At 69.3% G+C, this 57,671-nt stretch carries 38 protein-coding genes and 3 pseudogenes (2 of these 41 only partly in view); 21 read left to right on the top strand and 20 right to left on the bottom strand.

The genetic code is table 11. From position 1 onward, the window contains the following. From ACZ69I_RS23225 to ACZ69I_RS23210, 4 genes are all read right to left on the bottom strand, one after another. Positions 1-572 carry the 5' portion of an acyl-CoA dehydrogenase family protein gene (locus ACZ69I_RS23225; RefSeq protein WP_470834316.1) on the bottom strand. The gene continues 688 nt to the left of window position 1, outside the view, so only the first 572 of its 1,260 coding nucleotides appear in the window; it begins with the start codon at positions 570-572; its stop codon lies beyond the left edge, outside the window. An 11-nt stretch (positions 573-583) separates the two neighbouring features. Beyond that, complete coding sequence (locus ACZ69I_RS23220) at positions 584-1,915, bottom strand: condensation domain-containing protein (protein WP_470834314.1); 1,332 nt, start codon at positions 1,913-1,915, stop codon at positions 584-586. Positions 1,916-2,283: 368 nt separating this feature from the next. Further along, complete coding sequence (locus ACZ69I_RS23215) at positions 2,284-3,117, bottom strand: SAM-dependent methyltransferase (RefSeq protein ID WP_470834313.1); 834 nt, start codon at positions 3,115-3,117, stop codon at positions 2,284-2,286. 198 nt (positions 3,118-3,315) lie between these two features. Beyond that, complete coding sequence (locus tag ACZ69I_RS23210; RefSeq protein WP_467677231.1) at positions 3,316-3,693, bottom strand: YciI family protein; 378 nt, start codon at positions 3,691-3,693, stop codon at positions 3,316-3,318. Positions 3,694-4,042: 349 nt separating this feature from the next. Here ACZ69I_RS23210 and ACZ69I_RS23205 point away from each other — a divergent pair, with 349 nt between their 5' ends. From ACZ69I_RS23205 to ACZ69I_RS23180, 6 genes are all read left to right on the top strand, one after another. Further along, the gene (locus tag ACZ69I_RS23205) at positions 4,043-5,275 is read left to right on the top strand and encodes a cytochrome P450 family protein (protein ID WP_470834312.1); all 1,233 of its coding nucleotides are present in this window, start codon (positions 4,043-4,045) and stop codon (positions 5,273-5,275) included. A gap of 333 nt (positions 5,276-5,608) precedes the next feature. After that, positions 5,609-8,815: an AMP-binding protein gene (locus ACZ69I_RS23200; protein ID WP_470834310.1), complete on the top strand. Its 3,207-nt coding sequence runs from the start codon at positions 5,609-5,611 to the stop codon at positions 8,813-8,815. Continuing rightward, complete coding sequence (cmdF, locus tag ACZ69I_RS23195) at positions 8,812-10,431, top strand: tyrosine 2,3-aminomutase (RefSeq protein WP_470834309.1); 1,620 nt, start codon at positions 8,812-8,814, stop codon at positions 10,429-10,431. The genes ACZ69I_RS23200 and cmdF overlap by 4 nt, the downstream gene beginning before the upstream one ends. Before the next feature lie 55 nt (positions 10,432-10,486). Continuing rightward, positions 10,487-12,016, top strand: coding sequence for a 4-hydroxyphenylacetate 3-hydroxylase family protein (locus ACZ69I_RS23190; RefSeq protein ID WP_470834308.1), 1,530 nt, complete (start codon positions 10,487-10,489; stop codon positions 12,014-12,016). A 112-nt stretch (positions 12,017-12,128) separates the two neighbouring features. After that, positions 12,129-12,488: a YciI family protein gene (locus ACZ69I_RS23185; protein ID WP_467677241.1), complete on the top strand. Its 360-nt coding sequence runs from the start codon at positions 12,129-12,131 to the stop codon at positions 12,486-12,488. A gap of 161 nt (positions 12,489-12,649) precedes the next feature. Continuing rightward, complete coding sequence (locus tag ACZ69I_RS23180; protein ID WP_467677243.1) at positions 12,650-14,008, top strand: FAD-binding oxidoreductase; 1,359 nt, start codon at positions 12,650-12,652, stop codon at positions 14,006-14,008. Positions 14,009-14,100: 92 nt separating this feature from the next. Here ACZ69I_RS23180 and ACZ69I_RS23175 read toward each other — a convergent pair whose 3' ends face one another. Further along, a complete protein-coding gene (locus ACZ69I_RS23175; RefSeq protein WP_470834307.1) occupies positions 14,101-16,230 on the bottom strand; it encodes a molybdopterin oxidoreductase family protein in 2,130 nt (709 codons plus the stop codon). A 269-nt stretch (positions 16,231-16,499) separates the two neighbouring features. Here ACZ69I_RS23175 and ACZ69I_RS23170 point away from each other — a divergent pair, with 269 nt between their 5' ends. After that, positions 16,500-18,086 carry a class I SAM-dependent methyltransferase gene (locus tag ACZ69I_RS23170; protein WP_470834305.1) on the top strand — a complete coding sequence of 529 codons (1,587 nt, stop codon included), beginning with the start codon at positions 16,500-16,502 and terminating at the stop codon, positions 18,084-18,086. Between the two features lie 3 nt (positions 18,087-18,089). Then, positions 18,090-19,418: an extracellular solute-binding protein gene (locus tag ACZ69I_RS23165; RefSeq protein WP_470834304.1), complete on the top strand. Its 1,329-nt coding sequence runs from the start codon at positions 18,090-18,092 to the stop codon at positions 19,416-19,418. Positions 19,419-19,520: 102 nt separating this feature from the next. Here the strand turns inward: ACZ69I_RS23165 and ACZ69I_RS23160 are convergent, their stop codons facing one another. The 3 genes from ACZ69I_RS23160 to ACZ69I_RS23150 all read right to left on the bottom strand — a co-directional run bounded on the left by ACZ69I_RS23160 (position 19,521) and on the right by ACZ69I_RS23150 (position 21,670). Next, complete coding sequence (locus tag ACZ69I_RS23160; protein WP_470834303.1) at positions 19,521-20,090, bottom strand: SMI1/KNR4 family protein; 570 nt, start codon at positions 20,088-20,090, stop codon at positions 19,521-19,523. A 176-nt stretch (positions 20,091-20,266) separates the two neighbouring features. Continuing rightward, complete coding sequence (locus ACZ69I_RS23155) at positions 20,267-21,118, bottom strand: hypothetical protein (protein WP_470834302.1); 852 nt, start codon at positions 21,116-21,118, stop codon at positions 20,267-20,269. Positions 21,119-21,226: 108 nt separating this feature from the next. Then, positions 21,227-21,670, bottom strand: a complete 444-nt coding sequence (locus ACZ69I_RS23150; protein ID WP_470834301.1) for a hypothetical protein — start codon at positions 21,668-21,670, stop codon at positions 21,227-21,229. Positions 21,671-22,255: 585 nt separating this feature from the next. On the opposite strand from ACZ69I_RS23150, the gene ACZ69I_RS23145 reads away from it, so the two are divergent. After that, complete coding sequence (locus ACZ69I_RS23145) at positions 22,256-25,474, top strand: AfsR/SARP family transcriptional regulator (RefSeq protein ID WP_470834300.1); 3,219 nt, start codon at positions 22,256-22,258, stop codon at positions 25,472-25,474. A 126-nt stretch (positions 25,475-25,600) separates the two neighbouring features. Here ACZ69I_RS23145 and ACZ69I_RS23140 read toward each other — a convergent pair whose 3' ends face one another. After that, complete coding sequence (locus ACZ69I_RS23140; protein WP_470834298.1) at positions 25,601-25,939, bottom strand: hypothetical protein; 339 nt, start codon at positions 25,937-25,939, stop codon at positions 25,601-25,603. Positions 25,940-26,265: 326 nt separating this feature from the next. Between ACZ69I_RS23140 and ACZ69I_RS23135 the strand changes: the two genes are divergently transcribed. Further along, complete coding sequence (locus tag ACZ69I_RS23135; protein WP_470834297.1) at positions 26,266-29,988, top strand: nSTAND1 domain-containing NTPase; 3,723 nt, start codon at positions 26,266-26,268, stop codon at positions 29,986-29,988. Positions 29,989-30,600: 612 nt separating this feature from the next. Here ACZ69I_RS23135 and aroA (ACZ69I_RS23130) read toward each other — a convergent pair. From aroA (ACZ69I_RS23130) to ACZ69I_RS23105, 6 genes are all read right to left on the bottom strand, one after another. Then, positions 30,601-31,956 carry a 3-phosphoshikimate 1-carboxyvinyltransferase gene (aroA, locus tag ACZ69I_RS23130; protein WP_470834295.1) on the bottom strand — a complete coding sequence of 452 codons (1,356 nt, stop codon included), beginning with the start codon at positions 31,954-31,956 and terminating at the stop codon, positions 30,601-30,603. 118 nt (positions 31,957-32,074) lie between these two features. Further along, positions 32,075-33,649 carry an asparagine synthase (glutamine-hydrolyzing) gene (asnB, locus tag ACZ69I_RS23125; RefSeq protein WP_470834293.1) on the bottom strand — a complete coding sequence of 525 codons (1,575 nt, stop codon included), beginning with the start codon at positions 33,647-33,649 and terminating at the stop codon, positions 32,075-32,077. 19 nt (positions 33,650-33,668) lie between these two features. Then, entirely contained in the window at positions 33,669-34,970 is a 1,302-nt protein-coding gene (gene aroA / locus ACZ69I_RS23120; RefSeq protein WP_470834292.1) for a 3-phosphoshikimate 1-carboxyvinyltransferase, read from the bottom strand. A gap of 107 nt (positions 34,971-35,077) precedes the next feature. Further along, complete coding sequence (locus tag ACZ69I_RS23115; RefSeq protein WP_470834291.1) at positions 35,078-36,427, bottom strand: 3-phosphoshikimate 1-carboxyvinyltransferase; 1,350 nt, start codon at positions 36,425-36,427, stop codon at positions 35,078-35,080. Between the two features lie 27 nt (positions 36,428-36,454). Next, a complete protein-coding gene (locus ACZ69I_RS23110) occupies positions 36,455-36,886 on the bottom strand; it encodes a RidA family protein (RefSeq protein WP_470834290.1) in 432 nt (143 codons plus the stop codon). Positions 36,887-37,185: 299 nt separating this feature from the next. Further along, positions 37,186-38,697, bottom strand: a complete 1,512-nt coding sequence (locus ACZ69I_RS23105; RefSeq protein ID WP_470834288.1) for an MFS transporter — start codon at positions 38,695-38,697, stop codon at positions 37,186-37,188. A 111-nt stretch (positions 38,698-38,808) separates the two neighbouring features. Between ACZ69I_RS23105 and ACZ69I_RS23100 the strand changes: the two genes are divergently transcribed. Together ACZ69I_RS23100 and ACZ69I_RS23095 are read left to right on the top strand one after the other, a co-directional pair. Beyond that, a complete protein-coding gene (locus tag ACZ69I_RS23100) occupies positions 38,809-39,198 on the top strand; it encodes a winged helix-turn-helix transcriptional regulator (protein WP_470834287.1) in 390 nt (129 codons plus the stop codon). Between the two features lie 436 nt (positions 39,199-39,634). Further along, positions 39,635-39,724 (top strand): annotated as a pseudogene (locus tag ACZ69I_RS23095) (transcriptional regulator); the annotation flags it as partial. Positions 39,725-40,306: 582 nt separating this feature from the next. Here the strand turns inward: ACZ69I_RS23095 and ACZ69I_RS23090 are convergent. After that, positions 40,307-41,380 carry a hypothetical protein gene (locus ACZ69I_RS23090; RefSeq protein ID WP_470834286.1) on the bottom strand — a complete coding sequence of 358 codons (1,074 nt, stop codon included), beginning with the start codon at positions 41,378-41,380 and terminating at the stop codon, positions 40,307-40,309. 617 nt (positions 41,381-41,997) lie between these two features. Between ACZ69I_RS23090 and ACZ69I_RS23085 the strand changes: the two genes are divergently transcribed. The 3 genes and pseudogenes from ACZ69I_RS23085 to ACZ69I_RS23075 form a co-directional block, all read left to right on the top strand. Beyond that, positions 41,998-42,792 carry a hypothetical protein gene (locus ACZ69I_RS23085; RefSeq protein ID WP_470834284.1) on the top strand — a complete coding sequence of 265 codons (795 nt, stop codon included), beginning with the start codon at positions 41,998-42,000 and terminating at the stop codon, positions 42,790-42,792. Positions 42,793-42,874: 82 nt separating this feature from the next. Continuing rightward, positions 42,875-43,291 carry a hypothetical protein gene (locus ACZ69I_RS23080; protein WP_470834283.1) on the top strand — a complete coding sequence of 139 codons (417 nt, stop codon included), beginning with the start codon at positions 42,875-42,877 and terminating at the stop codon, positions 43,289-43,291. A 543-nt stretch (positions 43,292-43,834) separates the two neighbouring features. Then, positions 43,835-44,290: pseudogene (locus ACZ69I_RS23075) on the top strand (transposase); the annotation flags it as partial. 110 nt (positions 44,291-44,400) lie between these two features. Here the strand turns inward: ACZ69I_RS23075 and ACZ69I_RS23070 are convergent. The 3 genes from ACZ69I_RS23070 to ACZ69I_RS23060 form a co-directional block, all read right to left on the bottom strand. Next, a protein-coding gene (locus ACZ69I_RS23070) for an IS5 family transposase (protein WP_470834282.1) occupies positions 44,401-45,209 on the bottom strand; the annotation gives its coding sequence in 2 pieces (ribosomal slippage) (positions 44,401-44,870 and positions 44,870-45,209; 810 coding nt in all). Between the two features lie 65 nt (positions 45,210-45,274). Continuing rightward, a complete protein-coding gene (locus ACZ69I_RS23065; RefSeq protein WP_470834280.1) occupies positions 45,275-46,195 on the bottom strand; it encodes a GNAT family N-acetyltransferase in 921 nt (306 codons plus the stop codon). 5 nt (positions 46,196-46,200) lie between these two features. Beyond that, positions 46,201-46,797 (bottom strand): helix-turn-helix domain-containing protein, encoded by a 597-nt coding sequence (locus ACZ69I_RS23060; protein WP_470834278.1) that lies wholly within the window; start codon positions 46,795-46,797, stop codon positions 46,201-46,203. A 405-nt stretch (positions 46,798-47,202) separates the two neighbouring features. Between ACZ69I_RS23060 and ACZ69I_RS23055 the strand changes: the two genes are divergently transcribed. From ACZ69I_RS23055 to ACZ69I_RS23040, 4 genes and pseudogenes are all read left to right on the top strand, one after another. Continuing rightward, a complete protein-coding gene (locus ACZ69I_RS23055) occupies positions 47,203-47,358 on the top strand; it encodes a triculamin-like lasso peptide (RefSeq protein WP_467764457.1) in 156 nt (51 codons plus the stop codon). Between the two features lie 6 nt (positions 47,359-47,364). After that, positions 47,365-48,651, top strand: a complete 1,287-nt coding sequence (locus ACZ69I_RS23050; protein WP_470834277.1) for an asparagine synthase-related protein — start codon at positions 47,365-47,367, stop codon at positions 48,649-48,651. A 52-nt stretch (positions 48,652-48,703) separates the two neighbouring features. Continuing rightward, positions 48,704-50,425: an ABC transporter ATP-binding protein gene (locus tag ACZ69I_RS23045; protein WP_470834276.1), complete on the top strand. Its 1,722-nt coding sequence runs from the start codon at positions 48,704-48,706 to the stop codon at positions 50,423-50,425. A 137-nt stretch (positions 50,426-50,562) separates the two neighbouring features. Beyond that, positions 50,563-50,741, top strand: a pseudogene (locus ACZ69I_RS23040) (helix-turn-helix domain-containing protein); the annotation flags it as partial. 3,039 nt (positions 50,742-53,780) lie between these two features. Here ACZ69I_RS23040 and ACZ69I_RS23035 read toward each other — a convergent pair. Beyond that, a complete protein-coding gene (locus ACZ69I_RS23035) occupies positions 53,781-56,255 on the bottom strand; it encodes an NACHT domain-containing protein (protein ID WP_470834274.1) in 2,475 nt (824 codons plus the stop codon). Positions 56,256-56,461: 206 nt separating this feature from the next. Between ACZ69I_RS23035 and ACZ69I_RS23030 the strand changes: the two genes are divergently transcribed. Beyond that, on the top strand, positions 56,462-57,361 hold the full coding sequence (locus ACZ69I_RS23030) for an endopeptidase (protein WP_470834272.1): 900 nt from the start codon (positions 56,462-56,464) through the stop codon (positions 57,359-57,361). Beyond that, positions 57,358-57,671, top strand: the 5' portion of a protein-coding gene (locus ACZ69I_RS23025) for an AAA family ATPase (protein ID WP_470834270.1). Its footprint extends 4,195 nt past the window's final position; only the first 314 of its 4,509 coding nucleotides appear in the window; its start codon is at positions 57,358-57,360; its stop codon lies off the right edge, out of view. Before ACZ69I_RS23030 ends, ACZ69I_RS23025 begins: the two co-directional genes overlap by 4 nt.

Raw genomic sequence — 57,671 nt, 5'->3', positions numbered from 1 at the left:
TCCCATTGGTCGCGGGGCGCGATGAACAGCAGCCGGCGTGGCGGGTCCGCCTCGTCCCCGGCGATCACGGTGTTGCCGATCAGGTGGGTCGCGTACGGCGCGCCGGAGCAGTACCTCCACACACCGTCCAGGACCCAGCCGCCGTCCTTCGCGCGCCGGGCCGTTCCGTGGGGGGCGTTGACGAGCGGCGCGATGAAGTCGCCGCCGGAGAAGATCTCGGCCTGCGCCTTCTCCTCGAACATGCTGCCGGCGAACAGCGAGTGCGCGGCCCCCAGGCAGAACATCCACCCCGTGGACGGGCAGGCACGGCACAGGACCATCGCGACCTGCAGGAAGGTGTCGAAGCCGAACTCGTAGCCGCCGTAGCGCCTGGGCACCGTGATGCGGTAGAAGCCGGCGTCCCGGAACGCCTGATGGGTGTCCTCGGCGTAGTAGGTCCGCTGCTCGGTCTCGTGCTGGCGCGCCACCAGGGCGGGCACCATGGCCTTGGCCCGCTCGATCAGCACGGCCGGGGTGACGTCGGCCTCCCCGGCCATGGCCGCGCCCCGCGCGGCGTTCTCGGTGTCGGTCACGGCGCCGGCCCTCAGATCGCCGAGTCCGGGCCGGCGACCATGTCGCCGACCACCTCGAGGAACCCGGCCGCCTGCTCCTCGACCTCGGCCCGCTCGAAGAGGTGGCGGCTGAAACTGAGCCCGCCGACCACGTCGCTCTCGCCCAGGTGCATCGACCAGATCATGCCGTCGGGAGTGTCGGAGCCCAGCGGCTGCGGGATGACCCGCCGCCAGATCGCCGTGTACTCCAGCTCGCCGATCCTCTCGCGCTGCGTCAGGTAGGGCGGCTGGACGGCCTGGAACAGGGTCGGCACCGCCTCGGGGCCGGCCGAGGACATCAGCTCGGGTGCCTCGGCGAGGATGTGCATCAGCGGCAGCTCGTGCGAGAAGGCGCCGATGCAGGCCGTCCTGGTGCGGGCGACGACCTCGCGGAAGGTCCGGCAGCCGTCCAGGTTCACCCGTAGCGGGCTGAAGTTGAAGAACGAGCCGACCGTGGACTGGAAGCGGCGCTCACGGCCCGGCGTGAAGGTGGGCACCACGATGTCGGTCGCCCCGGTGCGCCGGTGCACGAAGACGGTGAACGCGGCGAGCAGCACCATGAACGGCGAGCTGCGCGTCGCCTTGGCCAGCCGGGCCACCTCCGCGCTCAGCTGCGCGTCGGTGGTGAAGCGGTGGTAACTCGTCGCGGGGGACTGCCCGGTGGGGTGGACCGGCGCGACCAGGATCCTGGCGCCGTGCAGCGTGTCACGCCAGTACGCCCGTGCGGCGGCCACCGCCGGCCCGTCGGCGTCCTCCTGCTGCGCGGTCACGTAGTCCCGGTACTGGGCCACCGCCGGCAGCTGCGGCTCGTGCCCGGCCGCGCGGGCGGTGTAGCACTGCGCCAGGTCCCGCAGGATCACCTGGATCGACCAGACGTCGGCGGCGCTGTGGTGGGCGCACAGGACCAGAACGGAGTCCTGCTCGTCGAAGCGGCCCAGCACGGCCCGCAGCAACGGGACCCGGTCGGCCGGGAACGGCCGGATCTCCGCCTCGATCATGAGCTGCTCGGCGCGCCGGTCCCGGTCCGCGCCCGGCGCCTCGTCCAGGTCGACCAGCTCGAGCTCCGGTTGTACGGCGGGCAGCACGCTCTGCGCACCGCCGTTGTCCAAGTGCACCACGGTGCGCAGTGCCTCATGCCGCTCGACCACATCGGCCAGCGCCACACGCAGGGCCTGCGCGTCGACGCGGCCGTGGACCCGCCACGCGAAGGCCTCCGTGTAGTGCGGGCCGAACGGCCCGGTCTTGAAGCCTTGGGCGAACATGCAGAGGAACTGCTGCTGCAGTGAGAGCGCCGCAGGCGCCTGGGTTTCCGACGTCGTGGTCATGGGGGATCTCTCCTCAGAAAAGGCGGACGCCGCCGTGGCGGAGGGCATCGATCAGCGGCCGTCGCCGTGGGACGGCACGCCGTGCAGGCCGGCCGGGCAGGGCCTCTCGTCCGGCTCTTCGCGACCGGCGGGAGGGCCGGGCACCGCGCCCGCCCTTGACGAACGGGACGGCCGGGCGGGGCAGTTCGCGCCGCCCGGGCTCTGCCGGCCGGTGGAGAACAGCGGGCCGTCATCGGCCGGCACGATCGGGCCCGCCGGATGGGCCGGCGCACCGCTGCGTGGCCGCGCCTCGATTCTCATCACCGTGTCGAGGCCGCGCATCTTCGTGATTGCGCCCCGCCCACGACCGAAAGGTGCGGCCCGGCCGGTCAGTTCCGGGGCTTTTGGACGGTGATGACGGCATAGCCGATCTGCTCCGCCCCCGGTGCGAAGAAGGTCTCCAGCGTCTGGCGGAGCGTGTCCACGGCGGCCTCGCCGAACCGGCCGGCCAGCTCCTCGCGCCGTGTATCCACGGCCTGCAGGTACTTGGGGCCCATCCCGAACACCCGCGGCCCGCACTGCAGGTACTCCGCCGGCTCGAACCCGGCCTCGCGCAACGTCTCCAGCCACTGGGCCACCGACAGCATCCGCTGCGCCCCGAAGTCGGCGGCGAACCGGCCGGCGTCCGCGACGCCGAGCCCTTCCCGGGTGGGCTCGGTCAACGCCAGCAGGCCGCCGGGGCGCAGCGCCCGGTGCAGGCTGGCGAGCGTATGCCCGAGGTCATCGACGTAGACGAGGGACTCCATCGCCACCACCGCGTCGAAGCTGTTCTCCGTGAAGTCCAGCGACTGGCAGTCGCCGACCCGAAAGGTGACCTGGTCGGCCAGCCCGGCCGCCTCCACCCGGGCGCGCGCCTCGGCCACCTGACGGGTGCTGATGTTGACGCCGGTGACCCGCACCCCGTACTCGGTGGCGAGCTGGATGGCCGGGGCCCCCAGGCCGCAGCCGACGTCGAGGACCTGATCGCCCGCGCGCAGCCGCAGCGAATCCGCCACTTTGCGGGTCAGCCGCTGCGCCGCCTCGATCAGCGGAGCCTGGTCCTCCTCGTCGTACCAGTAGGCCAGATGCACCTGACCGTCGTTGAACACATTCGACATGTCGGACGACTCGTCGAACATCTCGGCGATCTCCGGCGTCCGGCCAGGGGTTGCCGTGCTCTCCATGGCTGCTCCTCTCGCGGGGACCGGATCCACCAAGCCCTGCCCCAAGGTCGCAGTGGGGGCACAGGCAGGCATCTTCCTGGTTGCGCGGTCGCCGCGAGGGCAGCCTCGACGGCCTACGGGGGCTTCCCTCCCAGGGGCCGTGAGGCCGACGCCGGCGAGCCGCCCCGGGTTTGCGGCCGGGGCGGCTCGTCGGCCCGGTCAGGCGTTGCCGTCGGGCTTCGGCGCGAAACCGTCATGCAGGACCGGCCACATCTCGACCGGGCTCTCGCGCGCCCAGGGCATGTCCGCCGCGATCTCGCGGGCCCGCTCGGCCGACTCCACCTCCAGGAGGTAGAGGCTGCAGACGAACTCCTTGGCCTCCAGGTAGGGGCCGTCGGTGGAGAACGGGGCGCCGTCCTTGTTCCGTACCAGCGAGGCCTCGCTGCTGTCGCCGAGGCCGTAGGCCGCGAGCAGCTCTCCGGAGGCCCGGTAGCGGGAGTTCCAGGCGTCCTGCTCCGCGATCTCCTCGTCCAGCAGCTCGGCCGGGATCGACGCCCACTTCTCCTCGTTGCCGTAGATCATGAGCAGGTACTTCATGTCAGCCTTCAGCCTCCTTGGGCCTCGCGTGCGACGACCCGGACCACTGGGGAAGTCCGGTGGAAGTGATCGGCTGGATCACGTTACGCACCCTATGAAAGGCCACTGTACGAGATCAACGACCTGCGGCTTGTGCGGGATTCCGGTGGGGGAGCGGCCGGCCGGGACACCGGGCGGACGGTGATCGTCCGCCCCGGACCCGCGCATCCGCAACACGCACCGGCACCGGCCTCACGGTGAGCGCTCCCTGCGGCGAAACCCGAGTCCGCACCGTGGAAGACGCCCGCGGCGGCGCCCACTGGACACCCTGGAAGGGCCCGGTACCCATCGGTCCTCACAGGAGGTAGACGTGGACGACGATCCGCTCTTCGCCATCGACCCGTCCGGGAGCGACATCCACGGCGAGGCGGCCCGGCTCCGGGCCCGCGGGCCGGTCACCCGGGTGCTGCTGCCCGGCGGGGTCGAGGCCTGGTCGGTGACCGGCTACCACGCCGCCCGGCAGGTCCTGGCGGACGAGCGGTTCGCCAAGAACGCCCGGCGGCACTGGCCGGCGTACGCCGAGGGCACCCTCGGCCCGGACTTCCCCCTGATCGCCTGGGCCCGGATGGACAACATGTCCACCGCCGACGGTGAGCCGCACGCCCGCCAACGCCGCCTGGTCGCCGGGGCGTTCAGCCCGCGGCGGATCGCCATGCTGCGGCCGCGGGTCGAGCGGATCGTGACGCGGGCGCTGGAGGAGCTGGCCGGCCACGCGGCCCAGCAGCCGGGCGAACCGGTCGACCTCAAGGCCCGCTACGCGCACCCCGTGGCGTCGCGGGTGATCGGCGAACTGCTCGGCGTGCCCGACGGTGACCCCGACGCCATCCTGGAGCGCGCCGGGTACGTCGAGCCGGACCCGCGCAGGGCGGCCGCGGAGTTCGCCGCGCTGCGCGGCAAGATCGAGGCCCTGGTCGCGCACAAGCGCCGACGCCCGGGGGAGGACCTGATCAGCGACCTGATCGCGGCCGGGCCGAGCGGCTGCCCGGTGCCCGGGGCGGACGGCGGCCCCGATGCCGAACTGGTCGGCCTGGCCCAGCTGATGCTCAACACCGGCGCCGAACCGGCCAGGAACCTCATCACGAACACCGCGCTGGCGCTCCTGACCCGGCCCGCTCAGCGCGCCCTGGCGGCCGGCGGCGAGGTGGACTGGGACGACGTGGTGGAGGAGACGCTGCGCACCGACGCGCCGGTCGCGCACCTGCCGTTCCGGTTCGCGACCGAGGACGTCACGGTCGCCGGCGTGACCATCTCCCGGGGCGACCCGGTGGTGGTCGGTTACGCCGCGACCGGCCGCGACCCGGAGCTGCACGGCGAGGCGGCCCAGGAGTTCGACGCCCGGCACGCGGACAAACGGCACGTGGCGTTCGGCCACGGCGTGCACCGGTGCGTGGGCCCGGCGCTGACCCGGATGGAGGTGCGCATCGCGGTGGAGGAGCTCTTCACGCGCTTTGCCGGGCTGCGGCTGGCCGTGGAACCGCACGAACTGGCCGGCCAGGGCACCTTCATCATGAACGGCCGACGCGCACTGCCGGTCCATCTCTGAGCGCACCCCTGCCGCCCCGGCGGGACACGAAACCACCACTGACGACATGTCAGGAAGGCTGGTGTGCCCGGCAGTCGGGCGAGAGGGCACCGGCGCCGGACGGCACCGGCCACCTGCCCGGATGTGGTGCGGGCGGGCGGACGGCGACAGCCGCACTCCAGGAGATGCCGCTGATCGTCGCGATCGCCATTGTGGAGTCAGCAAGCCGCCCGCTGAGAAGCAGCGGCCCGAATGGGGCGCCGTGCGCGGCCCCTCCGATTCCCCCGATGCGCTCTGTTCCCCCTGCTTTTCCCTGTCCCAAGCACCGTGCCGAGTGACCGATGGAGGCTGTCCATGACCGACCCCGCGTACCGGCATGTGCCGGCGAGCGAGGTGCAGCAGGGGCTGTGGCTGTTGCGCGCGCTCGGCCAGGAACCGGCACCCCTGTGCCGGACCTACCGGGTGGTCGGCGACCTGGACGTGGCGGCGCTGGCTGTGGCGTGGCGGTCGCTCGTGGACCGCCACGAACAACTGCGGTCGGAGCTGGTGCTGAGGGACGGCGTACCGGTACGAAGGATCAGGGCGCGTTCGGGGAGGCGGGCGTTCCGGCTGCGCGAGACGGACCGCGGGCTGCCCGGCGCGGCGGACCGCCCACCGGCCGACGAGAGGGAGCCGGAGCCGGACGACGACGGCGAGGGTGACCCCGCCGGCGTGCCCACGACGGCACAGATGACGGTCACACGCCGCGGACCCCGGGAACACCGCATCCGGCTGGCCGTTCCCGGCGCCTTCGCCGACGAGGACTTCCTGGACACACTGGTCGGCGAACTCTCCGCCCTGTGCGCCGGAACAGCGCCCCCCACCCCCACCCCCCACAGCGAGAACAGCACCGCCCAGCCCCCACCCCCTGCAGCAGTGGCCTGGTGGGCCAACACGCTGACCCCGCTGCCCAGCGAACTTCCCCTGCCCGCGGACCGCCCGCGCCCGGAGCACGCCTCAAGGCGGCGGGGAACGGTCAGCACCCCGGCCGACCCCGAACTCGGCCGCGCCGTCGCACGCTGCGCCGAGACCGGCCACAGCAGCCCCTCCCTCGTACTGCTCACCGCGTTCCAGGCCCTCCTGCACCGCTACACCGGAGGCGAGCGGATCGCTGTCGCGGTACCCGTCTCCCAGGGCGGGGCGGACCCGGCGACGAACGTCCTGATCCTGCCGGCTGACATCGAAGCCGAGCAGCGCTTCCACGACGTCCTTGAACGCGGCACCGCACTGGCCGCCCAGGCGATGGCGCGGCGCACCGTCCCGCTGGCACGCGTCCTCGGAGCGCTGGCGGTGGTCCGCGACGCACGGCGGGTGCCGTTGGGCGACGTCGTCTTCGACTACCGGGGACGGCCGCAGCCGCCGCTGAGGATTCCCGGTGCGCTCGTCGAACCCCACCCCGACCACGGCGGCCCGGCACCGGCCGACCTGGTACTGCGCGTCGACGACAGCGGCAACGGACCGGCCCTCACCCTGCTCTACGACGCGGACCAGTTCGAACCGCGCACCGCACGCATGATCCTGCGACAGTTCCGTACGCTGCTCCAACACGCCACCCGGGCCCCGCACACCACGGTCGGTGAGCTGACGCTCGACAGCCCCAACAGAGCGGCACGCGCCGCCGCCGAGGCCGACCGGCGCACCGAAGGCGACGCGCCCGCCCACACGCTCGTGGAGACGATCAGCCGGCGCGCGGCGCAGGACCCGGACGCGGTGGCCGTCGACGCTCACGATGGCACGCTGACCTACCGCACGCTGCACACCACCGCGCTACGCATCGCCGAGGACCTGCGGAGCGCCGGGGTACGGGCCGGCGATCCGGTCGCGGTGCGACTGCCGGCGGGAGTGCGCCCGTACGCCGCACTGCTCGGAGTGCTGACGGCCGGCGCCCACCTGTGCTGGTTCGGGACCGCTGACAACGGCGACCGCGGCCGGGCCGTCCTCCAGGCGCTGAGGCCGACGGCGATGCTGGTGGCCCCTCCCGCGGCCGGCCCCCCAGGAACCGCCGCCCCCGGCCCCGACGCACTGCTCGACTGGTACCGCACGGCCCTCGGCGGCCGGGCCGTCACGGTCGCAGAGCCCGCCCCGGCGCCGCGCGCATCCGCCCTCCCCGCGCCGCCCCCGCCGCCGACGCTCACCGACCGCGCCTACGTCGCCTTCACCTCCGGCACCACCGGCGTCCCCAAAGGCATCGCACACCGTCACGCAGCCCTCGCGCAGTTCACCGCATGGCTGGCCGCCGAATTCGAGATCGGACCCGGCGTACGCGTCGCCCAGTGGGTGGCCGCCGAACACGACCCCGCCCTGGCCGAGACGTTCGCAGCCCTCGGGTCGGGCGCCACGCTGTGCCCGGTGCCCGAGAAGATCCGCGCCCACCCCGAACGCCTCCTCACCTGGCTGGCCACCGAACGCATCGGCGTACTCCAGACCGTGCCGAGCTTCGCCCGCGAACTGCTCCGCGTCCTGACCGAACGCCGCTGCGCCGACCAACTGGGCGCCCTCCGGGCCCTGCTGCTGATGGGCGAAGCACTGCCCGGCGAACTCGCCGAGAAACTGCTGGCCGCACTGCCCCTGGCCCGCATCGCCAACCTCTACGGCCCCACCGAGACCGTCGCCGCGACCTGGCACCCCGTCCACCGCCAGCCCCCACACCCCACCACCGGCCCGCCACCGGCCGGTACACCGGCGAAGCCGGCCGCCGCCCCGGTCCCCATAGGCCGCCCCATCCCCGGCCGCGGCGTCCTCCTCGTCGACGCATCGGAGCGCCCCTGCCCCACCGGCGTCACCGGCGAACTGGTCATCACCGGCCCCTACGTCGCCGACGGCTACCTCGCCGACCCCGACCACGCCGCCTTCACCCGCCTCCCCTCCCTCGACGCACCCTGCTACCGCACCGGCGACCTCGCCCGCCGCCGCCCCGACGGCACCTTCGAATACCGCGGCCGCAAGGACAGCCAGATCAAGCTCTACGGCAGCCGGCTCGAACTCACCGACGTCGAAGCGGCCCTGGCCGCCCACCCCACCGTCGCCGACTGCGCCGTCGTCGCCGCCACCGACCGCGACGGCCTGCCCATCCGCCTGGTGGTCTGCGTCGTCCCGCGCAGCCCGCCCGGCGGCGAGCCCCCGGGCTCACCGAACGAATGGCGCACCCACCTGCGCCGGCGCTTCGGCCGCTCGCTGCTCCCGGCCCTGTACCGCACCCTGGACCGCCTCCCGCGCACCGTCACCGGCAAGGTCGACCGCCCCCAGCTGGCACGTACCGTCGCCGCCGCCGAACACGACGCGGCGGCGAGGCACCCCGCGAACGGCACCGAGACGGCCCTGGCCGCGCTCTGGGCGGACCTGCTCGGCACGCCACCGGACCACGCCGACCAGAGCTTCTTCTCCGCCGGCGGCACCTCCCTGCTGGTCCCGCGACTGCTGCACCAGGTGCGCCGGCGCTTCGCGGCCGACGTGAGCGTCCCGCAGTTCTACGCACATCAGAGCCTGGCGGCCCTGGCAGCTCTGATCGACCGAGCCCGATGAAGGAGTACCCCGTGACCACCACCCCCATCAGCACTCCAGCCGTCCTGGACGGCGAGAGCCTCGACATCCCCGCCGTCCGCCGCGTGGCCGAGCACCGGGCCGAGGTGACACTGACGCCCCAGACCCTGGCCAAGGCCGGCAAGAGCCGCGCCGTCTTCGAGGACGTGGTCCGCGCCGGCACCCCGGTCTACGGCGTCACCACCGGCTACGGCGAGATGATCTACATGCTCGTCGACCCCTCACGGGAAACCGAACTGCAGACCAACCTCGTGCGCAGCCACAGCGCCGGCGTCGGCCCGCACTTCCCGCACGACCAGGCACGCGCGATCGTCGCCGCACGCCTCAACGCCCTGGCCAAGGGCCACTCAGCGGTCCGCCCGGAGATCCTGGAACGACTGGCCCTCTACCTGAACAGCGACCTGATCCCGGCGATCCCGGAGATCGGCTCGCTGGGCGCCAGCGGAGACCTCGCCCCGCTGGCGCACGTGGCCTCCACCGTCATCGGCGAGGGCTACTTCCTGGGCCCGGACGGCCAACGGCCCGTGGCGCCGGTCCTGCGCTCGCTCGGGATCACACCGCTGGAGCTGAAGTTCAAGGAGGGCCTGGCACTGATCAACGGCACCTCGGCGATGACCGGCCTGGGCGCGCTGATCGTGGACCGGGCCCTGGAACAGGTGCGCCACGCAGAGATCGCCTCGGCGCTGCTGGTGGAGGCGATGCGCGGCTCGATGGGCCCCTTCCAGCCCGAGGGCCACGACATCGCCCGCCCGCACCCCGGCCAGATCCACACCGCCGCCAACATGCGGACCCTGCTGCGCGGCAGCGCCCTCACCGTGGAACACGCGGACCTGCGCCGCCAGGTCGCCGCGGCCAAGGACGCCGGGGACGTCACCCGCACCGAGATCTACCTGCAAAAAGCCTATTCGCTGCGGGCGATGCCGCAGGTGCTCGGCAGCGTCCGGGACACCCTGACCCACGCCACGGCCCGGGTGCAGACCGAACTCAACTCCGCGAACGACAACCCCCTCTTCTTCGAGGACCACGAAATCTTCCACGGCGCGAACTTCCACGGCCAGCCGGTCGCCTTCGTCATGGACTTCACCACGATCGCCCTGACCCAGCTCGGCGTGCTGGCCGAACGGCAGCTCAACCGGGTCCTGAACCGGCACCTGAGCTACGGCCTGCCGGAGTTCCTGGTGGCCGGCGACCCGGGCCTGAGCAGCGGGTACGCCGGAGCACAGTATCCGGCCACCGCGCTGGTCGCCGAGAACCGCACGATCGGCCCCGCCAGCACCCAGAGCGTGCCGTCCAACGGCGACAACCAGGACATCGTCAGCATGGGCCTGATCGCGGCCCGCAACGCCCGAAGGGTACTGGCCAACAACCAGCACATCCTGGCCGTGCAGTTCCTGGCCGCGGCCTCGGCGGTGGACGTCTCCGGACGCTACGACGGCCTGGGACCGGCCGGCCGCGCCGCCTACGACGCGGTGCGCTCGCTCGTGCCGCCGCTGAACCAGGACCGCTACATGGCCGACGACATCGAGACGGTCGCCGCCGCCCTGACCCGCGGGGAGTTCATCACCGCCGTCGAGGAATGCGGCGTGGAACTGCTGTGACACCGCCATCCGCCGGCCCCCGGGCCCGGCGGACCGACAGGAGGGCAGGACAGCAATGGCCACTCGGCCCATGACCGGCGAGGAGTACGTGGACAGCCTTCGCGACGCTCGCGAGGTCTACGTATACGGCGAACGCGTCAAGGACGTCACGGCGCACCCGGCGTTCCACAACCCGGTGCGCATGACCGCCCGGCTCTACGACGCCCTGCACGAGGACCGCTACCGCTCCGTCCTGACCTGCCCGGTCGACGGCGGCGGCGACGGCTACACCCACCGCTTCTTCACCACGCCGCGCAGCGCCGAGGACCTGGTCGCCGCCCAGGGCGCGATCGCGGCCTGGGCGCGCATGAGCTACGGCTGGATGGGCCGCAGCCCCGACTACAAGGCATCCTTCCTCGGCACCCTGGGCGCCAACGCCGACTTCTACGGGCCCTACGCCGACAACGCCCGGCGCTGGTACCGCGAGTCGCAGGAGAAGGTCCTGTTCTGGAACCACGCCATCGTGCACCCGCCGGTGGACCGCGACCGGCCGCCGGACGAGGTCGCCGACGTGTTCGTGCACGTCGAGGCCGAGACCGATGCGGGACTGGTGGTCAGCGGCGCCAAGGTGGTGGCCACCGGCTCGGCGCTGGCCCACTACAACTTCATCGCGCACTACGGCCTGCCGATCCGCAAACGCGAGTTCGCACTGGTGGCCACCGTGCCGATGGACGCCCCCGGCGTGAAGCTGATCTGCCGGCCCTCGTACACCGCGGCCGCGGCCGTGGCCGGCAGCCCCTTCGACTACCCGCTCTCCTCACGGCTGGACGAGAACGACACGATCCTCGTGATGGACAAGGTGCTGATCCCCTGGGAGAACGTCTTCATCTACGGGGACCTGGGCAAGGTGCAGATGTTCACCGCCCGCTCGGGCTTTCCCGAGCGGTTCACCTTCCACGGCTGCATCCGCCTCGCGGTGAAGCTGGAGTTCCTGGCCGGTCTGCTGTCCAAGGCGTTGCAGGTCACCGGCGTGCGCGACTTCCGCGGCGTGCAGAGCCGGCTGGGGGAGGTGCTGGCCTGGCGGAACCTGTTCTGGGGGCTGTCCGACGCCGCCGCGCGCAACCCGGTGCCGTGGAAGGACGGAGCGGTGCTGCCCAACGCGGACTACGGGATGGCCTACCGGTGGTTCATGCAGGTCGGCTACCCGCGGATCCGGGAGATCATCCTGCAGGACGTGGCCAGCGGCCTGATCTACGTTCCCTCCAGCGCCGAGGACTTCCGCAACCCGCAGACCCGCCCCTACCTGGACAAGTACGTCCGCGGCTCGGGCGGGGTCACGGCCGTGGAGCGGGTCAAGCTCATGAAACTGCTGTGGGACGCGATCGGCAGCGAGTTCGGCAGCCGCCACGAGCTGTACGAGCGCAACTACTCGGGCAACCACGAGAACACCCGGGTCGAGCTGTACGCCAGCCAGCTGGCCTCCGGCCAGCTGGCCGGCTACGAGGCGCTCGCCGAACAGTGCATGTCCGAGTACGACCTGGACGGCTGGACGGTCCCGGACCTGGAGTCCTTCCCCGACCTCAAGAATCTGACCAACCGGCCCTGACACCACAGACGCGCGCGAAAAACTTCCGCACGCGATGTCCGCTTCCCCGCGACGGCTCCGACCTAGGGGTGAGAGCGTCCACGCCGGGCGCCCGATCACAAGGAGCCCAACGATGAAGTACATGCTGCTGATCACCCTGAACCCGAAGGCCAACGAGGCACTGAGCGAGGAGCAGCAGGCCGCCGTGGGCGAGGCCCACGGGAAACTGATGGAGGTCATCAAGGAGGCCGGCGAGTTCGTCGCCGCCGAGGCCCTGGGCGAGCCCACCAAGACCACCGTGGTGCGGGTACGCGACGGCAAGACCGTCACTTCCGACGGCCCGCTGGTCGACGCCGAGGAGTACTTCTGCGGCTACTACATCGTCGACGTGGCCGGCAAGGAACGCGCGATCGAACTCGCCGCCATGATCCCGGACGCGCAGTGGTCGGCCATCGAGGTCCGGCCGTTCTTCGAGATGCCCGAAGAGGGCTAAAGACGCCGGAAAAAAAGCCTGGCTGGCGGCGGTCGGTCCGCCGCCAGCGGCACGGTAGGCCGGCGCATGTCCTGATCCACGCTCCGGCTCCGACCGACAGGTGTAGGAAGAGGAATGCGCCGACGGGTGCTGCTCAACGGAAGAAGAAGAGAGAGACCATCATGAACAGCGACTTGGACCCCGCGGCCATTGAGTGCCTGCGGGCCGACATCACCGGCGAGGTCTACGTGCCGGGCGACAAGGGATACGACGAGCTCACCGATCTGATCGTCCACACCGGGCACCCGGCCGTGATCATCCGAGTCCGCGACAACGACGACGTGGCCCGCGGCATAGCGTTCGCCGTCGAGCACGAGCTGGAGATCTCCACCCGCAGCGGCGGCCACAGCAACGCCGGCTTCAGCACCAACGTCGGCGGCCTGGTCCTGAACCTGGCGCTCCTGAACTCCATCGAGGTGGTCGACGAATCCAAGCGTCTGGTCCGCCTCGGCGCCGGCGCGCAGTGGGAACAGGTCGCCGACGCGCTGGCGCCGTACGGCTGGGCCTTCACCTCCGGCGACACCACCAGCGTGGGCGTCGGCGGCCTGCTGGTGGGCGGCGGCATCGGCTGGCTGGCCCGTAAGTACGGCCTGGCCCAGGACAGCCTGGTGTCCGCGGAGGTGGTGACGGCCGACGGCCGCATCCTGAAGGCCAGCGCCAAGAAGAACGCGGACCTCTTCTGGGCGATCCGCGGCGGCGGCGGCAACTTCGGCGTGGTGACCTCCTTCACCGTGGCGGCACAGCCGGTCCCACAGGTCTTCTTCGGCCAGATCTCCTTCGCCCCCGAGGAGACCGAGACCGTCCTGCGCGGCTGGGCGGCACACATGGACTCCGCCCCCGAGGAGCTCACCGCCACCGCCATGTGCTGGCCGACCTTCGGCGAGGCCACCCCGCCCCTGGCCATCGTGGTCTGCTACGCCGGCGGCGACGAAGCGGCCGCCAACGCGGCCATCGACCCGATCCGCAAGCTCGGCACCGTCGTGGAGGACCAGGTCCGCCTGATGCCCTACGGCGACGCCCTCCAGCCCGCAGGCGATCTTCCCCCGGGCTGGCGCCCGCGCGTCCGCAACCGCCTCACCCCGGACCTGACCGCCGACCTGGCCACGACGATCCTCACCGAACAGGCCCACCTCGAGAACCTGTACGTGGAGATCCGCAGCATCGGCGGCGCCCTGAGCCGGGTGCCGCAGGACGCGAGCGCGTTCCCCCACCGTTCCACCCAGGCCATGGTCATGGGCGTACTGCTCGGCTCGCCGGAGGGGAACGAGCCGCTGCTGCCCGCCTACGAGGCGTTCTGGTCCGCGCTGGCCCCCTCGATGTCCGGCGCCTACAGCGGCTTCCTGAGCGACATTCTCCCGGCGGACATCGAGGCGGTGTACCCGCAGAAGGTGTACCGGAAGCTGGCGGAGCTGAAGCACAAGTACGACCCCTGCAACATCTTCCACCTGAACGTCAACGTCGTCCCGGCCGACCGGGACTGACCCCCGGCCGATCCGGACCGACCCGAGCGGCGCCGTGCCTCGTGCACGGCGCCGCCCGGCTTTTCCCCTCACACCCGCAGCAGCTCTTCTCCTCACACCGGCAGCACTTGCACCGGCACCCCGTTGAACACCGCGTTGCCCGACACCGGGTCCACCACCAGCTCATCGGTCAGTGCGTTGGCGTTGACCCCGGCGTTCTCGCGCGCCACGCTCTGCCCGCTGTCCTGGTGGCCCCAGCCGTGCGGCAGACTCACCACCCCCGGCATGATCGTCTCGGTGGGCTCCACCGGCACCTCGACCTCCCCGGCCGCCGAGCGCACCCGCGCCCGCTGCCCGAGGCCGAGGCGGGCCACGTCCCGCGGATGGATCTGCAGCGTGCACCGGTTGCTGCCCCCCACCAGTGAGGGCACGTTGTGCATCCAGCTGTTGTTCGAACGCAGGTGCCGGCGTCCGATCAGCACCATCTGCGGGGCCGGGCCCCGCAACCGCTCCCGCAGCCGCGGCACGTCGGCGGCCAACGCCGTCGGCGCCAGGTCGACCTTTCCCGACGCGGTGCACAGGATCTCCGCCAGCCGCGGCTGCAGCGCACCGAGATCCAGACCGTGCGGGGCCTGCCGCACCGCCTCCAGCGAAAGCCCGTAGGACCCCAGCTTCAGCAGCGCGTCCAGCATCCGCTCGGTCCCGTCCGAACCCTCCAAACCCGCACGCAGCTCCGGTACGGCCGCGAGCAGCTGCCCGAGCAGCATCTCCTCGCCCACCTCGGCATCGACGCCGGGCCCCTGACCACTCAGGATCAGCAACAGTTTGGCCAGGATCGTCGCCTCCGCACGCTGATCCTCACCCAACTCCAGCACCGGCGGGGAGAAACGGGCGTAGTTGCGGACCATGATGATCTGCACCAGGAAATCGAAGTGCGGGCTCTGCAACATCCGCGGCGGCGGCAGAATCACATGCGCGTGCCGGGTCGTCTCGTTCAGATAGGGATCGACGCACACCATGAAATCCAGCCCGGACAAAGCCCGCGCCAGCCGCGGAGCCCCCGGCGCGGACAACGCCGGATTGCCCCCCACCGTCACCAGAGCGCGGACCTGCCCCTCCCCGGGCGTCTCGATCTCCTCGGCCAACGTGGCGACCGGAAACTCACCGAGCACCTCCGGCAGACCCCGCACCCGGCTGTGCCACGCGCCGGTGGCGAACGGCTGCCCGCTGCGGAAGATCTCCAGCCCCGCGGTCTTGGCGAACATGACCCCGCCGGCCCGGTCCAGATTCCCGGTCAGCACATTGATGACGTCGACCAGCCACTGCGCCGTCGAACCGAACTCGGCGGTGCAGGTACCGATCCGGGCATAGACACACGCCGACGGCGCCGCCGCGACCTCCCGCGCCAGCCGCACCACGCTCGCCGCCGGCACCCCGCAGGCCCGCTCCACCGCCTCCGGCGTGAAGTCACGCGCCAGCGACCTGAGTTCGAACAGACCGGTGACCTCCACATCCACCGAAACCAGCTCCTCGGCCAGCAGCGTGTGCACGATACCGAACAACAAGCACGCATCCGTGCCCGGACGGATGAACAGATGCTCATCCGCGAGCTCGGCAGTGCGGGTGCGCCGCGGATCGACCACCACGACCTTGCCGCCACGCTCCTGCACAGCCCGCAGCCGCCCCTTGAAATCCGGCGCCACACATAACGAACCGTTGGACTCCACCGGATTCGCCCCGAGGATCAGCATGTAGTGGGTGCGGTCCAGATCCGGAACGGCCACCGCCATCGGATCACCGAACATCAGGCCGCTGGCAACGTGCTTGGGCATCTGATCGACGGTGCTGGCCGAATACACGTTGCGGCTACCGAGAACCTGGGTCAACGGCTGCCGGTAGAGGAACCCCGCCATGGTGTGGAACGTCGGATTGCCGAAATACAGCGCCACGGCATCACGGCCGTACGCCGCCATGACCTCACCGAGCCCGCGGTGCACCTCGGCGAACGCCTCCTCCCAACTGGCAGGCCGCAACCGCCCCTCCACCCGGACCAACGGCTGCGCCAACCGGTCGGGATCCTCATCGAGCTGACCCAGCGCCGCCCCCTTGGGGCACAGGAAGCCCTTGCTGAACGGATCGTCCTGATCGCCTTCCACCCGCAGGACATGACCGGCGTCGTCCAGCGTCAGCCGTAACCCGCAGGACGTCTCACACAGTGGGCAGGTCCGCAGTGCAGTCTTCATGCTCGCTCCCGAGTTCAAGGCGTGGGCCCACCACCCCAGACGCAGCCCCCACACCACCACCGACCAGGGCCCGGACCACGGAAAAAGAAGGGGGCCGGCGGCACCTCGCCACCACCGCACGGCCCCCTCGCCTCCCGACGCTAACAACGCCACGCCCCAGCACCCTTCTCGCAGGATGCGAAGGAGACCGCAGGCTGGGCACGCCCGAAGATGCCGCCCGCCACCGGGCACGCGAGCGTGGGGACCGACCCGCGAAAGAGAGGACCTCCATGCCCGCGAACGCCGAGCCAACCACCACCGCCGGAGCGCTGACCGCCTTCCGCGAAGCGGACTCCCAAGCGCTGGCCGAGGCGTTCAACCGCCTGGTCGCCACGTTCTGGACCGACGGAGCACTGAACGACCCCCACGCGGCACGCCGAGCCGTCCCCGACCTGCTGGCCGCCTGGGACACCACCGACACCGCACACCGCGGCTACCTGGCCATCACCCTCGCCCTGCTCGTCGAGGCCGAATACCCCGCCCTGGACGGCCCCATCGCCACCGCCGTACGCCAGGGCCTGGACCCCCTCCTCAACGAAGTCCGCACCACCACCACCGTCACACCACTCACCCTGGCACTGCTCTACCTGCTCTCCCACTTCCCGCACGAGCGCACCCGCGTCCGGTCGGCATTCAGCGGCGTCCCCCTGGATCCCGACGACCGCACCCGGCTGGAGCGCGGGCTGACCCGCCTGAACCCCCTCGACCCCGACCTGGGCCGGGCCTGGCCCTCCCCTTTCGACTGGGACATCGACGAGCAGGAAAGGGACTTCGACCGGGCCTGGATCAAAACCCTGACACCCCAGCAGATCACCGCGACCTGGGACGACGACACCCGCACCCTGTGGGCCACCGCCGGCGCCAAGGCCCTGTGGTCGGTGGCCAACAACATGCCGCCCACCCCGGTCACCGACCACAACCCCTACTGGTCAGCCCCGCACGAACCGGCAGGCCCCGCCGACAGCGCCACCTTCGCCCGGCACGCCTGCGCACTGCGCTGCACCGCCTGCCGGCACACCCTCACCTTCCAGGACAACGGCGCACGCTGCCAGGGCTGCGCCACCCTCTACCCCCTGGCCCCCGGCGGCATCCTCGACCTGTCCCGCCGGGAACACCCCGGCGCCGGCGTCAGCGACACCGCCGAGGACATCGAGGCCGACGTCCTGCAGAACGCCGCCGTCATGAGCACCGTCGGCCAGCACTACGAGGTGGGACTGCGCCCGGCCTTCCTGCGCGTCATGGGCCAGAACTGGGGCGGCAGCATCACGCCCGCGCTCGAGGACGCCTACATAGCCGACCGGCTGCGCGCGGCCGCCGCCGCCCGCACCGACGCCCCCGTCCTGGACCTGGCAGCCGGAGCCGGGCGCTGGACCTGGGTGGTCACCGACGCCGTCGGCGCCGACCGGGTCATCGCCCTGGACCTCAACGACGCGATGCTCCACTGGCTGCGCGGCCGACTGCCACACGTGGCCGCGGTCAGGGCCAGCGCCCTGGAACTGCCCATCGCCGACAGCAGCCTGAGCGCCGTCAACTGCTGGAACGCCCTGCAGGCGATGCCCGATGCGGCCCAGGCCCTCGCCGAGATCGGCCGCTGCTTGAAACCCGGCGGCATCCTGACCCTGATGACCTTCCGCTGGGCCGACGACCCGGTCTACCGCTACTTCCAGCGCTCCCACATCTTCCCCGCCCGGCCCGAGGGCTACCTGCTGTTCGAACCGCAGGAGATCCGCTCCTGGCTGGCCGCCGCCGGACTGCGCGTGGTCGAGGAGTCCGGGCCGGGGACGTTCGTGTTCCTCACCGCCAAGCGGGAGGGCTGAGAGGTGGCCGACACCGACCGGACCGACCGGACCGTCGTCGAGGTACTGCTCGCCGACCACCCCTTCGAAGGCTTCCTGGACCCCGTGCGCCGACGCGCCGCCCAGTTCACCGCAGCGCACCCCGACTACGAGATCCGCATCTCCACCTACCGCTACTGGACGAAGACCGGCCGCGAGGACTTCATCCACACCCTCGACCAGGGCCGCGTCCCAGCCCTGGTCGACGTCTTCTTCACCGAAACCCAGCACGCCCGCGACGCGGTCGCCGCAACCGGCGGCCCGCTGTTCACCCCGGTGCAGCGAGCGATCGGCCCACGCAAGAACATCCTCGGTGAACCCGTCGTCCTCGACGACCTCGTCACCAGCGCACGCCGCTACTACAGCTACGACGGCGAACTGGTGTCGATGCCTTTCAGCGTCTCCACCGGCCTGCTGTACGCGAACATGACGATGCTGCGCGCGGCCGGAATCACCGAGATACCGCAGAACTGGGACGATCTGGAAGCCGCGTGCCGGGCCGTCGTACAGACAAACGGCGGCCCCTCGCACGCCATCACCTGGGCCGTCGACGGCTGGTTCTTCCAAGGCGCCGTCTGCCAACAGGGCGGCCTGCTCGCCGACCGCGCCAACGGCCGCTCGGGCCGAGCCCGCAAAGTCGACCTGGCCTCCAAGGAACTCCTGGCCTGGACCACCTGGTGGCAGCGACTGCACAGGGACAGCCTCTACCTCTACACCGGCGCGACCCAGGACTGGGCCGGAACCTTCGAAGCCTTCATCGAAGGCCGCGTGGCGTTCCTCTGCAACTCCTCCGTCATGGCCCAGCCCATCGTCTCGGCCGGCACACAAGCAGGGATCGAGGTCGTCACCACCGGCCTGCCGCACAACGGCGCCGTCCCGTACTGCGGCGACATCCTGGGCGGCGACTCCCTCTTCCTGGCCGCCGGCCTGCCCTCCGAAGTGGAGGACGGCGCACTGGCATTCCTGCAATACCTCCTCAACCCGCAAGGCGCCGCCGCCTGGCACAAGTCCAGCGGCTTCATGCCGGTGACCCACGGCTCACACCGCCTCCTCGAAGCAGAAGGCTGGTTCACCGACAAACCCCACCACCTGCAAGCACCGAAACAACTCGACGCCTCAAACGGAACACCGGCCGCCACCGGCGCCCTGGTCGGCGAACTCGCGAACATGCACGCCGACCTGGTCCAGGCGATGAAGGACGTACTGGAACAAGGCGCCGACCCCGCAAGACGCTTCACCCAGGCCACAGACACGGCACAACAACGCCTGGACGACTACAACAAACACACCGCCCAACGACACACGAGACACTGACTCACGCCCCCGGACTGCCAGCGGGCAGGCGAGTCGGCTCACCGCTGACCTACGTCACCCCAAGCCGCAGTGTCCAGCGTCCTGCCGGGGCAAACGACAGGCCTAACCCCTCACGTCGGCCCAGACCAGCGTTCCCGGGAAATCGGTGTCCATATCGATGGCCCGCCACTCGTCACCATCACCCATGACCGCGATCCACGGGGGAGGGGATGCCAGGGCGTTTCCGACGACTTCGAGGACGGTCGAAAGGGACGCCCACTCCGGGCTTTCGAACCAGCAGTAGCCCGTTTCCTCGATGTCCCATGACCCGAGGCGCTTCGCCCGGGTGTCGACGACGAGTTGCATCTCGCCCAGCGCGCCGATCGGCACGATCAAGCGGCTGTCGCCCCAGCCGTAGTGATCGTTTTTCAGCTTGTACGTGAGCGTTCCAAGATGCTCCTCAGCGATCTGATGGACGCTGTAGAGCGCGTACTTGGACGGGATGATGTCGGTGAGCCCCGACCCGTTGTGCCGTAACAGCGATTGTTCAACATCCTCGGGCAGCCGCACGCCGAGCGTGCTGTAGAGGCCGTCCAGCTCGGAGGGGGTGCACGGTTCCGGCAGAGGCTGTTCTTGCGGAGCGTACTGCTCCAGCCAGCGTTCGATCTTCTCCCACGACTCGTCCACCGACACTGGTGCCCTCCGCTCGCCGACAGACCGGCACCACCCAGGAAATCACCAGACGCGTGCTACGGGCACAGGTTGGTCAACACCTCTGCCACGGGGCGCTGTTGTTCTCGGCACGGCGCACGCGTCTGCTTGTGCTGTGTCTCGTACGTGACCTTTGCGGACGGCGTCGACCACGGCCCTCACCCGCTGTACCGCCGTACATTCTCCAGGTAACGGCTCCGCGCCTCAGAAATCTGCCGGAAGCGCCCAGCACTGTCCTTGATCGCCTGCTGCTGCAGGGCCGCATCGGCCCGCCACCAGACGGCCACCAGCCGCGTGCGGAGTTTGCACGCGACGTCGTCCCGGGCCGTGGCGATCTCCTCACGGGTGGGCCGTCCGCCCTTCCACCGGGGGTCGTCGTTCGGGTCCATCGGATCGCGGTAGGTATGCCCCCGCTTCCGCATACAGGCCCGCCACTCCCCGAACACCCGCCGGGCGGCAGGAGTGCGCTGGGACTCCTCGTACGCGGCGTGGGACGCCTCGTTGACCAGGTCGGAGTCCACCTTCGGCACATCTCGCATCAGCGTGTGGAGAGCCCGTGCCTGACAGCCCGACCGGCCATCGGCACCGTAGGCAGCCGTCCGCTGCCGTGCCGTGAGGCGCGCGTCCCGCTGCCCCAGACGCCTCTCCGCGGTCCTGGTGGCCGGGTCGGGGAGGGCGTGGTACCCGTACCGCTTCGCCACCGCAGCCTCAGCCAGACCGTAGCGACCACGATGCGGCCACGTCTTGGCCCAGGAGTGGGGGACCACGGGCCAGTCCAGCCCCTGACGCGCCATGCACGACTTGATCAGCCTCTCCTGCGCCGTGGCGGCAAGGGCGGCACTGCGGCTGTCCAACTCGTACGCGTCCAAGGGCAGGACGAGCGCGCGCACCGCCCGGCTCGCAGCGGGCGGCCGATCCGCGGGGCGACCACCATCGTCCGCCGAGGGCCCCCCGCAACCCACGGCAAGCAGCAGCACCAGAGCCGCTGCGGGGGCGATACGCCTGCGCATGGTCAGCACCTCCCAGAAGGCGCCGGAGGCACGGCAGGCGGCGCGCCGTACCTCCGGCAGATGGACGGGCTCAGCTCACGGCACGGGCTCGCGCCACGAACTCACGGGTCAGGTGCACGACTTGTACAGCGAGCTCGTCTTGTACTTGACGCGCGTGTCCTTCAGGTCCGACGACCACGTCCACGGGTGGAACGTCCAGTGGTCACCGCGGTTCCAGTAGTTCGTCCACAGCGTCCAGTAGCAGGTGCGGGTGAGGTTCTTCACCGAGCGGAGATTGTCGTTGACCTTGTGCCGGTTGTTGTACTTGTTGTCGGACAACTTCATGTCCGACTTGCAGAACTTCTTGTAGCCGCCCGTATAGCGGCTGTACTCATACGCATGCAGCGGGGCCGGGCACGCCGCCACGGCCAACCGCGCGGTGTCCTCCGCGGGAGCCGCGGCCCCCGGCGCCTTCGGGCCGTTGTCGGCCTGGGCGGTGGGAGCCGCCAAGGTCAGCCCGGTGCCGAGTGCGATAGTGGCCGTGGCCAGCGCAAGGCGCTTGTGTCGATGCATGAATGGTCTCCTCCGTTGCCTTTCGGATAAGCCGCACCACCCCCCGTTGCACCACGCATCCCAGCGGCAGGTGGCGGCCCCGCAGCCCGCCTTCCGTCCTCGCGGACAAACCATGAGGTCCAGCAGAAGGGGGGAGGGGCGTGCGGTGCGTCTTCTACTTGCCGGGGCCCAGTGCCGACTGTGCCGACCGGGCGGCCCCCACACCGACGAGACCGCCCCGCCCGCCCGAGCGAACGCCAGACCCCCCGCCCAGCAGCGCCACACCAGATACCAACGCCAAAGCCGTGAAAACGCCTGCCGTCATCTCCTCGCCCCCACCCGTCAGCCGTGCGCCGATGTGCCGGACGGAAAGGAGTCAACACCGGACCGCTCACCAGGCCGCCTCCGTGCACTGTCCATCCGATGAACGCACCCACAAGGCGCCGCTGTCGGCCAAACAGCCTGACCAACCCCCTCCAGCAGCCCTACCGCCAGCGAACCGCCGGACTTTCGCCCGGACTTTTCGTCCGGTAAGACACCTGTGATCGCACCCCGGGGGCCACTAGGTTGAGCCGTCTGCCGAAAACAGAGAGCCCGGAGGCGGACATGGCGGCGACACGGCAGTCGGACTTCGCCCGGCTGTGCGCCCGGCGTCAGTGGCAGCAGCCGGCGGTCTTCATGACGGTGTACGAAGCCACGGCGCGGCGGCTCGGCGAGCCGGGACAGATCACCGCACGGCAGCTGCACCGCTGGCGGCAGCCCGACCCGCCCTGCCCACGCCGCTCCAGCCAGCGGGTGCTGGAGGAAATGTTCGGCATGCCGCTGGAACAGCTCGGTTTCACACTTCCCGCCCACCGCCACGCACCGCCCGACCCCGCCCCGGCTCCCACGCACGGCACTGCCCACGACGCCCGGCAGCCCGCACCCCCGATGCGCTTCCAAGTGCTCGGCCCCGTCCGCGCCTGGCGCGGTACGCAGGCACTGCCCCCGGGCCGCCCCCAAGAACGGGCCCTGCTGACCGCACTGCTGCTGCGAGGCGGACGCACGGCGACAGCAAGCGAACTCATCGACGCCATATGGGGCCAGACACCCCCCGCCCAAGCACTCCCCGCCCTGCGCACCTACGCCTCCCGACTACGCAAGACCCTCGGCCGCCACACCCTCGTCTCCGAAGCCGGGGGATACGCGATCACCCTGCCGGACGGGGCACTTGACCTGGCCCTGTGCGAGAAGTACGAGACACAGGCAACCCAGGCCCGCACCGCCCACGACCCCCACCGCGCACGGCGGGCCCTGCGCGACGCCCTGGCGCTGTGGAACGGCGAACCCCTGGGCGGCGTCCCCGGCCCCTTCGCCGACACCCAGCGCTCCCGCCTCACCGAATGGCACCTGGCCCTGCTCGAACACCGCCTCGCCCTCGACCTGGAACTCGGCGGACACCTCGACGCCGTCTCCGAACTGACCTCACTCACCGCCGAGCACCCGCTACGCGAAGGCCTGCGCGCCCTGCTGATGCTCGCGCTCTACCGCGGCGGACGACAGGGAGAAGCACTGGGCGTGTACGCCGACACCCGCCGCATGCTCGACGAGGAACTCGGCGTCAGCCCCGGCCCCCAACTGACCGCACTGCACCAACGCGTGCTGCAAGCAGACCCCACCCTCACCGCACCCCCCACCACCACCAGCGGCCAGAACAACCCGCCACCCCAGGCAGCCCGCCTGGCCCAACTCCCCGCCGAACTCGCCGACTTCACCGGCCGGACCACCGCCGCCGCACACCTGCGACAACACCTCCTGCGCGCCCCGGACCGAGTCATGGCCATCGCCTCCATACGCGGACTCGGCGGCGTCGGCAAGACCACACTCGCCGTACGCGTGGCCCACGACGTCCGCACCCATTTCCCCGGCGGACAGCTCTACGCAGACCTCCTCGGCCAGAGCTCCCGGCCCGCCAAACCCCACGACGTCCTGGGCGCGTTCCTGCGCGCCCTCGGCATACCCGACTCCGCCCTCCCCGACGACCACGAAGAACGAGCGGCGTTCTACCGCTCCACCCTGGCCGGACGCCAAGTCCTCGTCCTGCTCGACAACGCACACAGCGTGGCCCAGGTACGACCACTGCTGCCCGGCGCCCCCGACTGCGCCGTACTGATCACCAGCCGCGCCCGCCTCGTCGCCGTCCCCGGCGCCCACGCCCTCGACCTCGACGTCATGAGCGAGCAAGAAGCCCTCGACCTGTTCACACGCATCGTCGGCACCCCGCGCACCACGGCCGAACCGACCGCCTCCCGTGAAACCGTCGCCGCCTGCGGATACCTGCCCCTGGCCATCCGCATCGCCGCCGCCCGCCTGACCGCCCGCCCGGCCTGGGCGATCTCCACCCTGGCCGGACGGATCGCCGACGAACGCCGCAGACTCCACCAGCTGCGCCTCGGCGACCTCGCCGTGGACGCCTCCTTCGAACTGGGCTACGGCCAGCTGGAGCCCGCGCAGGCCCGAGCCTTCCGCCGCCTCGCACTGCCGGACGGCCTCGACATCTCCCTCGCCGCGGCCACCGCCGTACTGGAAGAGAACGAGGACACCAGCGAACTGCTCCTGGAATCCCTGGTCGACACCAGCCTGCTGGAATCCGCAGCACCGGGCCGCTACCACTACCACGACCTGCTGCGGCTGTTCGCACGCGACCGCGCCGCACACCAGGACCCCGACGATGACCGCAGATCCACCCTCTCCCGCCTGCTCGGCTTCTACCTGGCCACGGCCTGCCACGCCTACGAGCTGGAGAACCCGGGAGACCGCCTCGTGGAACACCTCGCACCCACCGACCGCCAAGCCCTGCCGTTCAACAACCGCCAACAAGCCCTGGACTGGGTCTTCGCCGAGGGACCCGCCCTGCTCGCCGCCGTACGCCAGTGCGCGACGGAACCCACCCTCGCACCCATGGCCGCCGACGTCCTCCTGGTGACGCAGGACCTGATGGAATCGGGCGCCTACCGCCAGACCTACGCCTCGGCAGCCTCAGCGGTCGCCGACGAAGCCCGACGCAGCGGCGACCCGCGCACCGAAGGCCGCGCAAGGGTCGTTCTCGGCCAAGTCCACCACCTGGCAGGCCGCGCGGAACGAGCCCGCGAAGAGGCCGAGCGCGCCCACGCCCTCGGCACCACCGCCAACGACGCACTCACACTCGGCTACGCACCCAACCTGCTGGGCCTGCTCGCCATCCTCCACGGCCACCACCAAACCGCCGCCGCCTGCTTCACCCAAGCCCTGAACGCCTTCAAAGCCGACGGCAACCGCTACGGCGAGACAGCCATGCTCATGAACCTCGGCCGGGCCCAACTCGGCCTCGGACAAACCAAGAACGCCATCGCCGCCTCCGAACAGTCAGTTCAACTGTGGCACGCCCTCGGCGCCACCCTGCGCCTTGCCAACGGCTACTACGCCCTCGGCCTCGCCCTACACGAGGCAGGCCGCTACGACGAAGCGCTGGAACGCTTCCACCAGGGCCTCGTGATGTTCCAAGAGAGCAGACAGCCGTACTGGACCGGCATGACCCACTTCCGCATGGCCACCGCCCAACTGGCCGCCGCACGCCCACAAGCAGCCGCCACACACGCCGAACAAGCTCTCGTCCTGCTGCGCGACATCGGCGGCGACCGGCGGCTCGCCAACGTGCTGTCCCTCCTCGCACAAACCCTGCACCAGCTCGGTCAGCAAGAACGCGCGCACACCTGCCGACAGGAGGCGCTCTCCCTGCTCGAACGGATCCCCAACCCCGAGGCCACACACGTACGCACCCTGCTCACCCCCGCCGGTAACCCCTGACCACGATCACCACGCGCCCACCCGCCGGGCCCAACGGCACGCCGGTACCGCCCACCCACTCAGATGGACGGCACCGACCCAGAAACGGACACTGCCCCGCCGCGGCCGGGCACGCCTGCCTTTACCTCAGCGGTGCCAGGCGCCGAATCCAACGGCCGACTGCGGCACCGGCCAGTTGGGTGTGTAAGCGGCCCGGGGCGGGGGCCAGTTGCCCGTGATGGTGGTGGTTCGAGGCGGCGGCCAGTTGCCCGCGGCGAAGGCGCGGGGCGGCGGCCAGTTGCCCGTACTGCCCTCTCCGGCGAGCAGCCCGTTCCCCATGAGCGTGACCACCTCGGCCGCCGACCCCCACCTCGTCTCCGGCACACTGCTCCGCGCCACCGCGTCCGCCTCACCGGCCACGGCACCCGGTACGGCCACCGCGGCGCCGGCCAGAACGCTCACCGCCGCGACCGCACCGACAGCCATGCCAATCGCTTGCTCTCTACGCATGGAACATCTCCCCCGACTGAGCCCCAGCAGGGCTCGTCCGATCGCTGTGCTGTGTCCGGCCTCCGGGGAATGACCGAGGCACCTGGGCGAGACCCACAACGGCACCGGCCGATCCCTGACCGATGGCTCGATTGCAGCCGCCACCACGTTGTCCGGCAGCCCCCCACGATCACTCCGGACAATGCGAACGCCGCCGGTCGCACGGGGTGGCCGAACAAAGCCCCCACCCGTTGCGACGCATTGCCGAGCGCCACGACCCCGCGTACCTTGACGCGATCTGCCACGTGCCGGGGGAGGCAACTGTGGGGCGTCGCGAGAGTCCACTGGACCCGGACGCGGGACCCGTACAGCGCTTCGCGTACGAGTTGCGCACGCTCCGCCGCGACGCGGGCAGCCCCACCTACCGGACGATGGCCGCACACGCCGGCTACTCGGTCACCACCCTGGCGCAGGCAGCCGCGGGAGAGCGACTGCCCTCACTGCCGGTCCTCCGCGCCTACGTGACAGCCTGCGGCGGCGACGAGACACAGTGGGAACACCGCTGGCGCGAAGCCGCAGCAGACGCGGCCGCCCTACCCCCGGACACGGACGACGAGCCCGCCCCCTACCTCGGCCTGGCCCGCTTCGAGCCGGACGACCGGGAGAAGTTCTTCGGCCGCGAGCAACTGACCGCAGAACTGCTCACCCTCGTGGCGGAAAACCGGTTCGCCGCACTCGTGGGAGCCTCCGGCAGCGGCAAATCCTCCCTGCTGCGCGCAGGCCTGATCCCCGCCCTCCAGCACACCGACGAACCACAACAGCGCCCCGCGGCCCTTCGCATCCTCACCCCCGGCGCACACCCCCTCACCACCCACGCGGCGCCCCTCTCCCCAGCAGACGGCACACGCGACACCCTCGTCGTCATCGACCAGTTCGAGGAGACCTTCACCCTGTGCCGAAGCCAGGAAGAACGGACAGGATTCATCGACCGGCTGCTCACCGCACGGCAGCCCGACAGCCGGCTGCGCGTCGTCATCGCCATACGCGCCGACTTCTACGGCCGCTGCGCAGAGCACCGCGCGCTCGCCACAGCCCTGAGAACAACCAGCTTGCTGGTGGGGCCCATGAGCCAGGAAGAGCTGCGCCAGGCCATCGTCGGCCCCGCAGCCACCCGGGGAGCCCTCGTCGAACGGGCCCTGACCGCCAGGCTCGTCACGGAGGTCACCGACGAACCGGGCGGCCTGCCCCTGCTGTCCCACGCGCTCCTGGAGACATGGCGCCGGCGCAAGGGCCGGGCGCTGACCGAGTCCTCCTACGAGGCGGCAGGCGGCCTGCGAGGAGCCATCGCCCACACCGGCGAGGAGGTGTACGCGCGGCTCACGCCCGGTGAGGCCGCCCTCGCGCGGCACCTCCTGCTACGGCTGATCACGCCGGGGGAGGGGGCGCCGGACACCCGGCGCCCCGCCGACCGTGCCGAACTCCTCGCGGTGGACCCGGGCGCCGCCCCGGTCCTGGAACGGCTGGCCCGCGCCCGGCTGATCACCCTGGAGGAGTCCTCCGCAGAACTGGCCCACGAGGCGCTGATCACGGCCTGGCCCCGGCTGAGCGCCTGGGTGGAGGAGGACAGGGAGCGGTTGCGGCTGCACCGCCGCCTGACGGACGCGGCGAACGCGTGGCAGGAGAGCGGACGCGACCCCGGCGCCCTCTACCGGGGCAACCGCCTGGCCGCCGTGGAAGAGGCATTCACAAAAAGGGACGGTACGTACGAGGGGAAAGACGGGGAGGTGGCGCTGACCGAACACGAGCGCGCCTTCCTGGCCGCCGCTGTCGCCGCCCGCACCAGGGACCGCCGCCGCAGCCGGTCCCTGCTGGGAACACTGTCCCTCCTGCTGGTCCTGGCGCTGGTGGCCGGAGCGGTCGCCTGGCAGCAGAGCCGCACGAGCGAGAAACGCAGAACCGAAGCAGTCGCCCGTAAAGTCAGCGCCCTGGCGAACGGCATGCGCTTCTCCGACCCGCTCACGGCCATGCGGCTGAGCGTCGCCGCCTGGCGGGTGGCCGACACACCGGAGACCCGCGCGGGGCTCATGGGCGCCCACACCCAGCCGGAGGCAGACCTCTTCACGGCGCCCGAGACCCTGGACTCCCAGCAGTTCCTGAACCAAGACGGGCGCACCCTGATCGTCGCCGACCGCGATCACGTCACGAAGTGGGACGTACGGACCAAACACAAGACGGGGACGTACCCGGGCCTTGGCCGCCACGTCGGCACGGCCACGCACCTCAGCCCCGACGCGCGGGGGCTGCTCCTCGAGACCGACGACGGTGTCTTCGTCTGGGACATCAAAAGGGGCCGGACCGCCGGACACCGGCTCGGCTCGCCCGACGCGGTGAGCCTGGGGTTCGGCTCCACCGCGCGCACCGCCGTCCTGGGGGACACCGCCGCCGAACGAACCCGCGTCTGGGACACGGTGCGTCGGCGTGTCCTCTTCACCTCTCCTATCGGCCAGGTGGAAGCGGCCGTCATCAGTCCCGACGAGCGCACGGTGGCGCTCTGCCCGGCCGGGAGCCGGCTCCAGGTCTGGGACATCGCCCAGCGGCGACGGCTTCCCGTTCCCAACTCCCTGCCGCGCGGGGGAGACGACACGTGCGCGGAGATCAGGTTCGCGCCCGACAGCCGCACGGTGGCGGCCATCACCCCTGACGCCGTGCGGATATGGCGGACGCGGACCGGCAAACCGCTGCCGGGAATCGACCAAGTAGGCGTAACCAGCCTGGAGTTCGGCGCCGACAAAAGGTTCATCGTGACGTCGGACGCCGAGGAGATCAGCCTCTGGCGGCTGTCCGATGCCGAGAAACCGGTATTTCGATACCCGGTCACCACGCTCTCCGTCGGCCAGCTCAGCCTTGACCTCGACGACCGTCGCATCCGCTATCTCTCACAACGCCAGATGCGAGGGGGCGTCGTGCGCTCGATCGCCCTGCGCGGTGCCACCGCCACAACCTGGCTTGAACCAGCAGTCACGGAAGCCGAGTTCACCCCGGACGGCCACCTGCTCGCCAGATCCCGGCAGAAGGCCGGCCAGGCCCGCTTCCAGCTGTCCGACGTACGCACCGGGCGCCGCACGCGCGAGCTGCCCCGGCTGCGGTGCGCCGAGCAGGACGCGGACGACTGCCTGGAAGACATGACGTTCAGCGCCGACGGACGAACACTCGCCTACCGGACGGGCCCGGTGGACTCGGGGGAGAGGGAACGATTCACCATCTGGGACGTCACCGCGGGCCGGGACAGAACACCGCAGGCCCTCCGGGCTCCCGGCCTGGAGGGAGAGGGCGTCCTGTCGATGGCGCTGAGCCCGGAGGGCAGATCTCTGTTCCTCTCCCGCGGGGAGGACGAGGAGGGGCGCACCGAGGTCTACGACGTACGCCGGGGAAAGCGCACCAAGGTGCTGCGGGGGATGGGCGCAGGCGCCCTGGCCATCCGGCCGGACGGAAGGCTGCTGGTGAACGCGAGCGGCCGGGTGGCCAACCTGCGGGACGGCCGCGTGAGCCGAGTGAGCCTGGCCCAGGACTCGGACTCGGTGACCGCGATCACGTTCAGCCCCGACGGCCGGCTGTTCGCGGCGGGCGACGCCTCGGGGCGTGTCACCCTCTGGGACGGTGAACTGCGCCGCCGCGTAGGGGAGTTCGACGGCACGTTCACCAGCGAGCGACAGGACGTCGCCGAACCGGTGGGCACCCTGGCCTTCTCTCCCGACGGCCAAACACTCGCCGTGGGTGGCTCCGAAGGAACACTGCGACTGTGGGACGCCACCGCCAACCAGCCCCTGGGAGCCGCACTTCCCACCCCCGGAGACCGGCAGATCACCCTCGCGTTCGCCCCGGACAGCGCCACCGTGTACGCCGCGGGCGAACACGTCCCCCTCCAGCGCTACCGCGTAGCCCCGCACCAGGTGGCCTCCGACGTCTGCACCCGCACGAACACGGGGCTCTCCCACCGCGACTGGAAGGCGTACATCCCTGACGTGCCGTACCGGTCCACTTGCTGATCCGTCCCGACCTCCGGGCGTTCGCCAGGGGTTCTGCGCATGGCTGCGGAGGGCCCTTCACCGTTTCCTGCTCCCTCGACACACCCAGGAGCTGCGCAGCCTCGTCTTCTTCCTGCTCGCGGCCCAGCAGTACGTGAAGGCGAAGAAGCCGTCCTCGATGAAGTCGTGGCCGTTACGGTCAAGGACCGCTGCTCCGGGGCTGCCCCGGCTACGGGACGTGCGTGAGCCGCCCGCTCACGCCACAGAGGGACATCGTCTGGACTCGGCCGATCTGACAGTTGTCGGTTGTGGATGGCTCCTGATCGTCGCAGTGGTGTCCTTGCCGGGACTCCTTGCGAACGACGGTCCACTTACGGCATACATGGCCGTCCTCGGCACGGTGGTTGGATCTCTCTGGGCCAGAGAAAGACTGCGTCGATGATTCCGGTCGCCGTAAGCGAACCGTCGGCACCGGATCGCGGCAGTGACCTCAACGTCGGCCCCGGGGGCCGGCCGTGACGCTTCCCGGGTATGACTGATCCCTCCATGCGGGTGGCCCCTGGCCATTTCGGCCTTCCGCGCCTGCCTGGCACGGCTATCACCGGTGCATGAGCACATCTGTGCTCGCTGCAGTTACCGGGTGACCTCAGCCGGGGCGGCCCCGGCTCGTGAGGGCTCCAGCATCGACGCCCACAAGCAGGGGAAGTCAGGCAGGGTCTTCGCGGTCGTGGTGATGTCGTCCACGCTCACACCCGGTACGCGGAGCCCGATGATCGCGCCGGCGGTGGCCATGCGGTGATCCGCGTGGGCGTGCCAGAGGCCCGAGTGCAGTGCCCGCGGATTGATGATCAAGCCGTCGTCGGTCTGCTCCACCGCCCCGCCAAGGCCGTTGATCTCGTGCTGCAGGGCGGTCAGCCGGTCCGACTCGTGCCCGCGCAGGTGCGCCACGCCGCGCAGCCTCGAGGGGCCTTCTGCCAGGACGGCCAGGGCGGCAATGGTGGGAGTCAGCTCGCCGACGTCGTGCAAGTCGACGTCGATCCCGCGGAGTTGGCCGGTGCTCGTCACCGTGAGGCCTTCAGGGGTCAGGTGCCAGGCTGCGCCCATCGCAGCCAGGATCTCGCGGATGGCGTCGCCGGCCTGGGTGGTGTGCTCGGGCCAGCCGGGGACGGTGACCTCCCCGCCGGTGACCGCGGCCGCGGCGAGGAAGGGTGCGGCATTGGACAGGTCGGGCTCGATGTCGATGTCCAGAGCGGCCAGGGTCCCCGGCGCCACGCGCCAGGTGCCCGGGACGGTGTCGTCGACCTCCGCTCCGGCTGTGCGCAGCATCGCGACGGTCATGTCGATGTGCGGCTTCGAGGGAACCGCCGAGCCATGGTGCCTCACGACGACGCCCTGCTCGAAGCGGGCGCCGGACAGCAGCAGTCCGGAGACGAACTGTGAGGACGTCGATGCCTCGACGGTCACGTTGCCGCCCAGCAGCCGTCCCTCACCGCGCACCTCGAAGGGCAGGCCTCGCCCCGCGATCTGCGCGCCGAGCAGCCGAAGCGAATCGAGGGTGGTGATCATGGGGCGCTGCCGTGCCTGAGGGTCGCCGTCGAAGCGCACCGGGCCTTCGGCGAGCGTCGCGAGCGGCGGAAGGAAGCGCATCACCGTGCCAGCCAGTCCGCAGTCCACATCGGCGGGGCCGCGAAGAGGGCTTGGGGTGATCCGCCAGGAACCGTCGGGCGTCTCATCGATGGTGGTTCCCAGACTGCGCAGCGCGGTGGCCATCAGCGTGCTGTCCCGGCTGCGGAGCGGGCCTCGCACGGTGGACGGGGCTTCGGCCAGGGCGGCCAGGAGAAGGGCGCGGTTGGTGAGGGACTTCGAGCCCGGTATGTGCACGGTCGCGCGGACGGGGGAGTTCGTGGAGGGAGCGGGCCATGAAGGGCTCGTCGGGGACTGCTCCGCGGGGTGGTGGCCAGATACGGGCGAAGACGTGTGCAGCGTCATGTGCTGAGCCAATCCTGGGTTCCGGTCTTGTCGCTTGCCCCAAGTGCCGGGGGTGCGGCGGCCCGCGAGAGCCTGCCGCACCCCCGGCGATAGGTGGTACGGGGTCACGCTCCGGTCCTTACGAGATGAACTCGAAGTAGCCGTTGGCGGAGTAGTCGAACCCGGACCGCTTGAAACGCTCCTGGGGCATCGGGAACCCGGCCTCCAGGTACTGGTGCAGGAAGAAGGCTCCTTCGGGCGTGTCGATGCCGAGGTCGCGCCCGATCTCCGGGTCGAACCCCGTCTGTTCGCGGGCGTATTCCACCAGAATGTTCTTCAGCCCGCTGCCGTCCGGCATCCGTATCTTGGGCCGGTCCACGAGGTAGTCCGGCAGCCGCCCCCGGAACGCTTCGCGCAAGAGCCACTTGTCCGTTCCATCACGCAGCTTGAGGCTCATCGGCACTGAGTAGGCGAATTCCAGGAGGTGCCGGTCCATAAACGGGACACGAGTCTCCACGGAGTTCATCATGCTCGACCGGTCCACTCGCTGGAGGTCGGTGCGATGCAGGTTGTGCACCCGGTATCGCATCAGCTCGTCGGGGTTCTCATGGGTCTTGAACAGGTCGTACCCGGCCATCACTTCGTCGCTGCCCTCACCGCACAGCGCGAGCTTGAACCCGTGCTGCTTGGCGAGCCGGAAGGCGAAGTAACCGACACAGGTGTCCATGGCGTCGATAGCCTCGAAGAACTCCGCTCCGCGCACGATCTGCGGCAGTATGTCGACCAGCTCCTGGCGGTCCAGGTAGGACACCACGTGCGGGATGTCGTTCTCCGCGCAGTAACGCTCAGCCACCGCGATATCGGCGGACCCCTCGAATCCGATGGTGAACGCCGTGACATTCGGATGGAATTGACGGGCCGCGTAGAGCACCGCGGCACTGTCGATCCCGCCGCTGAACGTCACCGCGACCGGCAGGTCGGTGTCAACCTGCCGTCGGACGGCGTCGTCGAACAACTGGCGGTAGGTGGCGACCGCCTCACGCGCACTGATCGTGGACTCGTGCGCCTGGGCCCTTCCCACTCCGGCCCCGAGCGTTTCGGCCTTGCGTGCGTCAAGACTGAAGTACTGCTGCTCGCGGCCGTTCTCCAGGTACGTGCCAGGCCGCACCGTGCGGATGGCACCGGCGTACTTCAACAGGCACTTCTGCTCGGAGGCGAAGTAGTACGCGCCGTCCCGCCGTACGTAATAGAGCGGCTTGATCCCGATGTGATCGCGGGCCGCCAGGAACGTTCCATCGCGCTTGTCGAAGAGGACAAAGGCGAACATGCCATTGAGCCGCTCCAGAAGTCCCGTGCCCCACTCCAGGTAGGCGTGGATCAGAACTTCGGTGTCGGAGTCCGTACGGAACTTATGGCCGGCCTCCTCCAGCTCTTCCCGGACGTCCTGGAATCCATAGAGCTCGCCGTTGTAGGCCACCCACACCTGGTTGTGGGCGTCCGTCTGCGGCTGCTGCGCGTGGTCCCGGTCCACGATGGCCAGCCGGTTGGTGCCCAGGGCCAGTCCGGAGCCGGCCCAGCGCTCCGCGAAGCACTCGTGATCACCCCGGTGCCGGATCGGGTCGAGCATCGCGACCAGTTCGGCCTCCCGGAGCGCGATCCGCTCCGGGTTCTCCTCGCGCGCTTGAGGGTCGATGATTGCTGCGATTCCGCACATGATCTGCAGTGCTCCTCAGCTATACCGTCGTGATGCTGCCGCCGATGCGCTGCAACTGCTCGAAGAATCCCGGGTAGGTCTGAGCGACGTACTGCGGGTCGTTGACCGTCAGGCCGTCCCGGCTGCGCAGCGCGACCAGGCTCATCGCCATGACCACGGCGTGGTCGTAGTGGCTGTCGACGGTGACACCGCCGGCGATGCCCGTGGAGGAACCGTGGATGATCAGTTCGTCACGCTTCTCTTCCGAGGCGATGCCGACCCGCTCCAACTCGCGGCGGAAGTCGCTGATCCGGTCGCACTCCTTGTAGCGGATGTGCTCGATGTTGTAGAAGCGGCTGGTGCCGTCGGCGTGCGCCGCCAGGGCCGCGAGCGGCAGGACGGCGTCCGGTGCAAGGGACCCGTTGAAGTCCAGCGGCTTCAGCTCCCCACCGCCGCGCACCCGCAGGCTTTTCTCGCCGACCTCGATGGACACGCCGATGTCCTGGAGGTAGTCCAACACTCCGTCGAGTTCCTCCAGGCCGTGGTGCTCGATGTCGATCGTGGAGTCGACGGCTGAGGCGATGGCGAGCAGTGCGGCGGTGCTCGCGGGATCCGACCCGACGTGGTGGTGGGTGGGTGTGAAGCGGGAGTTCGGATCGACCTTGAAGGTCATCAGGTCGTCGGCAGCGGTCACGTCTACTCCCGTGCTGCGCAGTACCTTCAGCGTGGTGTGGACGGGGGCCGGGGCCTTCAGCTCATCCGGTACGGTCACTGTGAGCTGTTCGTCGAGCAGTCCGCCCAGGTAGAGCAGCCCGCTGAGGTATTGCGAGCTGCGCCGACTGTTGATGCTGACCTCGCCACCGTGGATGTGGGTGCCGTCGAGGGTGATGGGCAGGCGCCCGTCCTCAGCTGCCGTCACTTCGACGCCCAGGGTGCGCAGAGCCTCGATCAATTCACTGTTCGAACGACGCCCCAGCGAGTCGGCGAACGGTGTGATGAAGGTGGTCTGCCGCAGGACGGCGGTGGCGCCCATCAGGAGCCGCAGCACGACGCCGGAGTTCCCGGGGCTGACCGTGATGCCGTCCTTCTGGCGCTGAGCTCCGGTCACCACGAGACGGTCCGGCCGGGAGTACTCGATGCCGGCGCCGAGTGCCTGGCAGCTGTCGATCATGGCTCGGACGTTCTGGCTGTCCGCGATGTTGTCGATCTCGCTCCGTCCCGGAGCCAGGGCGGCGGCCAGCACGGCCCTGGCCGAGTAGCTCTTGGACGCGGGCGGGGCGAACGCCCCCTTGAGGTTCTTCGCCGCGTGGATGTGCAGCGCCTTGTACTGAAGGAAGTCCATGTCCTGTTCCTCGGTGAATGCGGTGTGAAGTCCCGTCCTGCTCGGTGAAAGCGGCCGGGGACGCCGGTGCCGCGGATGCGGGGGACTCTCGGTGGCCGGGCCCGTGATCAGATGGCGATCAGGTCGCCGCGGACAGGGGCACCGGTCGGGGCCCCGATGCCTTCCAGCACCTCGAGGTAGTCGGGAAAGCTGGCGTGGAGGTGTTCCGCGCCCTCGATCGCCGTCGGCCGCCCGGCGCCGAGTGCCGCCGTCGCCAGGCTCAGGAAGATGCGGTGATCGCCATGGCTGTCGAGGGTGATGCCCCCGGCCGGGGACTGCCGGCCCTGGGTGGTGAAGCCGTCGACCCGGCCGTGCTCGTCGTACGTGGGCTCGATCGCGCAGCCCAGGCGCCCGAGTTCGCGGATCATCACGTCCACGCGTCGGCACTTGTGGTTGTTGACGTGTGCCGCGTTGCGCAGGGTGACACGCGCGTCGATGAACGGTGCGATCGCCGCCAGGGTCGGCACGACGGTGGGGATGTTCCGCCCGTCGATCTCGATGCGGTCGGCGATCGGCACGGTGCGGTCGATGTGCAAGGAGCGGGCGACCCGGTCGTAGGTCGTACGAATACCGAGCCGGGCCAGCACAGCCAGGAACTCGCTCTCGGAGGTGAGCGTCGACGGGTAGTAGTCGGCGATGGTGATCTGCCCGTCCGGAGCCGTGGCCACCGCCCCGGTCAGATAGGACAGTGCCGTGAAATCGGAGGCCAAGTGGTGGACCCTGGACTCATACCTGCCGGGTTGGACGAGGAAGGACGAACCGTCCCGTTCGGCGGTGGCTCCCTGCTCCCGCATCATCGCGACCGTCAGGTCGACGTACCCCTCGCCCACGGGGCCGGGGGCCGCACACTGGATGCGGACGGGCTCGTCAGCCAGCGGCGCGACCAGCAATACGCTGGTGAGCACCTGTGAACTGTGCCGGGTGTCGACCGTGGTGGTGCCGCCCAGGCGCTGGCTGCCACGCACCCGCACCCTCAGATGCGTGCTGTCGCTGATGTCGTCGACGGCGCCGCCGAGTTCAGGGATGAAGCTCAGATACTCCCTGACCGGCCGGGTGAGCATCGAGGCGTTTCCTTCAAGAACCGTCTCACCGGGGGACAGACAGGCCACCGCGGCCATGGTGCGGAAGTTGAACGCCGAGCCCACCACGGACACCTTCGCGTTCTGCGCGGCGAGCGACCTTCCCACGCCGCAGACACCCAGCATCTTTGTGTCGCGGTGGGTGACGCCGAGCCCGAATTCCTGCACAGAATCGAACATGCTGGCGGCCTCGGACGACCAGGCCGGATGAACGATGACGCTCGGCGCGTTGGTCAGCAAACTCAGCAGGAGAGCGCGCTGCATATGGGGTTTGGAATGCGGGATCCGGGCGACCCCCGCTATTCGGTCGATTACCGGGTTGATACTGACCGCAGTCATGTTCCACCAATCCCTGCCAGACGTGAATTAACCTTCCGGAATGATTGCGGTCGCGGTGACTTCTACCAGGAAATGCGGACGCACCATCTGCGCCTGAACTGTCGTGTTCACCGGCGGAGTGTCACCGAAGTGCTCCTTGTGGGCGCGGCAGTAGTCGTCGAAGTGGCTGAAGTCGCTCAGGTGGGTCACCGTGCTGACCACGTGCTCGAGGCCGCCGCCGAGGTCCCCCAGGGCCCGCTGGATCTTCCGGATGATGAAGTCGGTCTGGTCGTAGGCGTTATCCCCCTGCGCCCGCCCCTCGCCATCGGAGGCGACAGTACCGGCGATGAAGATCTGGTTGCCTACGCGTACTCCGCGGGCGTACCCCATCTGCGGTTCCCACAGGGAACTGCTGTATACGGCCTCCCGCTTTACCGTGGACTTCTCATCGCGCACCGGAGTCTGCTCAAAAGTCGTCACGTGTGACCTGTCCTCTCGATTCCTCGAACCCTTTTCTCATTCCTGCTTCCTCGGGGAAATGAAACCCCGGGCGCCGCAGGCAATGGCAAGATCACTGGAACACGGTGATCAACTCACTGTCAACACCCTCAAGGGGACGTTCACATTTCAGAAATGAAGCCATCTGGGCATGCTGAATGACCGTTAGGGGAATGTGGATTAACTAGCCAGTGAGGTGGCCAGAATTAATGAGTGGAATCAACGAGAAAGAGGAAACGCGCCGCGGTGATCCAGCCTCGTGCCCTCACCCGCGCTTCCGCTCACTGGGGACCGTGCTTGCCGCCAGGCACCCGCAACGCTCTCCAGGCCAGGACGCTCAGCAGCGCGAGAGCAACAGCGGCGCTTCCGGTCGCTACCGCGAAGCCGGTGTCGAAGGCGTCCTCCGCGCTGTTCAGCAGCGCATCGCCGACCTTCCCCCCGACGCGCGCGGCCACTTCGGACGCGGCCCCCACCGAACTGCGAGCGGTCTCCCACTGCTGCGCCGAGGCGCCGGCCACCGGATCGAAGTCGGAGCGGTACGCCCAGGACAGCACGGTCCCGAAGAAGGAGAGTCCCAGCCCCGCCCCCAGAGAGAAGGCGGTCTCCTGAACGGCTCCGGCCTCACCGGTACGCTCGGCCTTCGCCGCACCCAGGATGGAGTCCGACCCCAATGTCATGACCATCCCGGAACCGAGTCCCGCGAGGACCAGGGCCGCGTAGTTGCCCGTGGCGCCGAGCACCGCGAACGCCGCCAGCGCCAGCGCGCACAGCAGCAGTCCGCCACACAGGCCGCGATGGTGGCCGAATCGCGCCGCGAAGCGCGGCGCCAGGGCCGCGCCGACGGCGTTGGCGACCGCCAGCGGCACCAGCGCCAGCCCTGCACTCAACGGCGAATAGCCGTCCAGGAGCTGGAAGCGCTGGGTGAGCAGGAACAGCAGTGCGGTGTACGCGCCGTAACACCCCATGATGCACAGCGCTGACACGGAGAAGCGGCGGTCGGCGAACTGCGTGACGTCCAGCAGTGGATCGGCGATCCGGCGCTGCCGTACGACGAAACCGGCCAGCAGCACTGCTCCGGCAAGCCCGACCCCCCAGACCGCCGAGGGCACCCCGTCATGCTCTCCCAGCTGCTGAAAGGCAAACACCACGGCAGCGAGTCCGGCGGCCGACAGCCCGGCACTGACCGCGTCCCACCGGTGCGGGCGGGGGCTGCGCGACTCCGGGACCAGCAGGGCGCCGCCGGCCAAGGCGAGCACCACGACCGGCACATTGACCAGGAAAACCGAACCCCACCAGAAGTGCTCGACCAGCACACCGCCCAACAGCGGGCCCACCGACACTCCCACGCTGTTCGCGGCGGTCCACAGGCCGATGGCCAGCACCCGTTCACGGCTGTCAGGAAATACGGCTCTGATGATCGCAGGTGTACTCGCCATGATCATCGCGCCCCCGACACCGAGCGCCGCCCGGGCGGTGATCAGCTGCACCGGCGTGACGGACAGCATGGCGCCCACCGACGCGAGACCGAAGACCGCGAAGCCACACATCAGCATCCGCTTGCGGCCGAACCGGTCCCCGAGCGTTCCGCAGGTGATCAGCCCGGCGGCGACGGTAAGCGCGTAGCTATCGACGATCCAAAGGAGTTCGGATCCGCTCGGCAAGAGCTCTCTGGAGATCGTCGGAACGGCCACATGCAGCACCGTCAGGTCCATCCCGACCATGAGCAGGCTGGCGCACAGCACGCCCAGAGCCCCCCACCGGTGCGGTGTCGTCTGTTCAGTCTCTGTCAGCACACAACTACTGTGTGCTGTATGAAACTTGAGGCACAAGTACGGTCTTTGATGTGCTTCGGTGCCGTTCCGGCCCCATAGTGTCGCTCGGTATACCTGGTTACAGTGTTGGCCATGAGGCGAGTACGTGAGCGCGTGGACGAGATGGCCGACTGGTGCAACACCGAGGTCGTTCTGTCGGTCCTCGGCGGGAAGTGGAAGCTGTTGATCCTCAGGTATCTCCTGTTAGGAACGCACCGTTTCGGTGAACTCCAACGCAATATGCCGACAGTCACTCACCGGATGCTCGCCCGGCAGCTTCGGGAATTGGAGGACGACGGCCTCGTGTCACGGACGGTTTACCCCGAAGTCCCTCCGAGGGTGGAGTATTCGCTCACCGAGGCCGGTGAAAGTCTGCGGGAGACGATCGACCGGCTTGAGACGTGGGGGAGTTGGTACCGAGACCACTTGAAGACCGCGGCACAAGACTCCGATCCAGCGGTTGCTGACACTCACGCAGGTTGAATCGGCGGTATCCGTTGTGGCGCCCGCCCATGCAGGTTGGCGCCGGGAACTGATAACCCGCCACTGCGGGCCAGGGAACCGAGACCACGTCCGGCTCGGCCAGGATCGCTAGGCGCGGTGCCTGAAACCCGGTCTGTGGAATCGTTGCTCTGCAGGAGCGCGCCGGCAGCGCCGGAACGGCCCCTCGACTACTGCCAGCACCGCTGCAAGGAGCGGCGGCCGCCAACCTGGACTTCACACCTGATCAACTGGCCCGCATCGACGAGGCCGTCCCCGCGTCGGCTGTCGCCGGTGAGCGCTACCCTCCGCAAGCACTGCACCGGCTGGGACTATGAGCGGGGAACTTCATCGACCGGGGGCCCATTCAAGGGCCACCAGTGGCAGGTCCCGCGCAAGCAGGAGCCACTCCGCAAAGAGCGGTCCTGGCACGTACGCACTGGACGGCGCCTGGGTCGGGCAGCTGGTCGGCCTCGGCTCCCGGTGGGGCCAGTACGAGTACGTCACGAGCATCGGCTTCGCCGCCTGAGGGCCTGTCTGTGACAACCTCCGACTCCGTTCAAGGGGCCGTCTCGACCGTGCCCGGCGGCCCTGGACGATCCTGCGGGGGCAAAAACAGTTCGGGTTGCGGCTGCGGAACGTCTCGTCCTTGCCCTGGTCTTCGTCGGTGCGGTCGCCATTGCGGAGGGGGCCTTCGTCACCGGGAAGGCCCGCGGGCCCCAGCCCGCGCGGCCGCCCACCTCCAGACGCTCGGGACGGTGGTCTACGGCATGGCCTGGCCCGAGGTGCGGCGGCCGTTGATGACGGCACGTACGGCTCGGTCGCCGCGGGGGTCGGCCATCAGGCGGGCGATGTCCCACCACCGCAGCAGCAGCGCCGGGTTGATGGTCTGCAGGAAAGTGTCAGTTGAACATCGTCATTTGGGTGTCAGTGGCGCAAGTCTGGTGCCCTGGTGATTGGCGCTGACGTCTGGTGCCGATCCGGTACTGACACTTGTGACGAAAGCCCATGTCATTCTCGTGCAGACCGTTATGGCGAGTGCGGGGTCTGCGCTGGCAGAACCGATGCCCCAGTCCAAACCAAGTCATGGACGGCGACCGGACGTTCACGTTCACTGTGGACGGCTGCCGAGTCCGGAACCGTGTCCAGGGGCCCACAGGAGCCGGCCCCAGGCAGTCAGGGCGGCCGTGACGATGGCTGAGGCGATGGCTACACCAACGGCCGAGGACGCTGCCGCGTACACGATGCCGCCAAGGCAGACGGTGTAGGCCAGCAGACGTGGCGCCTGCCGTATCCAAGTGGTCCGCTTCTGGTGCTCCTGCAGGATGTCCTGAGTGTGGGGGAGCGGATCGGCGAGCTGGGCCAGGCGGCCGGAGGCGAGTGTAATGAGGAGCCGCTCGACCTCGTGTACAGCACGGCGCCAGCCGTTCACGCGGTCGAGCTCAACACCTGCAGCTACCTCGCGGATCAGCACGGCGGCGGCACAGAAGTGGGCCACGACCTGCGGCATGGGGGTGCGGCCGTCAGGCAGCGCGCGGTTCAAAGCGTAAGCCTCCAGAGCCCGGGCGAAGCTCTCCAGCGCTCTGACTGAGGGAGTGTGCGCGGCGTGGTACGGCGTCGCCTCGTCCGGTGCCGGAAACTGTGGAGCGGTGCCCCTGCTGACGCCAGGCAGGGGCTCGATCAGCGCTTCGTAGGCACGTCGGCCGGTTGCCGTTACAAGCTCCGTGGTCCAACGGGCCATTCCCAGAGCGACGACGAGCCAGATGGCAATACCGGAAATCGCTATCGGGGCAAGAGCGGCACCTGCGGCCAGAAGGCCTCCCCAGGGTGAGCTGACCAGCGAGAGCGTGGCGGGGAACAGCACACTGCTGGCCGCTCCGGTGCACACGAGGTGGACGACGATCTTGATGGTGAAAGCACGGTGGGAGGCCCGGTGCAATACGTCCTCGCGCTGCAGGAACACCCAGGTGGTGTGGTCTTGGGGCAATGTGGCCTCGGAGCTGCTCTCCACCCTGCGTTGCAGAATGGGCAGATTGGTTCTGGCTCCCTGTTCGGCCCGTGACCAGAGCAGCTTCTCGAGCCGTGAACGCTGCCCGCGGCTTTGGGACGTGGATGTCATGATCAGCAGGTACAGCGACACCGTCCACACGGTGACTCCGATTGCTGCGGCCAGGGCCCATGTCACGCAGAACTCCTCACACAAGCGGTCGGGCACCGTGAACGCGGCGACGCTCCGCCATGAGCGCATCTGTCCCTGTCGGCCGGCACCCGAGGAACCTGCCGACTGCGCGGCCCAACTACTGCTTTCGGCAACACAAGGTCCAGCCCCGCAGCCTAGTTCCTGATGCGATGGCCTGTGTGGGATGCACAAGATCTTGACCAAGGTCGCTGTCCAGGTATGCACGAGGCTGCTGTTGAGGCTCTGTTTCATCCGCTGGTTGAGGCGATGGGGATGTATCTGTTGCCGTGGGTGGGGCAGTTCACGGTGCGGTGGGCAGTGACCAGGCCTTGAGGATGTCGTCGATGAGGGAGCGGGTAAGAACGTCCTTGCCCAGTGTTGCGGCTCGGGGGAGCGGCAGACGGCAGCCGTGCCAAGGTGGCACCTTGGTGACGGTTCCAGCGAAGAGGAGCGGCCCGACAGTGGGACTTGAGAGGCAGCCGTTTCGTCGCGGTCCGCCGTCTTCGCGCAGGGAGACAAGCACGACACGGGCAACGGGCAACTAGGGGTGTCATATGGAGGCGGGGGAGCGGTGGGCGTACCGGGTGGCGCCGCATCACGGCCGGGTCGACGAGGTCGAGGTCGTGAAGGTCGGCGCGCAGCGCCCGCTGCGCATCAGGGTGCGGTTCGTCGACGAGGAGGCCGAAGGGCGCGAGGAATGGGTGCCCTCTGCCCGGCTGCGCGTGCTGTGGCAGGACAAGGATGCCTGGCTGGCGCGCGAGGAGCGGTGGAACGATCTGATCAAGGACAGACCGGACGACGATGACCCCGCCCTCCACGCCGTCACCCTCCTGTTCGACGAGCACTTGGCGGGCGAGGTGATGTCGTTCGGCTTCAACTCCCGCGAACGGGGTCTGCTTTACGTCGATGATGTGCCCGCGCTGGCCGCGCTCCTCGGTGTCCCCGTCGACTTCTTTCACAGCGACCCGCGGGCCTTCACCGACGACGACGGTGCCCTGGTCGCGCCCTGGCCCACCACCGTTCAGGTGGTCTCCCGCCTGGCCGCCGCACGGGCCGACCACCTCCTCCCCATCCTGGACAAACAAGAACGCCAGGCCCGCTACGAGGCCATCCACGGTCACTACTACCCCGGCCGCGGCAAGAACCCGGGCACCCACATCAGCCCCGAGATCTGCGCAGAGACCGACCGCCGCTTCAAACCCGGCCGCGATCTGCTGCGCCGTTGGTGCGGTGCCGACGCTGTCGAGACCTTCGAGGAACTGAAGGCACTGCGTGACGAAGTACTCCGCATCGGCAAACTCATGGAGCAGGCCATCGACTGCCTGCGCCAGAGCGGACAGAACAAAGCCGCCGACCGCTTCGAACGCGACCTGGGCATCCCGCTCGACGCGCTACGCCAAGCTCAACACAGCGACTGATCCAACCGCTTCACCGGCATCACCGACAGGAACGAATTCGTGGCCGCCACCAAGCTGAACGAGCGCCAACATCACCTGGCCTGTGCTGCCCGCCGACTGCGTATACGACTGGGACGGCCGCCCCCTGCCCACGCCGGAGGCCCGTCGCCCCATCCGCGCAGAGGAAAGCATCCGACGTGTCGAGCGCCGCCCCGGCACTGTCTTCCACGCCGATGCCCTCGACTCGCCGTTCTTCCGCTCCGTTCCCGTGCAAGAGCGTTTCCAGGCCCTGCGCAGCGTCGTCGACAAGCTGCTGCGCGCCCCCACCAGGGGCACCGTGACAGTCGGCCGTGATCACATCACCGTCACCGGGCAGAAGGTCACCTTGACCCTCACCCCGGACTGCACCACGGTGCGCACCCTCATCCCGTCCGGCCGCAGCCCCCACAACGCAGCCCAGTACAACGCCAAGAGGTGGGAGCTCCCCGTCCCGCGCCCGCTGCGCGACACACACGTCTGATCCGAACGGGCCGCAGACGCAGGCCGCCCGTGCCGCGGGTTGTCACGAGCCGGTCGGGGGTCCTTGTAGGCCGCTTCGATCGCGCCGGCATTGATCAGAGCGCTCCGAATCTGTTCATGTTCGGCTGTGCCTTCCGCCGTGCTCCGCGCGAACAGGTGCGCCGCATGCCTCTCCACCTCCCGCCGTTGGAACTGGTCCGCGGGCGTGCCAAGCAGTGCTGCTGCAATCTGCAGTGCATCAGCGGAGTCGGGATGGCGGCCCGCGCGTTCGACAATTCGGTAGGGCACCTCCAGTTCCGGCTGCACAGCCACAGTGCGAGCGGTCACCTCCAGCCAGATGTCGTCGTCGAGACGGTCGGCGTACGCGAACCGTCCCGCACCGGTGAGGGCCGCGGGCGTCAGCTGCGCCGTGAGGGCGCTGCGCCACAGCGCTGCGGCGCGCTCCGGCCACGGGCTTGCCTCCTTGCAGTGGCGCAATGCTCCGGCGAGGCGGGACAACAGCTCGGACACGGCCTGGGGGCCGCCGTCCTGCGCGCCGAGGCCGGGACGCAGGCACGAGCTGGTTTTCGACCGGGTACTGGTCACGCTGGTCCATCTGCGCACTCAGCTCACGCATGCCGCGCTCGCCGAGCTGTATCAGGTGGGCCGTTCCACCGTCACCGAGGCCATCGGCGAGATCCGCCCGCTGCTCGTCGGCCGCGGATTCGCCGTCCCCGACCGGCCCGGCCTGCGGCTGCACACCCTGGCCGATGTCTTCGCTTACGCCCACGCCGAAGGCGTCACCTTGCGGATCGACGGCATGGAAATTCAGGTCAGGCGCCCCCAGGCCCACCGGGCTGGCCGCTGCGCGTTCGTGTCGGGCAAGAAGAAGCAGAACACCTGCAAGACCACCACTATCAGCGACTCCCAGGGCCGCACCTTGTGGTCCGGTGCCGAGCGCCCCGGCCGCGTGCACGACCAGACAGCTGTGCGCACCGAGGACATCGCCGAACAGCTCCGCCTCCATCCGGAATCGCTGTCACTGGCGTGTCCGGAGCGGCAGTCGGCGCAGAATGGTCAGGGGCTCACGTTGCGTCGACGGTCAGTTCAGGGCCCGACTAACTGACCGTTTCAAAATGAGGTTCGTAGTCGTCGCAAACAGATGATGCTGCAGGCAAGTTGGAGAAGGCCCAGGTGAAGGTCGGCGCGCCTCTCGTAGCGGATGCGGAGGCGTTTGAACTGGTGCAGCCATGCGAAGGTCCGCTCGACAACCCAGCGAGTCTTGCCCAGGCCCGAGCCGTGCAGTGCGCCCTTGCGGGCGATCTTCGGGGTGATGCCGCGGGCGCGCACAAGGCGACGGTAGTGGTCGTAGTCGTAGCCGCGGTCTGCGAACAGCCGCACCGGTCGGTGTCGCGGCCGCCCGCGCACCCCGCGGATGCGGGGTATCGCGTCCAGCAGCGGCATCAACTGAGTGACGTCGTGACGGTTTGCCCCGGTCAGTGAGATGACCAACGGGGTGCCGTGCCGGTCGACGATCAGGTGGTGCTTGCTGCCGGGCCGGGCCCGGTCGACCGGCGAAGGTCCGGTGTGATCCCCCCTTTGAGAGCCCGGACATGTGAGCCATCGACCGCGGTGTCATCCATGTCCAGCAGGCCGGCGGCCCGCAGCTCGGCCAGCAGAACCTGGTGCAACTCCGGCCAGATACCGGCCTCGGTCCAGTCCCGCAGCCGTCGCCAGGCCGTCACCCCACTGCAGCCGATCTGGTCGGCCGGCACGTCGCGCCAGCTCACGCCTTTGCACAGCACGTAGACAATGCCCCGCAACGCAGCCCGGTCATCAACTGGCAACCGCCCCGGATACCGACGCCGCCGAGGCGGACGAGCAGGTAACAGCGGCGCCACACGTTCCCACAGGTCATCAGGCACAAGTTCAGCAGCCACCCAACAGAGCCTGCCGACACAACACCCAACAGCCAAGCCCTAGAACGAACGTCATTTTGAAACGGTCAGTAAGAGACAGCCATATCCTGCGACGTAGGTGGCAGGGTGTCTTCGTTCTTGTTGTGCCGGACATACGACCACAGGTGGTCGATCTCCGTGAAGCCGGTCGACTCGTAGAGGGCATTGGCGACGGTTCGGTCGCGTTCGCCGCCCGGTGTCTCGTCGTCATCCACGTAGAGCACTGCCTGGGTGGCGCCCAGGGCCGCGAGGGCGTCAAGAGCGGAGTCGAGCAACTGTCGCCCCAGGCCCCTTCCTCGTGCGTCGGCGACGACCTCCAGCCAACTGAGGATGCCGATGTCCTGCACCGGGTGGCCGATGACCGCTTCGCCCACCGTGCGGCTACCGTCATGGGCCGTCAGGCGCTGAGGTATCTGTGGATCCGGTTCCGCGGTGATGTGGACGCCCTCAACTGGGGGGTGGGCAGGTCGGGGCAGGTCGGCGCGCATGTACCGCCATAGGCGTTCGCCCGTGAATCCGGCGTGCTCAAGCGCTCGGTGGGTCGCCTGCCGGTGGCCTGCCGGCAGGCCCTCCAGACCCTGGGTCAGCGCGGTGGCGAATTGGAAGGCTTCGACGGGGTGGGGGGCCACGGAGGTCAGGACATGGGTGATCAGCGCCTCGGCCACGGAACCGTCCTCGCGGCAGTGCAGCCAGAGGATCACTCCGGTGGCTTCACGAGTGTCGTCCTCGGGGCGCACCGACCAGCAGACGGCGCCCAGGAGTTGGTGGTCCGGGCCGAGCGCGATCTGTACCTGCGGCGCTTCGAAGGAGCCCCACCAGTGATCGTCTGCGGAGGGCCGGCCCTGCAGACTCTGGGTGAGCAGGGATGAGGTGGCGCGTGGCTGGCCGGGGAGCCGGTCGGCGTCGATGAGCGCGAGCAGTGCCGTGTGGTCCGCCGTGGTGGAGGGGCGCAGGGTTATGGGAGGCATGGTTTCTACAGGTTCTGTTGGGTGCATCGGTCGTGTCGTTCCACTGTCCGGAGAGTGCCGACGGGGGGTGCCGAGAAGGTCGTATGCGGTTGGAACGGGGACGCGCCACCGACCAGCGAGACGATGGTTTCGTGGAGGCGTTTGCGCAGGAGGTCGCCGCTGGGATGATCGGCCATGACTCGCTGCAGTGCCAGGAGGTCCCCGGTGATGCGACCGGTCAGGTGCCGCAATTCGGCCAGTACGTGCGGGGCGACCGCCGGGACAATGCTAAGTACTTCGTTGAACAGCGGGATGGTCTGCGCGTCCGACTCCTCGACTTGTTCGCCGGAGAATGGTGCGGCGTTTCTCTCTTCTTGTACCGTGCCCCATAGTGCCGTCAGCGCTCCGTCGGCCTGCAGTGCTTCGTCGCAGCGCAAAGCGAAATCCAGACTCGGCCAGCGCTCGGCTTTCTCGATCCTCGACACGGTCGAGCCGCTGTGCATGACCCGTAGACCGAGCTCGCGCTGGGAAAGTCCGCACAGTATCCGAATCCTGCGCAGCTCGGCCCCGAACCGGTGCAGCGCGGATGCGGTTGGAGTCAATTCACGTAAGGGGCGTCCCATGCCACTCCCTGGCCATGCGAATGAGCGAAAACGGCGAATCATCCATGGCGAAGATAACGCAATGTCCATGCCGCGACTGCGACGTAGATCACGTGGTTCCGAAGGTGGCTAATCTTCAACGGTGCCGATGCGCCCCGGTCCAAAAAGTGTCCAAGGTGTGGCATCGGTTCTGGACGTCTCCTGTGGTATCAGGAGGTATTGGACGGCTTTCTCAGTCCAATTGCACGGCATTGCGCTTCGGCAGTGTGCTGGCTTCTCATGAATGACGAAGGGCGGTACTTGAAGCCCCTCGTCTCCTCTTGAAGGGAAACCCTTCAACGAGAATGACGAAGGGCGGCAATTGAAGCCCTTTACCTCCTCGTTGGAAGGAAAATCCTCCAACGAACTTCGTATTGAGGAGACAGCATGTCGAAGAAGAGCAAGCCGGGTGACGGTATCCGCGGCAAGGGCGTGCGCGGCCGTTTCATGGCCGAGCAGGTTCAGGTGACCGAGACCGCAGGCTCGATCCGCACCTCGCTGGCCGGCCTGGCGGACGTACTGGGCCGGGAAGCCCGCAAGTAACCGAGAATGGATGACGGCATGCCGCACGAGCGCATCTCCCGGCGCAAGCTGACGCTGTGGTTGACCTGGCCGGCCATCCGGGGCGAGTTCGGCCCGACCAGCCCCTTCGAGGGCGGTCCCGACATGGTGATGGAACCGCCCTGGCCAGCGGACGACTTCCGCGTACACAGCCTGCGCAGCGAGTTCCTCGCCTCGTTACGGCGTGCCGTCGGTGACAGCGAGGGGATCGCGGTCGCCACCTCAGGAGGCCTCGATTCCCTCGCTGTCCTGTCCAACCTGATTTTGGAATACGGCGACCGACGCAAGATCACTGCGGTCGCCATCGAAATGATCGATGACCAGGGGCAATCGAACGTACCCGTGGTCCACGGTCTGCTGGAGGGCCTCGGCCTCAAGTGCGAGCTGCGCATCGTTCCCATGACCCGGCGGCCGACGGGCAAGCCGCAGTGGCACCCGGAAGGGCCACGTCTGGACGCCCTGCCTGACGCCAACCGGATGCTGGTGGAACTAGCCCACGATGCAGGCGCCGAAGCCCTGCTGACCGGTGACGGCGCCGATGAGCTGCTGGGCAGCGGTCAATACCTGACACCCGCTCTGCTGCGCAACAGAACCTGGCGCACTCTGCGGCGATACTGGAGCGACCATCGTGGCGAATACCAGCCCACCGGCAAACTCGAATCGCTCGCGGCGTTCTCCCGCCTCACCACCCGGCGGCGCCGAGCCATGATGTACCTGGCCTGTTCTTGGCCCGAGCTGTGCCGCAACCCCTCCCACCATTTTCTCGCCGAACCCTACCGCGGTATCGCAGGGGAGTGGGCACAGGAATGGACACGGTCGCTGGTGCACCTGCATGAGTCACACCACGCTTCCCTGGCTGCCATGGAGGCATGGAGTGACCTGTACCCACACCAACGGCTGCGGACCGCCGGCTTAATACGTAACGAGGATCCGTTCCTGGACCCGGAATTCATCGAACAGGCCAAGCGGCTGCCGCTGCACCGGCGCTACGACGCGCGGTTCCCGCACCCGTACTGGCGGATGAAGTCGCAAGTGGTCAAGCTCATGCCGCCAGCGGCCCTGCCACACCTCCCGACCGCCAAGCAGATCTTCAGCCGGGCCATCGTGAGCCGTGTCGACCCGGCCAACCTGTCCGCCGAACACCTGCTGGACAGCGACATCCTCGCCCCCGGGGCCCTGACAGACGACTTGGACCCCATGGTGGCCACGCGAATCATGGAGGTCGAACAGTGGCTGTCCGAGGCGATACGGCGCGGCCACGAACTGGTCGACTGAGCATCTGCGCCCCACCGATCTTCCCAGCCGGCCACAGAAAACCCGCGGAGTTATGGACGAAAAACCGAAAGTCAGCCGTGTCACCTTCCGCACCCTGCTCGTCTGGACCCGCGGCAGCCGACGACGACTGGCCTTCGCCCTGGCCTGCGCGCTGGCCGGATCCGGACTCGGACTGGCCCAGCCGCTGATCGTCAACCACACCATCAACTCGGCGACACTGGGCCGACCGGTCTTCGGAATGCTGTTCGCGCTCGCCGCTGTCTTCTGCGGGCAGGCCGCGCTGCAAGCCTGGTCCACCTACCGGCTTGACCAGGCAGGCGAAAGCATCGTCGCACGACTAAGGCAGGCGATGGTCGACCATCTGCTGCGGCTACGCATGACCGTCTACGACCGCCAGCGTGTCGGCGACCTCATCTCCCGCACCACCACCGACACCACACTGCTGCGCGATGTCCTAGCCACCGACGTGGTCAACGCAATCGTCAACACCATCGTCGTGGTCGGCGGCGTAGGCATGATGACCTGGCTCGATCCGCTGCTCACCGGCGTGGTCATGATGGTCGTCCTCAGCTCCGGAGCCGTGGTCGCCGTGGTGCTCAAAGGCATCCGCCGAGAGACCATCGCGGCCCAGGAGAGCACCGGCTCCCTCGCCGCCGACCTGGAGCGGGTGCTCAGCGCCATCCGGACCGTACGCATCAGCCGGGCCGAGCCGCGCGAATCCGCGGCGCTCTCGGAACGGTCCGGCGAGATCTACCGGCACAATGTCCGCGCGGCCCGTCTGACCGCCGTAGTGTCCCCCGCCATCGAACTCGCCGTACAGGGTTCCCTGATTGTGGTGATCGTGGTTGGCCTGGCCCGAGTCGCATCCGGTGACATGGCCGTCGGCGAGCTAGTGGCTTTCCTGCTCTACGTGAACTACCTGGCCGTGCCGATGTCAGGCCTGTTCGACATCGGCCCCGCCCTGCAGACCGGTCTCGCGGCCCTGCAACGGATTGAGGACGTGCTCGTCCTGCCCATCGAGAGCGACCGGGACAGCCAGCCGCGCCGCGCCACTTGCACCACCCCCACCGGGCTGGTGCTGCGCAATCTGACATTCGGCTACACCGACCAGACGGTTCTCAACGGCGTGTCCTTCCACATCCCCCGCAACAGTTGCACAGCCATCGCCGGCCCCTCGGGCGCAGGCAAGAGCACCATCTTCAGCCTGCTCGGGCGCTTCTACGAGCCCACCGCCGGAACGATCACTCTCGACGGCCGAGACGCGCACACCGAGCACACACTCGATCAATGGCGATCCCGCATCGGCTTGGTGGAACAGCACTCCCCGTTGATGTACGGCACTCTCCGCGACAACATCACCTATGCGGCCCCGGACGCCGACGAAGCGTGGCTGCACCAAGTGGTGGACATGGCAGGCCTGGCGGGCCTGGTCAAACGCCTGCCTGACGGACTCGACACCGCGGTGGGCGAGCACGGCTCGGCCCTATCCGGGGGCGAACAGCAGCGCGTGGCGATCGCCCGCGCCCTACTGGCCCGGCCCGAAATCCTGCTGCTGGACGAGCCGACCTCACACCTGGACGCCGCCAACGAATACCTGCTGGCCCAAACACTGCACCGGATCTCCACCGGGTGCACACTGCTGGTCATCGCCCACCGGTTGTCTACCATCCGCTCCGCCGACCAAGTCGTCGTACTCACCGGCGGACGCGTGACAGCCAGCGGCAGCTATGACGAGGTACGCGACAACCTGCCTGCACAACCTGCCGCGGCTTGATTTCCCCACCAGGCGGTGTGTCATGGAAGTGACAACGGCACCTTGCCCGATTCCACCCTCCGTTTGACCACTACGGAACCTGAACTCGCGGTGTCGGAGCTGCTGACAAGTCTTCATCGTCGCGGTACGCCGTTGTCATGAGGCACGCGCAGGGCAGCGGTCTGACGGACGAGCGGCGGGGGTCCGCGAGGACATCCGGCGGGCGGCGGCTGAGCGGTGCGCCCGCGACGAGCCGAGCTCGGCGATCGCGAAGGACTTGCGGGTCAGTATCCGGCCGGTGCAACGCTGGCGGAAGTGGTGGACCCAGGGCTGGCCCGCTGTGAGTTCCCGATTTCTGTAGGGGGTCTGAAGGATCGTGACCTGGGGTCTCTGTGCTGAGCTGGATTTTCTCGGCGGTCGATGGTGTGGCATCTGACCAGTGGTGACTACGGTTCGTGTACATCTGGCCAGATGTTGTGGTGACGTGGCCTGCGGTCCCGCGACAGAGCTGGAATGTCGTGGATGTCTTGGGAATCCTTATGGGATTCTTGCTGTTTATGCAGCTCAGAAGGCTGAAGGGGTGTGGTTGCGGAGGGGGCGTGCGGTCTGGCGTTGAGTCATGTCCCTGTTCCTGACTGCAGGATGCGCAGCAGGAGAGAGGGGACGGGAACGTCTGTGGCGGTGACGAAGTCGTGTACGGCGTCGGGCAGCTGAAGGGCTTGCTGCCGGTGGAGCCGCTGGCGCAGGTTGTCCGCGACGTCCGGGGGGAGAGCGGTGGCCGCGCTGCTGAGGGAGGCGAGCTGGGCGGCCCGGGCATCGGAGGTGTCCGTGCTGGTGATGGCGGCGTCGGCCTGGGTGCGTGCTTCCGGGTCACGTTCCAGGCGGCGGATGACGGCTTGTGCGAATGGTGGGTCGACATCGTTGGTGAAGTGGCTGGAGATCCATTCGCTGTCGCGGGATACCTGATCCACGAAGTCGGCGGTCTCGACGGCTGCGTAGGCCAGCGAGTAGTACACGGACACGTCCACCTCGACGTGTCCGTGCAGGTCGCGCTCGCGCTGGAGGGCCTCCCAGGCGTCGGTGACGGCTGCGTCGTCGGGGAACCCGGCGACCAGGGCGAGGAACGCGCCGGAGGTGGGGAGCGGGTAACCGCTGCGTCGTGGGCCCAGTTCGGTGTGCAGTGCGCGTTGCACGGTTGCCGGGTCGAGGCCGAGGACCAGGGGGTCGGCCAGGAGCAGAGGTGCGAGGTCCCGGCTTCCGTTGTCGCCCGGCCGGAGGTTGTCGATCAGGGTGTCCAGTAGGTGCGGCTCGCCATGGTGGGTGTGGGTGTACCAGGCGAGCACGGTGTCGTGGGTGAGGAGGTCGGGTTGCTGGTCGACGGCCGTTGTGAGTTCTTGCGCGAGCTGGGGGTGGCGGTCGGCGACCAGCGCAAGGTACTCCCAGGCCGTGTCCGTGGCGGGGGAGAGCATGTCGCCGGTGAGGCGTGTGAGGAGAGCGTTGCCGAAGTGGGCGTGCAGCGCGGGCCAGTGGTCGGCGATCTCGCCGAGCACGAGCAGGTCGAGGTCGCTGCTGATGAATTCGCCCAAGGGCAGCCGGATGGGGCGGCCGTCGTGTTCGACGAGGTCATCCAGCAGGCCGAGTTGGTTGGTCAGCAGGATGCCCACCCATGCGGCCCGCCTGCGTGCCCAGTTGTCGTAGCCGAGGCCCGCGGCCGTGTCGCGGAGCACGGACTGGGCCTGCTGACATTCCGGTTCGGGAAGCGTGCCGCGGTCGTGGTCGTGCAACAGATGGGTGTGGAACACGGCGGAGGCGGCGGATCGGACGAGGTCGTGGGGCTCGTTTGGCCACTGAGCGGTCAGCTGCCGGATGAGGGTGCTGTCGCCGGGGTGGTCGCGTAGCAGGGTGCACAGGTGCAGTCGGGCGGCGGTAGGCAGGACCGGGTGGGCGGCTCGCACCCGGTCGAGCACGGGCTCAAGGGCGGAGGGCTCGCTGCCGTAGCCGACCAGAAGCGATCCAAGAGGGGCCTGTGGTCTGCGCAGCATGCTGGCCGCACGGTCGCGGGCCGAAGCGGTTGCAGGCAGGACGGCGATGACCGCGGCTTCAGCAGTGAACTCGTATTCGTTGGCGGGTTCTTGCACCGCCTCCAGGCACACCCGGGCGATCTGCTCGGCCACCGGCCCCGAGGTCAGGGACTGGTTCTGGCAGCTCTCCAGCAGCGCATGGACGACGATTTCCTTGCGGAAGCGGCTGTCGTGTACCGGTGCTGGTGTGGCAAGGAGGGCGAGCAGCCGCTCCCGGGCCTGCTCGGCGCCCAGGACCCGCACGGCCGCGTTGGCCACCCGTGATGCCCGGCCTACCTCGCCGTTCAGCACTGCAGACAGTGCCTGCTGCACCTCGGCGTCGTGGGCCCAGTGCTCGGCCAGGGCATCGGCGGCCCAGTGCGGGACCTCGCTGTCGTGCAACTCCTTCAGCAGCACGGACCGCAGCACCGGACCCTGGTCCAGGGTGACGAGGGACGGGAGCTCGAAGTCAAGGAAGGCCCGTGGATCTTGTTGCAGGAGTTCCTCGGCCGCGGCGGCCACGGCCGTATGGCCAGGATAAGCGTGGGCTAGCGGCCCGATGCCGAGGAACCGGATCTGGTGCAGGTCGTTCACCAGCGTGGTGCAGACGTAGTCGATGACGGCCGCATCCTGGGCCCAGGCCAGCAGCAGCACACTCCAGGCCACGGCTCGGTCGCCCCGTTCGGGGCGCTGGCCGGACACGATGGACAGGCAGGTGTCGCGCACCTGCTCGGCCTCGCCGGGAGCTCTACGCAGGGCGGCCGCGATCGCGTCGGCGAGCACAGGCTTCCACACGTCGTCGGTGAAATCCTCGGTGTCGAGCCGGCTGATCAGCCAGGCGCGCTCTTCGGCCGTCACGCCCTGCGGCTGCGGGCCGCCGGCCATATGGCCGGCGCTGTCCTGGCCGGGCAGTACGTCCAGGACAGCGGCCAGGGCCGTCAGCCGCAGCCCCAGCACCTGCTGCCGCCGGGCGGCTGCGGCTGCGGCCGTGACCCGGTCATCATCGGGCCAGCCCAGCAGCAGACCGTGCAGGATCACGGCTGCGTGATCGGCACTGGCAGCGTGGCGCAGCGCCGTCAGCATCGCCTCAACCAGGTGCTCCTGCCCGTCCCGCGTCCCATAGCGAGCGGCGAGCGCGCGGGCGGCCGCCCAGGCGACGTGCACGTCTTCCGACCTCAACGCGACCACCAGCAGCGGCCAGACGGGCTTGGCCAGCTGCCGGTCGTCGGCCACCTGCCCGAGCCGGTAAAACACCTGCCACGGCAGCGGCTGACCGGCCACAACCCAGCGCGACAGGCACGGCACCAGCTCACCGCTCACTGCCGGATGGTCCAGCCCGGCCACACACGCCGACAACAGCCGCTGTCGGTGCCCGACGAGGGGGTGGCTGTCGACCGCTTCCAGGATCGTGGCGGCTTGACGCCGGGCCTGGGGGAGAGGCAGCCGGATCCCGCCGAACACGGCCTGCGCCACCAGCTCGCGCACCGCCAGTGCTTCTGGTTCCGGCCCGCCGGCCTGCTCGGCGAGCTCCTGGAGCAGCCGGCTGGTCTCCTCGGTACGCTGCAGCTGCCACAGGATGGCCAACAGCACCTCATGCCAGCGTGAGTCCTGGGCATGCTGGGCGAACAGGCGGTGCAGTTCGTCGAAAGACAGCTGCTGTGCGGCCTGTTCGGCTGCCAGCTGTTCCAACAGGACCCGGTGCAGGAAGCCGATCTCGCGCGGGCCTTGGCGGACCAGCACGCCGAGCTGCCCCTCGGCGATGTCAACAAACCCTCGCGCCTGAGCGGCGGCCCCCGCTGCATCCAGGGCGAGGTGCCGTGGATCGCTAAGCGCGTCGATGATGTCCGCGCGGACCGTCTGTTCGGGCACGGCCTGGACGTCGCCGCGCCGCTGGTGTGCCAGCGCAACGTGAGCCAGGACCTGACGGACGTCGTCCGGGTGTAGTGCGGTGGGCTCCGCGGTGATGCCGGCCGCCGCCCCACGCTGGGCGGGGTGTTACCCAGCAGATGGTCAACGGCGCCCGCGTACACCTCGAACCGCCTGGTCGGTAGCGCATCCCCGGCCAGGCGCATACCGGTGAGCAGGAGAAGGAAGAGCGGAATCCGGGCCAGTTGGCGAAGGTCCCGGACGCTGGACAGTTCCTTCACGAACGCCTCGGCCTGCGTGCCGCCCTCCACCGCAGCGGTGCCGAGCCAGTGAGCGACCAACTCCCGCTGCTGGCGCGGCGAGAGCGGGGGCAGCGTGGCGTACTGCCACACTCCCGTCGGCTGCAGTCGGGACAAGCCGTAGGGGCGGGTGGCGGCCACCGCGGGCAGCTGGCGCTGGTCCAGGAAGGTCTCCAGCGCGGTGAGAGCCCTGCGCGCAGCACTCTCGCTCACCCATTCGTCCAGGCCGTCGATGACCAGCAGCAGCCGGTCATCAGCCAGTGCTTTCTCCACCAGCGGCCACAGATGCCCGACGTCGTACTGCTCCAGCCAGGCCCGCAGCGTCGCCGCCAGCGAAGCCTCGGCGCCGTCGTAGCGGGCCAGCCGGCGGGTGAAGAACGGGAAGGGAACCCACAGGGGAAGCCGGTCGCCGAACCGTCCGGTCCAGCGCGGCAGGGCGGGTGAGTCGGCGAACAGGTCCAACAGCGCGAAACGCAGCAGACTGCTCTTGCCCGAGCCCGGTTCCCCGACCAGCACATGGCGTCGGGACCCGGCCAGCCAGGCGTCCGCGCTGGTGCGGATCCCGGTGGCCTCCCCGGTCACTGCCAGGGACGCAGTGCTGACGGCCACCATCTGCTCCCCGACCTCGGAGGTAGGCACGGTGAACGCCTTCCCCAGCTCGCCGGGATGATGGCCGTAGGCGGACGCCCGCGCCTTGCGGTACCAGGCCGTGGGGGACATACCGGGGGAGACCGCGTCGGGTGGTGACAGCTGGGCAGGCCAGCGGCCTAGCTGGTGCACCGGGAGCACGTCGGGAAGAACGAACCGCTGTCGCAAATCCGGCCGGGCGGGAGCGTGCTGCAGGGCGATGGCACCGGAGTCGGTGTGGGCGAAGAAAGTGGCGTAGAAGGAACCGAGCTGTGCACGCAGCTCGGCGACCTGCACGGCATCGAGCCGGGTCGCCAAAGCGGTCGCCTGCTCGGGCCCGAACAGTTCCTCCACCCACGCGCGTCCGAAGAAGTCGTGGACGACTTGCGGGCGTTGCTTCAGCCAGGCCGACAGATACTCCGCATCCCACACCTCGAAGGTGATACCCGCGCGCGCCAGCCGTTTACGCTGCGTCACCACCTCGTCGGCGGTCTTCCGCGGGACGGCCGACAGACTGGTGGCGTAGACGAAGACCCGGCTGACCGCAGCCCACTCGCCGTCCAAGAAGTCCTTGACCGCCTTCTCGAGCCGACCGGCGGTCAGCGACTTCACCCGCCGCGACTGCAGACTCAGGTACGCCCGCTCGGGACCGGAGCCGTCCCCGAGTGAGGCATCAGGCAGACGGACATACAGATCGATGCCCTGCTGCTCCTGGCCCTGAGTGCCGTACAGGCTTCCCTGCGCCCGGGCGTCGTAGGCGCTCATGCGCCCGGTGGCACTGTCGCCCCCGGCATGATCGGCGGAGTCCTCGACTGTCCCGCGCTCCACCGCCCGCTTCAGGCACAGCCGCTCGAAGTTCTCCCAGGCCAGACGCTCCAGCGGCAGGAGCTGCTCGCTCGTATGGACGGGCAGCGGAACCGTCTGCGCCGACACCAGCGTGTGGAGCCTGGTCGGCGCCTTGGCGTACTGGGACGGGCTCGTCGAGGGGGCCTGCTGCATACCCACCATCATCGGCTATGGCAGGGGAACGCAACCGGCGTGTAGATCAACGAGCGGACGAGCGCACCGAGCAGGCTGCCCAGCACAAGCCTGGTGCCCCGACGACATGAAGGGGCCGTACCACCCACCGTAGAGTGGGCTCCTCGAATATGCCGCCGCAGTGGGCCGGTTGGCCAGCGACGGGTGCACAGGAGGTGGGGGACCGGGTGGAACAGCAGCATGTCGTGGGAGTGCACGGCATCAAGCAGGGCCGTACGTCGCAGCGCGAGCTGATCAAAGACTGGGGCAAGGCACTGAACCGCGGCGTCACCGCCCTGCACGGGGCGGACGCGGTGCGCACCGACCCGCGGCTGACGCCCACGCTGGAGATTCCGCACTGGTCCTCGCTGCTGGCACGGGGCGCGGACCGGCTGGGCCCGTCGGACTTCTTCCCGGACGACTCCACCGCCTTCACCACCGACGAGGAAGCCTTCATCGTCGAGGCTCTGGACGATCTCCTGACCCCACAAGAGCGGGCCATCGCCGAAGAGCTGGATGTGACCACCCTCGGTCCGCCGAAGCTGTGGCCGCGCAGCGTCACCCGCCGCGCCATGGTCTACGACCGGCGTACCCCCGACAGCGCCGTCAGCAAGCTGATCACTCGCCTGCGAGAGGTCCGGTTCTACCTCAATCACCCCACCCTCGCCTCCGAGGTGCAGGATCTCGTCGTCAAGGCGTTCAGCGACGACACCGCCACCGTCGTCATCGGCCACTCCCTGGGCAGCGTGATCGCCTACGACCTCATCCGGCAGAAGAAGATCGCCGCTCCCGGCACCGCCGGGACCGCCGTGCACACCTTCGTCACCTGCGGCTCGCCCCTGGGCATCCCCGCCGTGCGGCGCGCCATGAACATTGCGGAGCCGGAGCTGCTCGCCATGCCCGGGCGCATCAAATGGTTCAACGTCTACGACCCGGACGATGTGGTCACCGGCGCAGCCGGTCTGGTCCTGGGCGCCCGCAACGTCACCGATATCGAAGTCGACAACGGCAACATTGATCCCCACGCTGCCCTGGCGTATCTGCGTACCCGCCCGGTTGCGCAGGTGGCCACCCATCACTGGTCATGACCGAAGAACACGTCCCGCTCACCTTCGCCCGCAGCCTGGTCACCATTGCCGTCAGCGACTACGACGACGGCACCCCAGCCGACCGGCAAGCCTTCCGCGCCGGGATCAGCGCCCAGGTAGCCGTCGTGGAGGGCTGGTGGGCGGGCGCCCACCTGGAAGACGCGCGCCGGTTCACGCCGTCGCTCCCGCCCAAGCCGCTGCTCAGCGTCTACGACCTGCGGGCCTTCCTGGTCGCCGAAGAACTGGCCGAAACCGATGACGACGAGGCTCTGGTCATCTACATCACCGGCCACGGTCTCGCCCCTCGCGG

This window comes from Streptomyces sp. NPDC036815, from assembly GCF_055609205.1.
This window is presented reverse-complemented; position numbering and strand designations above follow the sequence as displayed.

Coding starts and splice junctions, on each gene's coding strand:
- ACZ69I_RS23220 (WP_470834314.1), bottom strand. CDS start 1,915: ATGACCACGACGTCGGAAACCCAGGCGCCTGCGGCGCTCTCACTGCAG.
- ACZ69I_RS23215 (WP_470834313.1), bottom strand. CDS start 3,117: ATGGAGAGCACGGCAACCCCTGGCCGGACGCCGGAGATCGCCGAGATG.
- ACZ69I_RS23210 (WP_467677231.1), bottom strand. CDS start 3,693: ATGAAGTACCTGCTCATGATCTACGGCAACGAGGAGAAGTGGGCGTCG.
- ACZ69I_RS23200 (WP_470834310.1), top strand. CDS start 5,609: ATGACCGACCCCGCGTACCGGCATGTGCCGGCGAGCGAGGTGCAGCAG.
- cmdF (WP_470834309.1), top strand. CDS start 8,812: ATGAAGGAGTACCCCGTGACCACCACCCCCATCAGCACTCCAGCCGTC.
- ACZ69I_RS23190 (WP_470834308.1), top strand. CDS start 10,487: ATGGCCACTCGGCCCATGACCGGCGAGGAGTACGTGGACAGCCTTCGC.
- ACZ69I_RS23185 (WP_467677241.1), top strand. CDS start 12,129: ATGAAGTACATGCTGCTGATCACCCTGAACCCGAAGGCCAACGAGGCA.
- ACZ69I_RS23180 (WP_467677243.1), top strand. CDS start 12,650: ATGAACAGCGACTTGGACCCCGCGGCCATTGAGTGCCTGCGGGCCGAC.
- ACZ69I_RS23175 (WP_470834307.1), bottom strand. CDS start 16,230: ATGAAGACTGCACTGCGGACCTGCCCACTGTGTGAGACGTCCTGCGGG.
- ACZ69I_RS23170 (WP_470834305.1), top strand. CDS start 16,500: ATGCCCGCGAACGCCGAGCCAACCACCACCGCCGGAGCGCTGACCGCC.
- ACZ69I_RS23155 (WP_470834302.1), bottom strand. CDS start 21,118: ATGCGCAGGCGTATCGCCCCCGCAGCGGCTCTGGTGCTGCTGCTTGCC.
- ACZ69I_RS23150 (WP_470834301.1), bottom strand. CDS start 21,670: ATGCATCGACACAAGCGCCTTGCGCTGGCCACGGCCACTATCGCACTC.
- ACZ69I_RS23145 (WP_470834300.1), top strand. CDS start 22,256: ATGGCGGCGACACGGCAGTCGGACTTCGCCCGGCTGTGCGCCCGGCGT.
- ACZ69I_RS23140 (WP_470834298.1), bottom strand. CDS start 25,939: ATGGCTGTCGGTGCGGTCGCGGCGGTGAGCGTTCTGGCCGGCGCCGCG.
- aroA (WP_470834295.1), bottom strand. CDS start 31,956: ATGACGCTGCACACGTCTTCGCCCGTATCTGGCCACCACCCCGCGGAG.
- asnB (WP_470834293.1), bottom strand. CDS start 33,649: ATGTGCGGAATCGCAGCAATCATCGACCCTCAAGCGCGCGAGGAGAAC.
- aroA (WP_470834292.1), bottom strand. CDS start 34,970: ATGGACTTCCTTCAGTACAAGGCGCTGCACATCCACGCGGCGAAGAAC.
- ACZ69I_RS23115 (WP_470834291.1), bottom strand. CDS start 36,427: ATGACTGCGGTCAGTATCAACCCGGTAATCGACCGAATAGCGGGGGTC.
- ACZ69I_RS23100 (WP_470834287.1), top strand. CDS start 38,809: ATGAGGCGAGTACGTGAGCGCGTGGACGAGATGGCCGACTGGTGCAAC.
- ACZ69I_RS23065 (WP_470834280.1), bottom strand. CDS start 46,195: ATGCCTCCCATAACCCTGCGCCCCTCCACCACGGCGGACCACACGGCA.
- ACZ69I_RS23060 (WP_470834278.1), bottom strand. CDS start 46,797: ATGGGACGCCCCTTACGTGAATTGACTCCAACCGCATCCGCGCTGCAC.
- ACZ69I_RS23055 (WP_467764457.1), top strand. CDS start 47,203: ATGTCGAAGAAGAGCAAGCCGGGTGACGGTATCCGCGGCAAGGGCGTG.
- ACZ69I_RS23050 (WP_470834277.1), top strand. CDS start 47,365: ATGGATGACGGCATGCCGCACGAGCGCATCTCCCGGCGCAAGCTGACG.
- ACZ69I_RS23045 (WP_470834276.1), top strand. CDS start 48,704: ATGGACGAAAAACCGAAAGTCAGCCGTGTCACCTTCCGCACCCTGCTC.
- ACZ69I_RS23035 (WP_470834274.1), bottom strand. CDS start 56,255: ATGCAGCAGGCCCCCTCGACGAGCCCGTCCCAGTACGCCAAGGCGCCG.